This is a genomic window from Azospirillum sp. RU38E (assembly GCF_900188385.1).
Taxonomy (GTDB): domain Bacteria; phylum Pseudomonadota; class Alphaproteobacteria; order Azospirillales; family Azospirillaceae; genus Niveispirillum.
Genome location: NZ_FZOI01000018.1, coordinates 57,672 through 108,845, shown reverse-complemented (window position 1 = coordinate 108,845; position 51,174 = coordinate 57,672). Strand labels below are relative to the sequence as shown.

The window sequence follows — 51,174 nt, the reverse complement described above, 5'->3', positions numbered from 1 at the left end:
GCAGAACGTGCCATTGGCACATTCATCGACGGGTTCTATAATCCAACGCGGCGGCACTCGGCATTGGGCTACAAAAGCCCGATCCTGTTCGAGGCGGCCACCTGACGCCGAGAAATTGGCTCTCCACTTTTCCAGGGCAAGTCCAATTTGCCGAGGGCGTTCGTCGTGTCCTTGTCACCGGCCGATTTGGATCGGTCGGCCAGGATAAGATTGACACCCGGCTGAAGGAGCGTGGTGTGAAAGCCCTTCTGGTTGGCGCGAACGGCTCTGATCATGAGGCGGTCCTGACGATAAGGCCGTCCCGGATCTCGATCGCACCGATCAGATAGAGGAGGTTCGATGCCAGCACGAACCGCTCGAAGTTCCCGACGTTCGGTTCCGTGCGCAGACGCTCCCAAAGGCCCGAAACGGTCATGGGCATGCTGAGATGCGCGAGCAGAGTGGCGCCGACGCCGATCAGCGCCTCGTTCTGCGGGATATGTTTGGTCGGAAGAATCATTTCTCAAACACGTCGCAGATTTCGAAGAGATAGATGAGAACAGCGATGCCTGCGGTCTTATCGGCTTGGCGACGCAGACCACGCTGGGCAAAGGCGCACATCAACTCGAAAAGCTCGTCGCCCTTATGGCCCTCTTTCCGGCGAGCGTAATATTCTTCGAGGAAGCCGGCCTTCAGCCGCTCGGGAAAGTCAGGATCGAGCTGCGCTTCCGCTTCGACATAATCGCCAACGGTGGCGCGCGAGGTCAGTCCCGCAGCGATGATGTGACGAGATCCATTCGAGAGCGCGTTCTTTTTGATCTTCTCGTCCGGCGCGAGGAGATCGAAAGAGCCATTTGGGGCCGGCGCTTGGCTCGCAACCCAAGAGACGGCGTTCTGCAATTCGGGAAAGGCGACATCAGCAAAGGCCTCTTCCATGGCTTGGCGGACCTGCTTTTCGTGGCTTTCCTTCAGTTGCAGAAGGGTCGCGGTCGGCCAATCAGCCTCGACCTTGTCGATGATCGTGTGGTGATCAGTGCATAGATAGATGAGGTTCCGGACGTTATCGCGCTCGTCGTCGGTCATCGACGCGTCATAACGGGCAGCGGTCGGCTTCTCACCACGGATGTGCGCGGCCTCGCCGACATAGGTATCGTCTCCCAACTGGGCGTCGTAGGTGAGATGCTTGCCGCATTTCGGAAATGCGCACACGCCGCCGCTCCGAAAGGCCAGAATAATTCTGGTCGGGTAACTAGCGCCCATAGCCTACGCCTGTCCGCGCGCGGGCGCTGCTATGGTCTCGGTTAAAGGATCGAAGCGCGTTGATGAGCATTCCCCCGGGGCAATTGCCTACTTAGCTATTAATGACGTCTTGGAGCGCAGCAAGTTTTGCTAGTATATCGTCGAATGACGGCGGTGTTTGGTCAAACATCATCGGCGCCATCGCCCGATAATCTGCTTTCAGGTCTTTGACGCGCGCGTCGTCCGGCGTTAGCCGGAGCGTGGCTGGCCGAGCCGTATCGTAGCTGGCCCAGCTCGAACGAAAGAAGGTGGCTTTGTGATGCGCGACCTGCGCCAGCAGATCGAAATCGGCAACGGCGGCTCGGCCCTCATCCGTATCGAGGAGCATGGCGAGGTCGTAGTAGTGTCGAGAGAAATACTGCGGCGTCGGGGACTCCGCAGGGCGATGCGCCTCCGCATGGAGCGCGGTAGCCTTCTCCCAGAAGGTGCGCCGCGCTGACAGCACGATTACGCTGGTGTCGGGATCGGCGAAGAAGCCCGGATAGTCGTCGGCTGCGTAGGGACGAATGACCTTTTCTTCGGTCGGCCAGGGATCACCGCGCGCCCAGTTCGAATTTCACTCGCGGGGTGACGTAGGCCATGCCCTCGTACTCGGCGACAGGTAGCGCGGTCGGATAGTGGAAATTGACCGTTTGGGTGTCGCCAGCATCTATCTCCAGCGACCACTCGCCGTTGGTCGGTTCGCCGAGTTGTTCGACGATAGCGGCGCGAAGCGCCGGGAGAAGTTTCTCGGCGATGTGTCGCTCGACGTCGCTGACCAGGTCGTCGATAAGCCGAGCCGCCTGCTTCCTGCTGATCCCTTCCTTTTCGGGATCGCGCTCGCCGGTGTATCCGAGTTCCGTCCGGTCGAACGATAGGTCGATGTCCTCGGAGAACCGCCGGATGGCATTGAACGCCTTGGACAAGGACGTGCCGCCCTTGAAGATGAGGGTGGCCGTGGCGCCCTTCGGGAGACCGAACAGGCGCCTTAGGCTCCAGCAGACCCAAAAGTCCTTTTCGATGATCGTGTCGGCGACGCCCCGGCCGGCGCCGGTCTCCCCGAAGAGAGCTGCGCGTTCGTCGGCGGGGAGACGGGCGACATCATCCATCGATATCGGCCACCGCTGCGTTGGCAATCGAAACGAGCGTGGGCCGCATCCACGCAGGTGCTTGAAGGGCGGTTGAGGCCAGCGTCTTCTTGTCGTTGGCCGAAAGCTGGCGCGCTGCGATCTGCGCGACGTCAGCCGCCCGAACGGGGCCGACATGGCGAAGGGCCTGAACCACCGTTCCGGCGGGGCTACCCGGCGCGATCAGATGCTTGGGCGAAGCGTGGCGAAGATCCACGACGCGCTTTCCCAGCACGACGCGCCGCGAGGGACCATCGGTGAGATAGGTGCTTTGGGCCGGGACCTGCGTTGAAAGGCCAAGCGCGTTCGCTGCCCGCGCGCCGGCAATCTGTACCTGGGAGCCGGTCTCCCGGGCGAGCGCCTGAGCGACATCGTCGGGAGTGGGGGACAGCGCCCCGAGCTTCGGGTGTAGTTTCGGAAAGTCGTAGAGCCCGCGCGCAAGCCGGCGTAGCTGCCCGCCCTTCACCAACCGGGAGAGGGCTTGATCGACGGACGGGCGAGCGGCAACCGTGAGGAAGTCACTAGGCGTAAAGACGCTGCCGCGCCCGCTAGCGCGGACGCGCTTCATGACTCGGTCAGGAACAGAGGCGGCTATCGTCTTCATGCGTCAGAAAATAAGGTATCTTTTTCTGACATGCAAGGGCGTCAGTTGGGCGGTGCGGCTGGCCCGCAGCCACGGCCTCGATTTCCGGCTTCCAATTTGCTGAAACAGTTAATGACGGTACTTTTCGCGGCTAGCGGCGAGATTGGTGCTGACCGAAAAATCCGGCTCTGAAGGGCGATCGATCCGGATAGATGCCGAAACCCCGGGAAAAATTTCGGCGGGAATTTCCCTTTGAAATCAACACCGTATGATTTTGACGGCCTATGGGTCGGCATTTTACGCCCCAAACAAGAAAAACCCAGCTAGATCAATGCTCTAACTGGGTTTAGAACAATCGAGTGGGAGTGAGGAGCATGTAATCCTGGGTATGCAGAAGGCTTCCGACAGGAAATGTCAATATGCCTACCCAGGATTTCAGCTGGACTGCCATTAACGCTTCTGGCGGGGGTGGACGCGCTGAACAGCTCATCAGCCGTCTGGCGTGACACCGCCACCATGCCAAGGGTTTGATATCACGCAGGGCGGGCAGTGCGGCGGTGGTCCCGTTCTACAGCATCACCAGGCTGATGCAGGTGGTCAGGGCGGCCGCGATGGCCAGCATCACCACCGCTTCGGCGCGGTCGGTGGGGGTGGGCATCAGCTGCATGAAGCTGGCGAACAGGCCGGGCTCTTCATCCGTGGTGGCAGGCTTGACGGTCATGGGTTCCTCCTTGGCTGATTATTCTGCGACAGGTGGGAAGCGACCTGATGCCGGCCAGGGCTGTCGGGCCGGCGCGCCCCGGCAACCAGGGGCGCACACCATCACCATGCCCGCCGGCGGCTGCCAGCACGGGAAAGGGGATTGGTTTGTGAAACTGGGGAACAGCAGCAATCGTTTCAGGTGATACGATTACATCAGAAGATGCCGATTCTGGCAATATATACGAAGAGAGGGGGTGCGGCGGCTGGACGCAAGGCCATTCCCCCTGTCCGGCGTCGATTCCGGTTCTGCCGGCCACCGACGGGGCCGCCCCAGGCGGGCGGGCTTGACAGGTTGCGCCAATGGCGCGGCAATCACAGCATCAGGTTCAGCAGCAGGGTCAAGGTGGCGGCGGTGCCCAGCAGGCCGACCATTTCCACCAGTTCGCCCAGCGTCGGGGCGGCATGGTGCAGGCTGTCAAACAGGCCGGGTTCTTCGTGGTTGATCGTCTGGTCGGTCATGATTCTGGTTCCGTCTGTAAGGGGGGGCTGTCGGCTAAGCGGGGGATCAGAGCAGGAAGTTGATGCCGAAGGTCACCAGGGCGGCGGTGCTCAGCAGGGCCACGGCTTCCACCAGCTCCAGGCTGGTGGGCAGGGAGGCCAGCAGGCCGGTCAACAGGCCCTCGCTGGCATCATGGGCGATCGTGGCGGCGGTTTCGGTCAGGTTGGTCATTGTCGGCTCCATCGGGTTTGTTTCGATGAACCTATTACAGCAAAGACCGTGCCAAGTGCTTTTTGGACGTATTACGGAAAATACATACAGAGAACAATTAAGTGATATTTTATTTTGTCGCGTTATTGCCACTTTATCGCCACAGCGACCAATCTGACCCCGTCAATAGCCACCCTCATAGCGCAACAGCAGCCTGTCCATGCTGCCGTCGGCGCGCATCTCGCGGATGGCCTGGCTGAAGGACTCGATCAGCGCCCCGCTGCAATCGCGTGAACAGGCCAGATAGACATCATCACTCTGGATCGGCCGGCCCAGCAGCAGCGGTTCCGGCCGCTTGGCCTGTTGCCAGCGCCAGATGGTTTCGGGGGAGCTGTTCAGCCAGGCCTGGGCCCGGCCGCTGACCAGCAGGTCGATCTCCCGTTCACCCACCTTGACGCACAGGATCAGCTCGGGCGGATAGCCGGCGCTGCGCAGCAATTGTTCCTGCGCCGTGCCGGCCCCCACCAGAATGGTCCGCCTTTCGGCCAGGGCATCGGCCAGACTGTCCACCGGCCTGTCCAAGGTGGCCAGCGTGCGCTCCACCCGGTAGAGCGGGGCGATCCAGCGATAACGATCTTCCCGCTCCGGCGTGCGGGCCAGCGGGGTGATCAGCAGGTCGCGACCGGTGGCCACCTGTTCCTGTGCCCGGCGCCAGGGGATGAACGCGAATTGCGGGGTGATCCCGGCGCGGCGGGCGGCCTCCCGCGTCATTTCCAGCGTCAATCCCGGCCGGTCCGGGTTGCTGCTGGAAAGCGGCATGGCCTCCACACTCATCACGGTGACGCTGCTGGGGGGTGTCGCTGCCAACGCCGTGGGCCAAAACATCAGGGAAACCAGCAGACTCGCGGCCAGCCGGCACCAAGCTGTAGCAAAGGGCGCGTGTAAGTGATCGATAACCATTTGGTATAAGGTGCGCTCAATACATCTTCTCGTCAAACAACCTTCACTGCACTTTTGTATAGAGTCTCTCCCTGATCGGCTCCACCCCACCGTGTCCGACTTTGCCCCTTCCGTAATCGACCGGTTGCCCCCATCTATAAGGCAGCTTCCTCCGTGAAAGGCCCGTTGCCTCCCATGCTGTTCCGCCGCATCGCCAAGTTTGCCGGGGCCGACCTGCCGCCCATCGTTTCCGCCATCCGCCTGTCGGGCGTTATTGCCGCCTCAGCGGTGGGGCGCCGGGGCCTGTCGCTGGAGACGCTGGCAGAGCCGATTGAGCGCGCCTTTGCCCTGCCGGATGTCTCCGCCGTGGCGCTGATCATCAATTCGCCCGGCGGATCGCCGGTGCAATCGGCCTTGATCGCTGGGCGAATCCGCCAATTGTCGGCGGAAAAATCCGTGCCCGTGCTGGCCTTTGTGGAGGATGTGGCGGCATCCGGCGGCTATTGGCTGGCCTGCGCGGCGGATGAGATTGTGGCCGATCCGGCTTCCATCGTCGGGTCGATCGGCGTCATCTCCGCCGGCTTTGGCTTTCAGGGGGCCATTGCCAAGCTGGGGGTGGAACGGCGGGTCTATACGTCGGGCACCTCCAAATCCATGCTGGACCCGTTCCAGCCGGAAAAGCCGGAGGATGTGGCCCATCTGAAAGGCTTGCAGGAAGAGGTGCATGACGGCTTCCGCCAATGGGTGCGCGCCCGCCGTGGCGCGCGGCTGGAGGGGCAGGATACGGCATCGCTGTTCAGCGGCGCCTTCTGGTCGGGTGCGCGGGCTAAGGAACTGGGGCTGGTGGACCGACTGGGCGATATGCGCTCCACCCTGCGCGAACGGTTCGGGGAAAAGGTGCGCATTCATGTGGTCAACCCCACGCGCCGGCCGGGGCTGGGCCGTTTCATCGGGCTGGACAGCCGGGCACTCTCGGCCGATCTGGCCGATGGGCTGATCGATGCGGCCGAACAGCGTTCCGTCTATGCCCGCTTCGGGCTTTAATAATCAGTACCGGGTTACGATTGAGTTTCACTCAATCGTAACCCGGTTGGCGCATTGAGCGCCCGCGGGCTCGTGCCCGCGCGCAAGCCAAGCCAACGGATGTTGGCGCCGGCGATTGAGGGTCTTGATCAGAACCGAGAGGTTCTGATCAAGACAAGTGGGTATAAGTGCCGGGTGGGGCGATTTGGCGCTTGCGTGCCGCCCCTGCCTCGCGTCAATCCTGGGCCACCATGCTGTCGATTTCCAAGCTCATCACCCTGATCGGCATTCTTGCCATTGTCTGGTTCGGCTTCCGCCTGGTGGGCAAGCTGCAACGCCAGCGGCAGGAGGCTTTGCGCCGCAATAATGGCAACCGGCCGCCCCAGCCGCCGCCACGCCCTGGCCGGGGTAAGGAACCGGTGATGGAGACCGAAGATATGGTGAAATGCCCTGGCTGCGGCGTCTATATCCCCGCCAATGCCCGCAAATGCGGCACGCCCGGCTGTCCCCAGGCTTGACGGGGCAGGGCAGGGGGCTTGCTCGCACGCGCAACAAAATGCTGCTGAGCCCTGCATTCCCCGCACAGATAATAACCGGCGGCCCGCCTTGATTTGGCCGGGACGGCCGACTAAGGTGGCGCACCGCAACGTAAGTATAGAAATCCAGGAACTATGGCGGCCAACGCATCGGGCAAGAAGCCCCTCTCCTTCCAGGGTGTCATTCTGACCTTGCAGAATTTTTGGGCGGCGCAAGGCTGTACCATTCTGCAGCCCTATGACATGGAAGTGGGGGCGGGAACGTTCCACCCGGCCACCACGCTGCGCGCGCTGGGGCCGGATGCCTGGAACGCCGCCTATGTGCAGCCGTCCCGCCGTCCCAAGGATGGGCGCTATGGCGAAAATCCCAACCGGCTGCAGCATTATTACCAGTTCCAGGTGATCATGAAGCCGTCGCCGGCCAATATCCAGGATCTGTACCTGCAGTCCCTGGTGGCGCTGGGCGTCGACCCGGAATTGCACGATATCCGTTTCGTGGAAGATGACTGGGAAAGCCCGACGCTCGGCGCCTGGGGCCTGGGGTGGGAGGTCTGGTGCGATGGGATGGAGGTGACGCAGTTCACCTATTTCCAACAGGTTGGCGGCATTGAATGCGCCCCCATCGCGTCGGAACTGACCTATGGGCTGGAACGTCTGGCCATGTATATCCAGGGCGTGGAAAACGTCTATGACCTGCAGTTCAACGACCCGGTGGGCGATGTGCCGGCGGTGAAATATGGCGAGGTGTTCCACCGCGCCGAGCAGGAATATTCCGCCCATAATTTCGAATTCGCCGATACGGAGATGCTGTTGCAGCATTTCCAGAACGCGGAGAAGGAATGCGCCCGGCTGCTGGCGCATAATCTGGCGCTGCCCGCCTATGACCAGTGCATCAAGGCCAGCCACCTGTTCAATCTGCTGGATGCGCGCGGCGTCATTTCGGTGGTGGAACGACAGAGCTACATCCTGCGTGTGCGCGAGCTGGCAAAGGCCTGCTGCAATGCTTGGATTGCCGATGGCTATCGTAAGGGCAAGGCCGCCTGAGGGGCCTTGTTCCGCGACCGTAACGAATTTTCACCAGACGTTTTTGAACTGAAGAAATCATGGCCGAACTGCTGATCGAACTGTTCATGGAAGAAATCCCGGCCCGGATGCAAGTACGGGCGGCGGATGACTTCAAGCGTCTGGTGACGGACAAGCTGGCCGCTGCCGGCATTGCCTTTACCACGGCAGCGGCCCACTCCACCCCGCGCCGCCTGACCCTGGTGGTCGATGGTGTGCCCACGGCCCAGGCCGATGTGCGGGAGGAAAAGAAGGGCCCGCGCGTCGGGTCGCCCGAACAGGCCCTGGCCGGCTTCCTGAAATCCACCGGCCTGGCCAGCATCGATCAGGCCGAACAGCGCGACACCGGCAAGGGCGTGTTCTATTTCGCGGTGATTGAAAAGAAGGGCGGCGCCACGGTCGCAGCCCTGCCCGCCATCATCGATGCCGCCATCCGCGAACTGCCCTGGCCGAAATCGATGCGCTGGGGTGCCAATGAATTCCGCTGGGTCCGCCCGCTGCATTCCATCATCGCTTTATTCGATGGGGCGGTGGTGCCGGGGGCGCTGGATTTGGGCGGCAAAACCATTGCCTATGGCAGTGCCACCCAGGGCCACCGTTTCCTGTCGCCGGGTGAATTCAACGTCACCGGCTTCGCCGACTATCAGGCCAAGCTGGCCGCCGCCCATGTGGTGCTGGACCGGGAGGAGCGCAAGCGCCTGATCCTGGACGGCGCGCAGAAGGCAGCCGTGGCGGAGGGCTTCCGCCTGAAGGACGATCCGGGCCTGCTGGAAGAGGTGGCGGGGCTGGTGGAATATCCGGTGGTGCTGACCGGTGCCATCGACAACAAGTTCATGGACGTGCCGGCGGAGGTGCTGACCACCTCTATGCGCACGCACCAGCGTTATTTCGCTCTCGAAACGGCTGACGGCAAGCTGGCCCCGCGCTTTGTGGTGGTCGCCAACCGCACCACCGCCGATGGCGGCAAGGCCGTGGTGGCGGGGAACGAGCGCGTGCTGCGCGCCCGCCTGTCGGATGCGAAATTCTTCTGGGACCAGGATTTGAAGGTGAAGCTGGAGGACCGCTTGCCGGGCCTGAAGGACATCACCTTCCACAAAGAAATTGGCACGCTGTTCCAGCGGGTGGAGCGGATTGAGGCGCTGTCCAAGTTCATCGCCGAGGCCCTGAAATGGGACGATGAAACGGTGAAGCAGGCCGGTTTGGCCGCCCGCCTTTCCAAATCCGACCTGACCACCGGCGTGGTGGGCGAGTTCCCGGAAGTCCAGGGCATCATGGGCCGCTACGTGGCCTATCACGAGGGCCTGCCCGCCCCGGTGGCCGAGGCCATCGCCGACCATTACAAGCCGTTGGGACCGTCCGACCGTGTGCCGACCGACAAGGTGTCGGTGGCCGTGGCACTGGCCGAGAAGATCGACACGCTGGTCGCCTTCTTCGGCATCGACGAGAAACCCACTGGCTCCCGCGACCCGTTCGCTCTGCGCCGTGCGGCACTGGGGGTGATCCGGTTGATCGTGGAGAACGGGCTGCGGGTGAAGCTGGGGGCGGTTCTGACCGCCGCCGGTGCCAATGACACCACAGTTTCCGACCTGCTCTCCTTCTTCTTCGACCGCCTGAAGGTCTCCCTGAAGGAAAAGGGCGTCCGGCACGATCTCATTGATGCCGTGCTGGCTCTTGGTGGCGAAGACGATCTCGTCCGCCTGCTGGCCCGTGTCGATGCGCTGGCCGGCTTTGTTGCCACCGATGACGGGGCCAACCTGCTCGCCGCCTATAAGCGCGCCAGCAACATCCTGCGGATTGAAGAAAAGAAGGACGGCATCGCCTATGATGCCGCCGTGGATGCCAGCCTGCTGGCGCAGGATGAGGAAAAGGCCCTGGCCGATGCGCTGGTCGCCGCCCACAAACACGCGGCCCCGCTGATCGAAGCGGAGGATTTCACCGGTGCCATGGCCGCCTTCGCCGCCCTCCGCGCCCCGGTTGATGCCTTCTTCGAGAAGGTGACGGTGAATGCCGACGACAAGGCCTTGCGCGCCAACCGCCTGCGGCTGTTGAGCCAGATCCGTGGTACACTCGGCCTGATCGCCGACCTGTCCAAGATCGAGGGCTGACCCGCCATGCTCCCTTCCCGCCGCTCCCCCCGCCGTCCGTTGCGGGCGGGGCACGGCGGGGGAGCTAGTGGAATTACGCTATTCGTGCCGCATTGCGGTAAAAAGCTAGTGGGGTCGGCGGCGTTACATAATGCTGCTGGGGGTGGGGCTTGCCCTGCCTGCCGCGTGCGCTCCGCCGTTTCAGCCCTCTCACCGTCATTCCCCGCTGTTCGTGTAGGCACCGCCTTGCCCCTCAGCCCCTCCGTGCCTCCCCCGCGAAAGCGGGGGTCCAGGGGCCAGGGGCACCCAGGCGTGGTTCTTCGTGGCCCCTGGTTCCCCGCTTTCGCGGGGAAGGCAAGGGAGGGCAAACCGCTCAGTCCGCGCGCATCCATGGAAGCCGGATTGACGGGCATCGGGTGCCCACGCCCCGGCGCACCCCTCCACCCTCTTCACGCCCCCGCCCCCAACGCGGGCAGGCACCCCCATGCCGGCAGCAAAAAGCCGGATTTCCCCTGTGCAACATCCCCCCCAAATCCGTTGCACAGTGTTGCGTAGCGTCCAACACCCCCAGTCCTACATCCCAACCATTGAACAATCGACGGGACCAAGACCATGACGAAGTGGGTCTACAGCTTCGGTGAAGGCAAGGCCGAGGGCCGCGCGGAGATGAAGAATCTTCTCGGCGGCAAGGGCGCCAATCTGGCGGAGATGAGCAATCTCGGCCTGCCCGTACCTCCCGGCTTTACGATCACAACGGAGGTCTGCACCTATTTCTACGCCAATGGCCGCCAATATCCGCCGGAACTGGCCGCGTCCGTTGCCGGTGCGCTGGCGGCGGTGGAAACCATTGTCGGGGCCAAATTCGGCGATGCCGAAAACCCGCTGCTGGTGTCCGTGCGCTCCGGTGCCCGCGCCTCGATGCCGGGCATGATGGATACGGTGCTGAACCTGGGCCTGAATGACATCACCGTCGCGGGCCTGGCCCGGCGTTCCGGCGATGCCCGCTTCGCCTATGACAGCTATCGCCGTTTCATCCAGATGTTCGGCAATGTCGTGCTGGATGTGGATCACCACCATTTTGAAGAAGTGCTGGAAGACCATAAGCGCGATGCCGGCCTGAACCTGGATACCGAACTGACGGCGGAAGACTGGCAGCAGGTCATCACCGGGTACAAGCGCGTGGTGGAGGAGGAGCTGGGCAAGCCCTTCCCGCAGGATCCGCAGGAACAGCTCTGGGGTGCCATCGGCGCCGTGTTTGATAGCTGGATGAACCAGCGCGCCATCACCTATCGCAAGCTGCATGACATCCCGGCCGAATGGGGCACGGCGGTGAATGTGCAGGCCATGGTGTTCGGCAATATGGGGGAGGATTGCGCCACCGGCGTGGCCTTCACCCGCAACCCGTCGACGGGCGAGAATGCGTTTTATGGCGAATATCTCATCAACGCCCAGGGCGAGGATGTGGTGGCCGGCATCCGCACGCCGCAGCACCTGACCATAGCCGGCAAGCTGGCCAATGGCTCCACCCTGCCGGCTATGGAAGAAAGTATGCCGGAAGTGTTCCAGCAATTGAACGCGGTGCGTTTGAAGCTGGAGCGGCATTACCGTGACATGCAGGATATCGAATTCACGGTGCAGCAGTCCAAGCTCTATATGCTGCAGACCCGTTCCGGCAAGCGCACGGCCCCGGCGGCGCTGAAGATCGCCGTGGATATGGTGCGGGAAGGGCTGGTCAGCCAGAAGGAAGGCATCCTGCGGATTGAGCCGAAGTCGCTCGACCAGTTGCTGCACCCGACGCTGGACCCCAAGGCCGTCAAGAAGATCATCGCCAAGGGCCTGCCGGCCAGCCCTGGTGCAGCCTCCGGCAAGGTCGTCTTTACCGCGGAAGAGGCGGAGAAGCAGGCGGGTCTGGGTGAAAGCGTCATCCTCTGCCGCGTGGAAACCAGCCCGGAAGATATTCACGGGATGCACGCGGCTAAGGGCATTCTCACCACCCGTGGCGGCATGACCAGCCATGCCGCCGTGGTGGCGCGCGGCATGGGCCGGTCCTGCGTGGCCGGTGCCGGTGAACTGCGCGTGGATTACAAGCGCGGCATCATGCTGGTGCGCGATGTGGAGGTGAAGGCTGGCGACATCATCACCATCGATGGGTCAACCGGTGAGGTGATGCTGGGCGAGGTGCCGACCATTCAGCCCGAACTGTCCGGCGATTTCGCTGAACTGATGGGCTGGGCCGATGCGCATCGCCGCATGAAGGTACGTACCAATGCGGAAACCCCGCTGGATGCCCGCACAGCCCGCAAGTTCGGCGCGGAAGGTATCGGCCTGTGCCGGACCGAGCATATGTTCTTCGATACGGACCGCATCATCGCCGTGCGCGAAATGATCCTGGCCGACAGCGAGGCGGGCCGCCGCGCTGCCTTGGCCAAGATCGCCCCGATGCAGCGTCAGGATTTCGTTGAACTGTTCAAGATCATGAAGGGCCTGCCCGTCACGATCCGCCTGCTGGACCCGCCGCTGCACGAATTCCTGCCCAACAGCGAAGCCGAAATGGCCGAGGTGGCCAAGGCCGCCGGCACCGACATTCAGAAGGTGCAGCATCGGGCGCTTCAGTTGCATGAAGCCAACCCGATGCTGGGTCATCGCGGCTGCCGTCTCGGCATCTCCTTCCCGGAGATTTACGAGATGCAGGCCCGCTCGATCTTTGAAGCGGCGGTGGCCGTGTTCAAGGAAACGGGTGAGACGGTGATCCCGGAAATCATGATCCCGCTGGTCGGCACCAAGAAGGAACTGGACATCCTGAAGGGGGTGATTGATCGCGTGGCCGGTGAGGTGATCGCCGCTGCCAGCCACAAGATCGATTATCTGGTCGGCACCATGATCGAACTGCCGCGTGCCGCCTTGCAGGCGGGCAAGATTGCGGAAACGGCGCAGTTCTTCAGCTTTGGCACCAACGACCTGACCCAGACCACGTTCGGCATCAGCCGTGACGATGCCGGCGCCTTCCTGCCGGATTACCAGCGCGCCGGCATTCTGGAACACGACCCGTTCGTGACCCTGGATACCGAAGGCGTGGGGGAACTGGTGCAGATCGCCGCCGAACGGGGCCGCAAGACGCGCGGCGACATCAAGCTTGGCATCTGCGGGGAGCATGGTGGCGACCCGTCGTCGATTTACTTCTGTGAGAAGGTGGGGCTGGATTACGTCTCCTGCTCCCCTTACCGGGTGCCGATTGCCCGTCTGGCGGCAGCGCAAGCCGCCATCGAAGGCGAAAAGCGCGCCAGCGAAGCCTAAAAGACCAGAAGGCCGCCCCCTTGCCGGGGGCGGCCTTCACGTCTACTCTAAGAGAGACGGAGGATGCGATGGCGCTTTATGGTTCAAGACAATCTGTGCCGGAAGACCCTGAACAGGCGCGACTTGATCAGGATTGCCGGACGGCCCTGCGCGAGGTTGCAGACGGCCATGTCGATAGCCTTGAAAGCTACATCGACCAGCTTCGGGCGCGGTTGAGCACCGAGCAGCAGCGGACAGTTGCCAAAGGTTAATGGCCCATCATGGCAATGATGACGCGGTCAACGCGGCAAAGCATTGACCGCCTTGTCGATTTTTATGAACAGGAAGGCCGTGTTGCCGCCTTGCTGAAATTGCTGAGGGTTCTGGAGGATGTCGCGTCGTTGCTGAGCGACCCTGAGCGTTACCCATCGACCCGCTCCTATCCCTCTGTTTACAAAGAAATTGCGCCGTATGGTATCCGTTGGTTTAAATTACATGTTTATTGGTTTGGATATGTCGTGAAGCCAGACGGTGCCGTTCTGACCAACTTCTTTCACGAAGTTGGCAACATGCCGGGCAGGCTGTCGTTGGACAGTGATGATTTGATTGGCTTTTGAGTCACCGCGGCGCTGGTGGTTGCCCCCTGCGCCGCCAGCGCTGTGCCTCAGTGATCCGACCCTTGCAGGATCTGGCGGCGCATCCCGGTTTCATAATCCAGGCCGGCGCGGGTCACCACCACGCTGACGGGGAAGCTGCCGACGATCAGGCCCTTGCGCTCCAGCACCGCCCAGGGGGCCGGGTTGCGCAGGCCGGTGGCGTCCTGGGCGAAGACCAGCCAGGGGCCGAGATGGAAATGATTGCCATGGGCGGTGAAGGGCAGTTCCAGCACTTCAATCGCGCCATCGCCGATGGGGCGGGCAATATCCTCAAACTCCGCCAGGGCTTGGAACAGGGTCAGGGTCTTCAACTGCAAAGCATTCAGGTTCAGCGGGTTTTTCTTGGGCGTGGCCATGCGGGCAATCTCTGATAACGGATATGAAATCTCTGTGTCCGTTGAAGCCCGTTTATCCGCCATCGTCAAGCATCGCCATGTGGGGTAATACAGATCATCCCCCCATCTCGCTTTGGTGCCTATGCTTCGACCGCTTGCCCCCCTGCTGCTGATCCTGGCCCTGGCAGCCGTTCCCACCGCCCATGCCGATATGGCGCAGGGGCGGGCGGCCTTTGCCGCTGGCAAATACGATCAGGCCTTCAAGGAATTCGTCAAAGCCGGCGACAAGGGTGACCTGACAGCCCTTTATCTGGCCGGTGAGATGCAGTTGCAGGGGCGCGGCGCGCCCAAGGATGCCAAGGCGGCACTGAAACTGATGCGCCGCGCCGCCGAGGGCGGGCATGTGGCGGCGATGAGCGCCTTGGGTGCCGTCTATGCCTATGGCCAGGATGTGCCGGCCGATTATGAACAGGCCCTGCGCTGGCTGCGCCCGGCGGCGGAGGCTGATGACATGCACGCGCAGAATAACCTGGCCACCCTGCTCTATTTCGGGCTGGGGACGGAGAAGGATATTGTCAGCGCGCTTTACTGGGCGCGGCGGGCGGCGGGGAAGAATCTGGTGGCTGCTGTAAAGCTGGCGGCCGAAATCGCCGCCCAGGCCACGCCGGAGCAGGCCTCTGCCGCCAATGCCATGCTGGCATCCGGGCAGAGGCCCAAACCACCCCAGAGCACCACCCCCCTGGCCCGGGAAGTGTCGCCACCGCCAAAACCGCCGGAACCGGCAGCAGCGGAAGCCCCTCACGCGGTGGAGGCCCCGCCGCCGCCGCCGCCACCGCCAGCCGTGGAGGTGGCGGACAGCCCCACGCCATTGCCCCCGCCACCCGCCGCCGGCCAGGATTGGGCGGTGCAGGTGGGCTCCCTGCCCAGCCGGGGGGAGGCGGAAAAGCATTGGGCCGGTCTGACCAAGCGCCATGCCGACCTGCTGGCCGGCCGCACGCCCCTGCTGCGGGAAGCGGACGTGGCTGGCAAGGGTCGCTATACCCGTGTGCTGCTGGGCGGCTTTGACAAGGCGGGTGCCGCGTCTTTCTGCACCACGCTGAAAGCGGCGGGGGCGGATTGCCTGACCCGCCGCCTGGGTGTGGATTGATGCTGAATTATACGGTCGGACGTTGCGGCATCCGGTCGGCCAGCATGATCAGGAAGAACCCGAACAGCATCCCGCAGATCGCCCAGGTCTGCCACGCCCCATAGGCGAAGCACTGGGCGAAGATGCAGCTTGCATAAAGCGACAGCGCCACAGCGCGGGTATCGGCGGCGCGCAGCCGGGTCAGCAGCGGCAGCACGGACAGCATCAGCCAGCCGGTCAACGCCGCACCGATCCAGCCCAGTTCAAGCCGCACCTGCATGAAGAAATTATGCGGATGCAGTGGCAGCTTCCGCCAGCCCTCGGTGCCAATGAAACCATCATTGCCGCCGGGGATGGCACGCGAACTGTCCAGCCCGAATCCCTGCCAGGGCCGCTGCGGCAGATGCTCGGCGGCGAAGTTCCAGATCATGATGCGATGCTGGAAACTGTCCGGCATCCAATGGGCATGGGCCAGCCCGTTATTGAACATCCATTGCGCGATGGAGGCGCAGAAGACCAGCCCGGCCACAATGGCCAGCCCCGTCAGCCCCGCCACCAGACGTGGGAAGCGCCAGGCCAGCAGGATCAGCGGGATCATGGCCAGCAGGGCGGCGGCGGCCGACTGGCTGGTGCTGACACCGACCAGCAGCAGCACCCCCACCATCCAGCCCAGCCCCAGCCAGCCCTTGCCCAGCCGCCACAGCATCAACGCCATCGGCCCGGCCATGAAGGCGATCAGCAGGGCCGAGCGGTTGACCGGCCGCACCAGATCGACCGGCAGCTTGGGTTCGCTGAACAGGCGCTGGATCGGCTGATCAAACAGGATTTCCACTGCCAGCAGGGCAATACCCACCAGCGCTGTCGGGATCAGCCAGCGGGCGATCCGCCGTGCCGTTTCCGCCGGCAGCATGGCCAAAGCTGGAAACAGCAGAAAGCCGGGCAGCAATTCATACAGGAAGGTGATGCTGAGGTTGCGCGCCTCCTTAGGCGCCAATGACCAGGAAATGCTGATCGCCCCATAGAGGATGAAGGCGAACAGCGGCACCAGCACCGCCCAGGGCAGGGGCGGCAAACGCCGTTCCCGCCAGAGCCACAGGCCCCCGCCGATAAAGGCCAGGATCAGATAGCCGGGGGCCGCCCCCAGGGCTGCCAAGGGCAGCAGCAGCCCCAGCATCACCACACTGACAAACAGGATAAGAAGCCCGAAGGGGCCGAAGGCGCCTGCCGGCTGGGGCGCGCCTGGATGCTGCGTCATGGTCTGTTCCGCATCGCCTTTGACGGGAAGGAATGTGATGCGGCCCGCAAGGCACCAGGGCCACGTCGCCTTCATAAACGCGCCAGGGGCCGAAACCAAGCATGGCGCATCTTGTCGCCCCTGGAGCCCCCCCCCGTTTCGTTGAACGCAGGGGGCTCCAGGTTGAGTCTGCCTGCGATCCGCCCTAGGCGGGAGGGGGGTGGCATGACTATATGCTGTGGCAACCATTATCCGTTCCAACCGCTGCCGGTTTGCCGCCCATGTCCAGCACCGCCCCCTTGATCGCCTTGCCCGCCCGTACCGTCATCGCCGTCGGTGGCGATGATCGCATCGCCTTCCTGCAGGGGCTGGTCAGCAATGATGTCAGCAAGCTGGCGCCCGGTCGCGCCATCTGGGCCGCTCTGCTGACGGCGCAGGGCAAGTTCCTGCATGAGTTTTTCATTATCGATGCGGGCGACCGGCTGCTGATGGATTGCGAGGCGGCGCGCAAGGATGATCTGCTGCGCCGGCTGAAAATGTTCAAGCTGCGGTCCAAGGTGGAACTGACGGACCTGTCGGCCGAACTGGCATTGTTCGCCCGGCTGGGGCCGGGTGATGCGGCAGAACTGGGGGGAATGGCCTTTGCCGATCCCCGCCATGCGGAGATGGGCAGCCGCCTGCTGCTGCCCGTCGGCACCAAGGCGCCGGGTGATTTTGCCGAATGGGACCGCGCCCGTATTGCCCTGGGCCTGCCCGATGGCAGCCGCGATCTGCTGGTGGAAAAATCCATCCTGCTGGAAAACGGATTCGATGAGCTGCATGGCGTCGCCTGGGACAAGGGCTGCTATGTCGGCCAGGAACTGACCGCGCGCACCAAATATCGCGGGCTGGTGAAAAAGCGGCTGGTGCCGGTGGCTGTCACCGGCCCATTGCCCGAGCCGGGCAGCCCGGTCCTGCGCGACGGGCAGGAGGTAGGGGAGATTCGCAGCGGCCGGGACGATCTGGCACTGGCCCTGCTGCGGCTGGAAGCCATCCGTGAAGGGGCCCCGTTGACCTGTGGTGAGGCGTCGCTGACGGTCCGTGCCCCGGCCTGGGCAGCCTTTGCGGCGGCCTGATCCAAACCTGTTCACAAGAAAGGATGAACCCGCCACAAGAATTGGTTAGTCTCTGCGCCATCAACGCAATATCCGGGGCACGGGGGTCGGTATGATGGAGCGGGGCAGGGGATCGCGGCAATCGTCGCTGCGCGGCACCGCGACCGCTATCTCGCTGGGTGCCGTGCTGCTGGTTGGCGGGCTGACCGCCGGGGCCGTGTATGAGCTGGCGCAGTTTTCTGTCGATGCGGCGGCCCTGGAAACGCCGGGCGAGGCGCTGGCCAAGAACCGGCTGCTGGCCGATTTCCAGTCCCGCATGGGCTATGGCGGCTATCTGGGTGCCCTGGCGCAGTTTGCCGAAACCGGCAATGCCGATGCCCGCACCGATATGCGCGCCAGCCTGGAAGCGGCCGATCAGGCCCTGCGCGGGTTGCAGGGCAAGCGGCTGACCCCGCAGGAACTGGAACTGGCGGCGGACTTGAAGCGGCTGGTGGAAAGTGCCCGGCGCAGCCTGGATGCCGCCAATGGCGGCCCCACCGCCCTGGGTCAGACCACACCCCTGATCCTCACCACCCGCTATGCTGCCCTGTCCGACCGGATCGAGGCGCGCGGGCGCGGGTTGCAGACGCTGGAATTGACCCGGCTGGGCGAAACGGCGCAGCGCGGCCTGTGGCTGGGCGTGGCGGCGGTACTGGCCCTGGTGGGCGTGCTGGTGGCCTTCCTGATCCTGCTGGCCGTACGGGTGCAACGCCCCCTGCGCGACCTGACCAATGCGGTGGATCAGGTGGCGCGCGGCGACTGGCGATCCCCCATCTGGGGGCAGGACCGGGGGGATGAGTTTGGCCAGCTGGCCCGCGCCCTGGATGGCTTCCGCAAACAGGCGCAGGAAATCCCCGATATTTCCGTGGCGACGGAGGATGGCCGCCTGCGCTTGAAATTCGAAGGGGAATATGCCGACCTGTTCGAGGCGCTGACGGCACGGCTGCGCGGGGCCGGCGGTACCCTGGCCGTGCTGGGCCAGGATGTCGGCCGCATCGTCGGCGATACCAAGCATCAATTGACCGATACGCTGGGCCAGGTGAACCAGCTTTGCGCCGCCGCCGTGCGCACGGTGAGCGAGAGCAATCGCGAAATCCGGCAGGCGACGGAGATTCTGGCCCATGCCGTGGCCCAGGTGAAGGCGTTCGATGCCGATGCCGGCAGCGGCGGGCTGGATGCGGTGATCGAGGCGATGCGCAACCATGCCGATGCCCTGGCCGCCACCTTGAGCCGGACGGAAGAGGCGGTGAGCCAGACGCTGGACACCCTGTCCTTCACTGATGGCGATATGCGCCATGCCAGCGGGGAAGCGCGCGAAGCCGCCCATGCCCTGTCGCTGACCATGGCGGAAACCCAGGCCAGTCTGCTGTCGGCGGTGAAGATCCTGCGCGCCTCTGGCGATCTGCTGGCCAATACCGCTGACCAGACGGGCAGCCGCCTGCTGCGCGCGGCCGAGGCCATGGAGGATGGCGAAAAGGCCATGGTGGCCGCCTTGGGCAGCGCCACCATGCGACTGGATGATGCCACCAGCCAGGCCAGCGCCCGGCTGGAAGATGCTGGGATGCAGATGACCCGCGCCGCCGACCTGCTGGACGATCGCTCCGCCGATATTGGCGCCCGGCTGGATAGTGCCCTGGAATCAATGCAGGAGGCGCGCACCACGCTGCAACTGTCGGCGGAGATTGCCGAACGCAAGATGGAGCCGCTGGCCGACGAGTTCACCGATATCCGCAACCGCTTCGGTGACATGATGGGCGATATCGGCGATCGGGCCGATGCCATGGCCCGCGCCGTGGAGGGGCTGCGCAAGACCAGCGACGATCTGAAAATGGAGTTTGAGCGCCGCCGGGTGGAGCCGGGCCAGCACGAGGCCATTGCCGACCTGCTGACCCGCCTGCGTGGCAGCGCCACCCAGATTGCCGGCCGCGTGGGGGAGATCGGGGAGACGGCGCAGCGTCTGGCCCAGAGCCTGACCGGCGGGGTGGACGATGCCACCGCCCGCCTGCGCGATGTGGCGGGCGACCTGCGCGCTGAAACCCGCGCCCTGTCGGCGGAGGCCCATCAGGCCGCCACTGGCCTGACCCGTGCCGTCAGCCAACAGGAACGCATGGTGGAAGACCTGAGGGCGCTGACGGCGGAACTGGATGCCCAGCGCGACAAGGATAATACGCCCCAGGCTTTGGTCGACCTGACCTCTGGCCTGCGGGCTGCCATCGATGCGGTCCATGCGCTGATTGCCAGCGCCGACAACCGGGAAAAGACGGCGGTGGAAACCGCCGTGGGCCTGGTGGCCGACCTGCGCCAGCGGATTGAGGCGGTGGAGGGCATGACCGGCGGCCTGCACGCAGCCAGCGAGGCGCTGCACGCGCTCGCCGCCTCTGACAATGCCGGACGTGAGCGGGAAAATGCCGACCTGCTGGCCATTGCCGAGGCGCTGAAGGCACGGCTGGACTCTATCGACCGGCTGGGCGACCGGCTGGATGGCACCACCGACAGCGTGCGTGGATTGCTGGACGAAACCCGCCAGCGGGAGCGCACCGACCTGTCCATCGTGTCGGAACTGACACAGAACCTGCGCGAGCGGGTGCTGCGGCTGGATGGGCTGTCGGTGGATCTGTCGCGCGCCATCGACATGCTGCGCTCCTCCTCCCGCCAGAACGAGGTCAGCAGCGCCAATGCCGCCCGCGATCTTTCCGCCCGGCTGGCCCATATCGCTGACCAGTTAAAGGGGGCGGCCAGCGGCCTGTGACCAGAAAGGGGCTGAAATCGGCCCCTATTGGTCACAATACAGGCCTAGTCCGTTTATCCGCCGCTGCCGTTGTTCTCTACATGGATATGGCGAAGACGCCGTTCCACGAGAAAAATGGACAGAGGAATACGACCATGCGCAAGCAACTTATCGGCGCCGCTTCGGCCGTCGCTCTGCTTTGTTCCGGTGTCGCTTTCGCCCAGGCCCAAGCCACGGGGACCGAGTCGGCGCCCGCGGCGGATCGCACCGTGACTGACCCGATGGGTCACGACACGAAACATGACCAGAAGGCGGATGGCGTCAGGGGAACCCGCGCCTCTGCCGAGGCCCTGATGGGGCGCACGGTGATCGGCTCTGATGGCAAGAAGCTGGGTGAGGTGAAGGATGTCATCCTGGATGCCAATAGCGGCAGTGCCAAGCAGGTGATCATCTCCAGCGGTGGCTTCCTGGGCATTGGCGAGAAGGATATCGCCGTCAAGTTCGAAGATGCCAAGGTATTGGCCGGGAACGAGAAGGTCCAGGTGAACACCCTGACCCAGGCCCAGGTCGAGCGGCTGGACGGCTATAAGTATGACCGCGATACCGTCTCGCTGAGCCGTGGCGGGGCGCAGGTCACCCCGAATGCGGGTTCCGCCGGTCAGTAACCATCCCTCCTCCTGATGCTGTTCTCCCGTGGTCAAGCGGCGCCGGCGGTCCCTTTTGGGGCCGCCGGCGTCACGCCATGTGTGGCCCACCGGCCCATCATGCGCGCAACCCGTCTTGCCGGATGGGGGGGATTTCGGTAGGAACCGGGCTCATGAAACAGCAGCCCGTCAAGATCGCCCCCTCGATCCTGTCCGCCGACTTCGCCCGGCTGGGTGAAGAGGTGCGCGCCATCGACGCCGCCGGCGCCGATTACATCCATATTGATGTGATGGATGGGCATTTCGTGCCCAACATCACCATCGGACCCGGCGTGGTGAAGGCCCTGCGGCCACACACGGCCAAGGTCTTCGACGTGCATCTGATGATCTCCCCGGTGGATAATTTCATCCAGGGTTTCGCGGATGCTGGCGCTGACATCATCAGCTTCCACCCGGAGGCGGGGCCGCATCCGCACCGCACGGTGCAGCTGATCCGCTCGCTGGGCAAGAAGCCCGGCATCGTGCTGAACCCACACACCCCGATTTCCATGGTCGATTACCTGCTGGGTGATATTGATCTGGTGCTGGTCATGTCGGTCAATCCCGGTTTCGGCGGGCAGAGCTTCATCGCGTCCCAATTGCCGAAGATCCAGGAACTGCGCCGCCGCATCAATGCCACCTCTGAAAGCCAGGGTGGCCGGGTGATTGATCTGGAAGTGGATGGCGGCGTCAATGTCGCCACGGCCCAACAATGTATTGCGGCGGGTGCTGATGTGCTGGTTGCCGGCACGGCCACCTTTGTCGGTGGGCCCGATGCCTATGCCGCCAATATGCGCGCCCTGCGCGGCGAAGCGGGCTGACCCGTCCCATGACAGCAGGTGGTGGCGAGCATAAGCGTTTTCGTCCCGGCCCCGGTGCCTGGTATCGCGCCTCCACATTCTATCAGATGACCGCCCTGTCGGGTCCGGTGCCCATGCAATTGCTGCTGGTGCCGCCGGACCCCTGGCCGGGTGATGCGCAGCGCGGGCAGGAATTGCTGTCCAACCGTTTCCGCTTCGCCGGGCAGAGCTTTTCCGGCGAACTGCCGCCCTGGGATGCGGCAGAGGCGTCCGCCCCCTGGCTGGGGGAAATGCATGGGTTTGACTGGCTGCGCCACCTGCGCGCCACCGGGGGCGATGCCGCCCGGCGGCAGGCCCGCGTGCTGGCGGCCCATTGGCTGGACCTTTATGGCCGCAAATGGGACCCGGTGGCCTGGGCACCCGATGTAACGGGTACGCGCCTTGCCGCCTGGGTCGGCCAGCATGATTTCTTCCTGGCCAGTGCGGATGACCATCTACGCGCCGGCATTTTTGACAGCATGGCCCGGCAGGTGCGCTTTCTGGAACGCACTTTGCCCGGTCGGCTGAAGGGGGCCGCCCTGGTGGTGGCCATCAAGGGGCTGGTCTATGGCGGCATCTGCCTGCAGGGCATGGGCCGCGTGGTAGAACGCGCCATTGAGCTGTTGACGCGGGAACTGCCGCGGCAGGTGCTGCCCGATGGTGGCCATATCGAACATTCCCCGGCCCAGCAACTGGCTGTGCTGCGCCACCTGATTGACATCCGCGGCTGTTTCCGCGCGTCCCGCACGGAGGTGCCGGAGGCGCTGCAGCACGCCATCGACCGCATCACCCCCACCCTGCGTTTCTTCCGCCATGGCGATGGCGGCCTGTCGCTGTTCAACGGCGCACAGGAAGGGGAGGGGGTGTTGATCGACACCGTGCTGGGCCAGGCGGATGCACGGGGTCGGCCCCTGAAATCCACCCCCCATATCGGGTTCGAACGGCTGACCGCCAACCGCACCTGCGTGATCATTGATGCCGGATATCCCCCCGCCCCCGGCCTGGATGAACACGCCCATGCCGGCACCCTGTCGTTTGAGATGAGCGTGGGGCGCGAACGGATGATCGTCAATTGCGGCGCGCATCCGGGCGACCAGGGGGCCTGGCGCGCCGCACTGGCCGCCACGGCGGCCCATTCCACCCTCTGTGTGGCCGATACCAATTCATCCGGCGTGGTGGAAGAAGGCGGCCTGTCCCGCCGGCCCCAGCGGGTGGAATGCAACCGGACGGAGGCCAATGGCGGCACGCTGGTGGAAGCCTCGCATGATGGCTATCGGGAGCTGTTCGGGCTGGTCCATCGTCGTCGCCTCTATCTGGCGGAGACGGGGGAGGATTTGCGTGGCCAGGATACGCTGATCGGTCCCCAGGGCCGCGAATTCGCTGTCCGCTTCCACCTGCATCCCGGCGTCAAGGCCGCCTGGGTCGAAGGCGAGGCGGGGTTGATGCTGCGTTTGCCGTCCGGCGCGCTTTGGCGCTTGCGCGTGTCGGGGGCAGAGCTGGGGCTGGAGGACAGCATCTATCTGGGCCAGGGCACCGACCCGCGCCCCACCAAACAGATCGTGCTGCGCGGCGTGACCCAATATGGGGAAACCCTGGTGAAATGGGGCTTCCGCCGCGAAGGTACAGATACAGAGACATGACGCCGATATGTGATCGGCACTAACCGTCCGGGCCGGTCCATATGGATCGGCCCGGCTTCTTTTCCATCCCAGGGTTTACAGCCATGACCATCGATCTTGTTCCCATCCGCCGCGCCATCATCTCCGTTTCCGACAAGACGGGCCTGATCGATCTGGGCCGCGCCCTGGCCGCCCGTGGGGTGCAGATCCTCTCCACCGGCGGGTCGGCCAAGGCGCTGGCCGATGCCGGCATTGCCGTGACCGAGGTGTCGGACCATACCGGTTTCCCGGAAATGATGGATGGGCGGGTGAAGACCCTGCACCCCAAGATCCATGGCGGCATCCTCGCGCGCCGCGATTTCCCCACCCACACCGATGCCATGTCGGCCCACGATATCCCCGGCATTGATCTGGTGGTGGTGAACCTCTACCCGTTCGAGGCCACCGTGGCCAAGGGTGCGGATTTTGAAACCTGCATCGAGAATATCGACATTGGCGGCCCGTCGCTGATCCGGGGTGCGGCCAAGAACCATGATTTCGTCGCCGTGGTGACGGATGCGTCGGACTATGCCGAGCTGATCGCCCAGCTGGAAGGCAATGACGGCCAGACCACCCTGGGCTTCCGCCGCAAGCTGGCCGCCAAGGCCTATGCCCGCACCGGTGCCTATGATGCCGCCATTTCCCGCTGGTTCGCCGGCCAGTTGGGGGAGGATTATCCCCAGCGCCTGACCTTTGGCGGCGAACTGCGCCAGACCCTGCGCTATGGTGAGAACCCGCACCAGTCCGCCGCCTTCTACACCACCGGTGCCCAGCGCCCCGGCATCGCCACCGCCACCCAGCTTCAGGGCAAGGAGCTTTCCTACAACAACCTGAACGACACGGATGCGGCGTTCGAACTGGTGGCCGAGTTCGACCGCCCGGCCATCGCCATCATCAAGCACGCCAACCCCTGCGGCGTGGCCGAGGGCGATAATCTGCTGGATGCCTATACCCGTGCGCTGGCCTGTGACCCGGTATCGGCCTTTGGCGGCATCATCGCCATGAACCGCACGCTGGATGCCGCCACGGCGGAACAGATCGCAAAGCTGTTCGCTGAAGTGGTGATCGCCCCGGATGCGGACGAGGCGGCCAAGGCGTTCCTGGCCACCAAGAAGAACCTGCGCGTGCTGCTGACCGGCTCCATGCCCAACCCGGCGGAACCCGGCCTGTTCGTGAAGTCGGTGGCCGGTGGCTATCTGGTGCAGACGCGCGACAATGGCCGCATCGCCTTAGCCGACCTGAAGATCGTCACCAAGCGCGCGCCGACCGAGGCCGAACTGGCCGACCTGCTGTTCGCCTTCCGCGTGGGCAAGCATGTGAAGTCCAACGCCATCGTCTATGCCAAGGCGGGTGCGACGGTGGGCATTGGTGCCGGCCAGATGAGCCGGGTGGACAGCAGCCGCATCGCCGCTTGGAAATCCGCCGACGCCGCCAAGGCCGCCGGTCTGGCCGAGGCCGGCACGAAAGGTTCAGTGGTGGCCTCCGACGCCTTCTTCCCCTTCGCCGACGGCCTGCTGGCCGCCGCTGACGCCGGCGTGACGGCAGTGATCCAGCCCGGCGGCTCCATGCGCGACGCCGAGGTGATCGCCGCAGCGGATGAGCGCGGGCTGGCCATGGTGTTCACCGGGATGCGCCACTTCCGGCATTGAGGGGGCTGGGAGCAGCCCGCTGGGGCCGCTCCCTCCTTCGGTGATCGGCATTCGGGGTAATGCCTATTTGTGACTGTGGGTTGTGGCTTTATCTGATATTTTTCCACCGCATTTCTCGTGAATGGGTGGTTGGTATGAAGATCATCGGTGGAGAAATATATAATCGTCGTATAACTGCCAGCCCTGGCCAATATGTGCATTTTCTGGCGGGAAAGAAAATATCAATAGAGACATTTGCCATCGAGGCTGGCGGGCATGATTTTAATTACCAAGTAATGTCAAGGGCAACCGTCAATGGCAGGCCTGAATCTGTCTTGACTACGCAAAGAGCGCTTGAGCGGGAGTTCTGGGAGCGCCGTTACGTTCGGCGTACATTCGCCCCTATCAGTATCGGTTTGGGTCCAAAGGGGCCGGAAGTGGAAGTGACCTACGGCGAAGTGTCGCCTCAGGTTTATGAATCGAGTGTAGAAACGAGTGTCGTTGCCTGGAGTGTTCAATTTCTCTGGCATCGTTTAGCGAAGGCGGGTGGTGCCCGCCTTTCGGCCTCCAAATCAGTCAGGGCCAAGCAAGGTGTTGCTGTAGGGCAAGGTACAGCGCAATTAAACACTGTACCAGACATGATAGCCCATCTTGGAATTTATGTTCCCTCAGCGGATGAAGATAAATTTCAGCCATTAAAGAATGGTCTTGGAGCCATAGACATTATTGGCACTGATAATAATACCATCGGCGGATGGCTTACGCGGGTGTTTGGAAAATGAAAAAGATTTTTGTCTGGGTCGGATCAATTTCGATATTTTTGCTTTGCCTTGGTGCGGCTTTTTTCTCAAATTTCAGAATCGTTCCCTCTCCGGTGCCTCCTCCGGCATCGGAGATTTCAGTTGCAACAGCAAACCCCGCAATGGCGAGTGCCATTCTGGAAGATGTAGAGGAAATGTTACTCAAGAATCCGGAATATTATCCAAAGCGAGCGCAAGATATTGCCGCAAACACCGAATACATGTTCCTGCTATATGGCACTTGCGCGCAGGCTGCTGACCTTATCGAGGCGGTAACAAAAGTGATCCGCCGTCATACGGATGCCCCGGTGCGCTGTACCGATCCAGCTTAAACTCTGCATATTGTTCTGCAGCAGATTTTGCGCAACTCGTTTATCAGCATTATGCTGGATTGAAATCATACTGTTTGGATTCCAATCTGAGCAAGTTCGGCGTTCAGTTGCGCTAAATTCGTAGTCGGTCCGGGCCGGAGCTCAGTGATCGTTCCATCCATGATTGCGCCTCCGAAGTCGAACGCAAGCGCTAATGCAGGTTGAAAGTCCATCTCCTGCCCATTGATCAATTGAAATTGTCCAAAACCTGTCGCCGAAAGTGATATCCTAAACTCGCGTTCTTTCGAGAATTTTTGATCTTTTATATAAGTATACATAATTGGATTCGGCAGACGCCCGGTACTCAATTCATAAAAATTCCGGTCAATGTATGTGATTTTTCCATAATTTATTGAGAAAATCTGGTGGCATCGCATATCGCCATACATCAAAGCGGCGTCACTGGAGAGAGTAACGTTCAAGCGTTCACGAAGTTTCGCAAAATCAAATTCTAAACCGATTTGGCCCATTGAGGATCCAGTGCCATAGTTAAGCCATAAATGTTCCGAATTCTCTAGTGAGAAGCAGCAGGCGTATGTCCTGCTCCGTGCGGAGGCATAGTAATCAGACAGGCTTTTATTCGGATTTTTTTCGAAAGTCACAGTGCGATTTCTAAGTTGATCGAGTGGCAATTCCGCGCCGTCATTAGTATCCACCAGGGGGGAATCCTCATAACGATCCACTCTATTAAAATGAAGATAACTTCCTTTGATAGATCGTATCAAATTTTCGACTGACATTATTTTATATAGGCGTTGGCCTGAATTTGGCTGTTCTAATAGGGGCTTGTATGGTTCGATCAGCCCAAGGGAGGGCACGAGGGTAGTCAGCTTCACAGTCGCCTCCTCTATTGTTCGTATTGCGTTGAGCAGCTTACTTGTGCTACAAGATGAATATTAACCCAATATGCCCATTTCGACTATGTCCGCTTTCGGGCTCCGTTGCTGCAACTATCATTGACCCAAATGGGGCGCAAATCGGTTGCTAATACATTCGCAAATCTCCCACAAATCCCCCCGTACCCTGAACGCCCCCCAACTCAATCCTCCGGCAGTTCCAGTGCGCTCGTAAACGGGCGGTTAAGTATCGCCAGAACTTCCCTGGCGACAAACAGCCTGTTGCGGCGATAGCCCGGTGCGTTGGGTCAGGATGCTGCCATCCACCAGTTGGCGGATGGTGTGGGAGACTGCGACCAAGCTATAGCCACCCCACACAACGCCAACGCATAGGCTGCCGCTTGCTCGTCCAGGCTTGCGGGCACCTTGAACCCGATTAGGCCAGAGGTGCGCGCCGTCTGACCCGGCATTCAATCACTTTATTGTTCTTTTTAAATCGGAAAGTATATTTTCAAGCAATTTCTTCCCTTCCATCAGCTTGTTGATATTTCCATCAGTGGCTTCAATCTGATCCTGCAATGTATCGATCAATTCATGGCACGGTTCAAACGACGGGCGGTCCTTGAGTGTGCAGGGCAGGAACTTGGCGATGGTCGGCAATGTCATGCCGGTGGCACCCAATATTTTGATGAATTTGACAGATTCCTCCTCTTGCGGCCCATAATCGCGATAGCCGCTGTCACGGCGCTGGGGCGTCAACAGACCTTCTTCCTCATAGTACCGCAACATGCGGATGCTAACCCCGGTGCGCCGGGACAGATCACCGATTTTCATGGTCGCCCTTGACTCTTACAGCGCTGTCAGACCTTATAAACCCGCTTGTTCCTCCATACCAGAGTGAGAGCAAGCACCATGTCCATCGATACACCAGCGCACGGCTACCTGGACGGGCAGAAAATAGCTGCCGTCGATCTTGCGCCGTTGGCTTTTGCCGGTTTCGCCCATTTCACGGCGATGCAGGTTCGGGGCGGCCTTGTGCGCGGGGTTGATCTTCATCTTGATCGTCTGCGCACGGCATCCACGCTCCTGTTTGGTCAGGCCCAACCCGACGAACGGGTACGGGCCTATATCGGTTCTGCGATAGCGGCGAATGCTGGCGATCTTTCCCTGACGGTGACCATGTTCTCCCGCAATGGGGAGTTCACTTCCAGGGGCGCGGCAGACGATCCGGGCGTGTTCATCAGCACATCGTCCCCGTTTTCCGGCCCCGCCGGCCCCCTGCGCCTGATGCCGGTCACTTACGACCGACCGCTGGCCGCCATCAAACATACCGGGGAAATGGCGAAAACCCACTATCTGCGGCAGGCGGTTGCCCAGGGATATGATGATGCGGCCTTTATCGATAATCGCGGATGTATCAGCGAGGGCACCATCTGGAACGTGGCTTTTTGGGATGGGGAGGCCGTGGTCTGGCCCGAAGCGGACATGCTGTCCGGTGTAACCATGCAGATCATTCAACGCCAATTGCAGAAATCAGGCGTTCCCCAACGGTCTCAGCCGATCAAAGCGGCCGATGTTCAGCATTTTTCCGGGGCGGCTGTAATGAATTCCTGGACTCCGGGGGTGGCCGTCAGCGCGCTGGGGGATGCACAAATCCCCCTTTCAAAGCGCTTCATTGACCTTCTTCATCATGCCTATGGGATGGAGCCGGCACTGGCATTCTGACCCCCCTCACAATGCCATCGCATAGGCCGCCGCCAACTCATCCAACGTCGGCGGGGCATAAAACCCGGTTGGGTCAACCGGCGGGCAGGGGTGGGGGGTGGTTTGTACCTGCACCCGCGCCCAACGGTCGGCCAGGGGGCCGGCGGGCTGGTGGAAATGCAGGCTGGCCGCTTTGCCACGGGCGCGGAACAGGGCGGCCTGTCGTTGGTGCGGCTGCAGGGGGCCGAGGTTCAGCACCACGGCATCACCCGCCGCCAGGGTGCTTTCCGCCACGGACCAGAGATGCGCCTCGCACTGGGCCGCCTTTGCGGCCAGCCAGGCGGGGTCCAGTGCTGCCGGTGCGGTTGGGGTGAACAGGGTGGCCATGGCCAGGTCACGGCACAGAAAAAGGGCCGGCAATTCCGCTGCCAGTTTCCTGGCATAGGCGGATTTGCCGGCCCCGGCAGGGCCATCGATCAGGTGCAGGCTGGCTGTCATCCTTGAAGCCACGGGCCCCCGGTTTGGAAATTACTTCTTCCCGATCAGGGTGCCGGCCCCGCCTTCGGTGAAGATTTCCAGCAGGATGGCATGGGGAACGCGCCCGTCAAGAATAACGGCCCCTTCCACCCCGCCATCCACCGCATCGATACAGGTTTCCAGCTTGGGGATCATGCCGCCGGACGCGGTGCCGTCGGCAATGGCGCCCTTGGCCGCCTCCAGCGACAGTTCCGTCACCAGATTTTTGTCCTTATCCAGGAAACCCGCCACATCGGTCAGCAGCAGCAGGCGCACCGCGTGCATCGCGGCGGCGATGGCGCCGGCGGCGGTGTCGGCATTGATGTTATAGGTCTGGCCATCTTCGCCGATGCCGATCGGGGCGATCACCGGGATGAAGCCGGCATGGCGCAGCTTGTGCAGGATTTCCGGGTTGATGCGGAACGGCTCCCCCACAAAGCCCAGATCGACCACCTTTTCAATATTGCTGTCCGGGTCGCGCTTGGTGCGGGTGGCCTTGCGCGCCTCGATCAGGTCGTCATCCTTGCCCGACAGGCCGATGGCATCGCCACCGGCATCGTTGATCAGGGCGACGATCTCCTTGTTGATGGAGCCGGAGAGCACCATCTCCGCGATCTCCATCGTCTCCTTGTCGGTGACGCGCAGCCCGTCGATGAATTCAGACTTGATCTGCAAGCGGTCCAGCATATTGCCGATCTGCGGCCCGCCGCCATGCACCACGATCGGGTAGGCACCCACCTGCTTCAGCAGCACGATATCATTGGCGAAACGGCGCGAAAGCTCCGGGTTGCCCATGGCGTGGCCGCCATATTTCACCACGACGATCTTACCATCGTAGCGGCGCATATAGGGCAGGGCTTCCGACAGGGTCCGGGCCTTGTTCAGCCATTCCTCGCGGCTGATCGTCGTGGCGGCGGGTGCGGTCATCTCGTGCGGGCTCCGGTCTGTTGGAAGTGGGCCATGATGATGGGTAAACGGGCGAGTGTCTAACACCCGCGGGGGGTTGGGGCAATCCGCCAATCACCTTGTCACATTTCTCCCCCTTGCATGGCTGTTCGCTTTATGTTCCGATGCTACATCGGGTGTCGGCGCGACAGGTCGTGGGGGGAGGATGCGATGACGGGGAAACCGCTTCTCTATGGGTGTGTCGGCTGTGGCTCCGCCGTGGTGGAGGCGGCGCTGATCCTACTCGGCGAAGATTACGATTATGTGGAGGTTGAGCCCTGGACGCCATCGCCGGCGCTGGATGATTTGCGCGCCCTGAACCCGCTGGGTCAGGTGCCCACCCTGCGCCTGCCCGATGGCACGGTGTTGACGGAGACAGTGGCCATCCTGCTGTGGCTGCTGGAACACCATCCGGGCGCGCTGGCCCCGGCACCGGGGGACTCGCGGCGGCCGCTGTTCCTGCGCTGGCTGGTTTATCTGCCGGCCGCCATCTACCCCATGTATACGGTGGGCGATTTCTGTGATCGCTGGGTGACGGGGGAGGCGGCGCAGGCGGAACTGAAACAGGCCACCATCGACCGCACGCTGGCCTGCTGGGCCAATGTGGAAGCGGGTTTGGCACCTACCCCCGGCGGCTGGGTGCTGGGCACGCCGGACTGGACGGTGCTGGACCTTTATATTTCCATGATGACGCGCTGGCGGCCAAGGCGGGAGGCAATCCGCACTGTGGCGCCCGGCATCATCGCCGTGGCGGAGAAGGTGGATGCCGATCCCCGCCTGCGCGACCTGTGGGATCGGCATTTCCCCGCCGATTATGATGATCCCTGATGCGGTGGCTCAGCCCTTGCCGGTGCTGGCGCGCCAGGCCAGCACCGTCTGATGGGCGATATCGGCCATGACGGGGATGGTGGCGAGATCGGCGCCGACCAGCAGCGACCGGGCCACCAGGGCCATGTCGGTGGCGGTAACGCCGTTCCAGTCCCCCTTGCCGGTGGCGGCGGTCCAGGCCAGCAGGCGGGCCCAATGGTCGCGCCGCTGCGGCAGCAATTGGGTCAGGATCAGGGTGCGCTGCTTCTCCACCCCCAGGCGTCGGCCGCGCAACAGATCATCCACCACCTGTTCATCCTCAAACCAGGACAGGGTGAGGGGGATGTCGTTCACCCACTCGGCAGAGCCGGCGCGGGCTTGTGCCACGATATCCGCCGGCTGTTCGGTGGGAAGCAGTGCTTCCAACAGGCTCTCGGTATCCCGGATGGCGGGGGCGGGCAAAGGCAGGGCCAGGGTTTCCAGCACCGACAGCAGGCTGAACGGGGGCGGGGTTTCGGCATCGGCCCCGACGGCCATGAAATGGCCCAGCGCCATGGTCAGATAATCGACATTGCTTTCCAGCAGGCCCAGCTGTTCGTCGATCTGGTCCAGCATGGCGATGGCGGCCTTGCGGGTCATTGCTTCACCGCACCAGGCATCGCGGATGCCAACCCCGTGCTTGAATAGCAGGGAGACGATGACATATTTGCGCCCTTGCTTCAGCAACATGAACAGGCTCTGCGCCCCCGCCCCGTCAAAGCCAGAGGCGAACACCGCCTCCGGCACCACGCCGGGACCGCTGGGCGGGCATTCGATCCCCTTCAGCCGGGCGGCGCGGATGGTGGCATCCACCCCGGCCCGCAAGGCCTCCGGCAGCATGTTGCGCAGCAGGATCAGCCGGCGCAGGCTGTTGGGTGGCAGCGCGCCCTTTTCCGCCGTCTGCTGCAACAGGCTGACCGCCTGCTGCCGGATGCCGGCATCCGGGTCCAGCAGCCAAGCCAGCGCCAGTTCCCGCAAGGGCGTGCTGTCCGGGTTGGTCAGCAGAACACCCCCCATGGCGCTGCGCGCCTCCACCGGGATGCCGGTGATCAGCGGGGCTATCTGTTCATAGGCAGCGAAGATATCGCCCTCAGCCTCTGCCAGCAGGCCGGTGAAGGCCTGGGCCAGGGCCTGGATCTGGTCCGCCGGATTTTCCGATATGGACGGGACGGCAGGGGCCATGCCCTGCATCTCCCCCGTCAGATCGATTTCCAGGTCGAAACCGGTGCTCTCAGCGGTGCGCAGCAGTTCCAGCGCGAATTCCGGGCCGGCCAGCCCTTCCTCCAGCATCTGCCGGACCTGATCGCGCAGATGGCGCGCGGGTTTGGCGCCCTTCTTGCCCAGTTGGGCCAGGATCATCATCACATCGCCCAGCAGGTGGCTGCACAGGCCGAGAAGTTTCCGGTTAGGCTTTGCCTTTTCAAACTCATCGCTGAACAGGAACAGCAGTTCCTCCAGCAACTCCGGCACCTCCAGCAGCTGCTCGGACAAGCCGGGCGGCGCGGGGGACAGGGTGCCCACGGTCATCTGCCGGGCGATCTTTTTCAACAGGGCGGTCAGCGTCATGGCGGGCACGGGCGGCAGCTTTCCTGATCGGCGCAAGGGCTGGTGCCGACCATAAGGGCACTGCTGTGCTGACGCAACCCGCTTGCCGGCTGCGGCCGTGGGCGCGCCTTCGGCTGGATCACCCGGGGAGGATGAATTGTTAAGTGACAAAAACAATATTGGAGGAAGTCTTTATAAGAAAAAATAGAAACAGCAAAAATTATGATCATCAGCATAGATGGTAAAATCGGCTGTCTCGTTTCATACTTCATGGTGTGTGGTTGTATTTTGTGCCGGCTGTTGTGTGGCATGTCGATGTAAGTCTATGATATTTGGGGGAGACTGAAATGAGCCTGATGGACCGTTTGCGGAAGGGCCCGGTGGCCGAAGCGATTACCCGTCAGAATCAGCCGGCTTCCCCCTCTGTGATGCCCCCTGTCCCGGCTGAGATGGTGCGCACGCTTCGCACCCGTTCCACCGCCTTGTCGGCCGATGATCTTGCGGCATTGCAATTCGATGGCAAGCCCCCCGCCCTGGTACTCGGCTTTGTTTCCCCGCATCTGGATTTCCGCAGCATTGCCGAACGGGTCCGTCGCGCTGTTGCGGCCGAAACCAAGCTGATCCTGATGACGACGGCGGGGGAACTCTGCTCCCAGGGTGGCCGGCTTTATAGCCCGGCCGACGGCGCCTGGGATGACATTGTGCTGCAATCCTTCGCCAGTGATCTGCTGGCGGCGGTGGATGTGCGCGCGGTGCCGCTGCACTGTCAGGACATAAGGGCGGGCAAGCCGACGCTGAACCAGGATCAGCGGGTGGCGGCCATCGCGGCCGACCTGTCCGCCATTACCCCGCCCTTTGTGCTGGACAGCCGGGACAGTCTGGCGTTGACCTTCATCGATGGGCTGTCAGCCAGCGAAAATTACCTGATGGAGGCAGTCTATCAGACCAGCCGCTTCCCCGTTCTGTTCCTGGGCGGTTCTGCCGGGGGCAAGCTGGATTTCCAGCATACCTGGCTTTATGACGGCAGCCGCGTGCTGGAAAACCATGCCGTCATCGCCTTTCTGAAACTGGCGCCGGGCAAGCGGTATGGGGTGTTCAAGACGCAGAATTTTCGCCGCACCGGCATTTCTTTTTCGGTGCTGGATGCCGACCCGGTCGGTCGGACCGTCAGCAGCGTGATTGATGGTAACAGCTTGGCGGTGCAGAGTTTTGCCGATGCGCTGTGCGGCGCGTTGAAATGCCGTCCGGCCGAACTGTCTGCCAAACTTTCCCGCTATACGTTCGCCATCGAACTGGATGGCGAACTGTTCGTCCGCTCCGTCTCCGGTTTTGAAGAAGCGACCGGCAAGGCGCATTTTTACTGTGATGTCAGTCCTGGCGATCAGTTGCATCTGGTGGAAGGCACTGATTTTGTCGGTCAGACGGAGCAGGATTTCCGCTCATTCCTGCGTGGCAAGCCCAAGCCGCTGGGCGGCATCCTGAATGACTGTATCCTGCGGCGGCTGAACAATGCCGGTGCCCTGGGGCAGGTGCGGGCGTTTGATGAGGTGACAGTGGCGGGCTTCTCCACCTTTGGGGAATTGCTGGGGATCAATATCAATCAAACCCTTTCGGCCGTCTTTTTCTTCGACAATGAGAAGGGTGATTTCCATGATGATATTGCTGACCGTTTCCCCATCCATTATGCCCGCTTCAAATCCTATTTCACCGAAACGCGGCTGAATCGGCTGTCTCTGCTGAACCGCATTCGCCAGAAGCTGATTCATAATCTGATTGGTCAGGTGGAGGCGATCACCGCCTTGAGCGGGCTGATGGATAAGATGACGGCCTATGCCGACCATGTGGATGGCTGCATGTCGGCCATCCAGACCGGCCTGCATGGCCATGCCGCCACCTTTCAGGGGCAGGAAAAGCGGAAGGCGGAGATGGAGGGGGAATTCGCCCGACTGGGGGAGGTGCTGCTGAATGTCGAAGGCGTGCTGCGGGTGATTGATGGGATTGCCGGCCAGACCAACCTGCTGGCCCTGAATGCCACCATCGAAGCGGCGCGGGCAGGGGAGGCCGGCAAGGGCTTTGCCGTGGTGGCGGCAGAGGTGCGCAAACTGGCCAATGATACCAAGGCAACGCTGGGCGATACCCAGGCGGCGATCAGCGATATCCATCATTCTGTGGGTGCGCTGGGCGCGCGTATTACCGAGACCGGCAGCACGCTGGACCAGATCGCCGGTAGCAATGTCAGCCTGTTGAACAATGTGGATCAGGTGATGCGTCAGGTGGATGCCGTGAAGCGCAATGTTGCCGAGGCGATTGGCAGCGTGCAGGCGCAAACCGGCATGTTGCAGCAGAACCGCCATTATATTGAGCAGTTGAAAATCCTGGACGCGATGGGGTGACGCTCCCCCTAGAGCCGGGAGCGTTTAAACGGAAACGCACCCGGCTCTAGGTCCTTGTTCAGCGAGCGGATTCACGCTCCAAAGCGATTTCGCTTTTCCGCGATCCGCTCTACCGTCCGCCGCCCGGTGCGGCGGCCTGGGCGAGGCGCAGCAATCCAGCGGCCAGTCCCATGGCCTTTTCGGGCGACAGGGCCGCACCGTGATAGGCCTCCACCATGAAGGCTGGCCCGGTTCGATCCGATGCCCCTGGCAGGCTATAGCCATAGCGGCTGACAGGCTTGTCTTGCCAGGCTTGGCCCTCCCCGCTGTTCGCCTGCATGAACTTGCCGAACAGGCCGTTCAGCATGGTGTCGTTCAGCTTCACCGCCTTGGCCGAATTATCCAGCATATCCAGCAGGCTGGCCACCGCCGTGGGGGGATGTTGTGCCGCCAGACCTTTCCACTGCGCCGGATCAATCATGATATGCTGCTCCCCGCCGCCTTCCTCTGCGGGAAGCAAGAGGGTGATCACGCCAACGTCGTTGTCGTTCTTCGCGGCGTTCCCAGAAAGGGGGGAGGCCGATTTTCCGTTGGCCGCCTCCTCCAGCAACAGGCTGCGCGGCTTTTCCGGCGGCAGAATGCCCTGGGTCGCTGCCGCCTGCTGCACCATGTCCAGGGCAGAGCCGCTGAGGCCGCCAACCCGCGCCGGCTTGCCATCCCGGCCCAACATCTCGCTGGCAAAGTCGAACAGCCGCCGATGATAGGCGGCCAGTGACTCATGGTATTCCGCAACTTCCATGTGGTTATAGTCAGCCATCCATTCCATGCCCGGAACCAGGGCCAGATTGACCGGCTTCATCCCCAGATCACCATAGCGGGAAACGGGAATAGGCGTTGACTTTATTCCGGCCGATATTTCTTCACCGGTGCCGGGCAGGGCAAAGCCGCTGCCATCCTTGTCGCGCAGGCTGGTGCGCTCGCCGGAGGATGGGGTGGTGCTGATTGCGGAAACCGACATGGTGTGACACTCCCCCGCTGGGGATGGTTGACGGGTATTCGGTTCCGGGCTGTTCCAGTCATTATGTAAATGATAATGGATTTAAGCCAAAAACGCGAGTCTTCAATGGCGTGTCCATCCAATGGGGCATCTGTTGCTCAGCGGGCGTTCCCCATCCCTATCCAGTCGCTGATGTCGAAATAGACCAACACCTTCTGCTGGTGCTCATTCACCAGGGTCAGCACATCATAGTGCTTTCCCTCTTGTTCGATCAGGGCCTGGCTTTGCCGTTTCCAGCCGGGGAACAGGGGACCGATGGTGCGGTATTCCAGCGGCACCCCTTCGTCGCTGCTGGCGATTTTGCCCTTGAAGCGGATGGCGCTGGCAAAATCATCGCCGGTACCGCTGCCGGCGGGGATGACGCCATCCTCCCGCATCGCCGTCAATTGCTGTTCATAGGCGCGGCGCGCATTGGGCTGTCCGGCCCGGCGGGCGATGTTGAACCAATAGGGGGCCTGTCGCAGGCTGGATTCACCCGCCGCCGGCAACAGGCTGGGGGCGGGGGTGAAGCCGCTGGCGACCAGTCCCAGCAGGAAGGCTGCATCCGGATGGCCCTGCTGGGCCAGCGGCAATATCAGCTGTGCCGCCTTCTGCGGATCGCCCCGGCCTTCCCGACTGGTCAGATGGACCAGTCCCAGCCGATAGCGGCCGGTCGCGCTGCCCAGATCGGCCGCCTGCTGGAAAAGGGCGAAGGCCCGGCCTTCATCCATCGGTATCTCTTCCCCCCGCAGATACTTCCGGCCCTCCGCCACCAGGGCGACCGTCGCTGGCGGCTCCGCCGGCAGGGTAATGGGGCCGCTCTCTGGCACCTGGGCGATCAGGGCGGGGGCGGTGGCCTGGGGGGCGGGGGACGTGGCCGCCGCCTGCGGGCCTGTTGCTGGGGGCTGGTTGGCGCAGGCCCCCAGCAACAGGCAGCCCAACAAAACGGGGAGGGGGAGCAGGCGGCAGGAAGGCATGGATCATCCGGTCTGACGGTTGAACCAGTGATGATCCGGTTGTGCGGCGTTGCTGTCAAACACCCATCTGGGGCCTGTCCCTATGGGGATGCCGCCGCTCCCCTCAAATCTCCCCCGCCCGCAGGCAGGCCACGGCATGGCCGGTGCTGGCTTCCGCCAGCATCGGCCGTTCCTGCGCGCAAATCTCCGTTGCGTGCGGGCAGCGGGTGCGGAAGACGCAGCCGCTGGGCGGGTTGATCGGGCTGGGGATATCGCCTTTCAGGATGATCTTTTCCCGCCGCCGGTCCAGATCCAGCGACGGCACGGCCGACAGCAGGGCGCGGGTATAGGGGTGGCGGGGATTGGCATAAAGATCGGCGGTGTTGGCCGTCTCCATGATCCGGCCCATATACATCACCACGATGCGGTCACAGGCATGTTCCACCACGGCCAGATCGTGGGAGATGAACAGCATGGTCAGGCCCAGATCGGCCTGCAAATCCTGCAACAGGTTCAAGACCTGCGCCTGAATGGAGACATCAAGTGCCGAGACCGGTTCATCGGCGACGATGAAATCCGGCTTCACCGCCAGCGCGCGGGCAATGCCGATGCGCTGGCGCTGGCCGCCGGAAAATTCATGCGGATAGCGCTTCATGGCGTCGGGCGGCAGCCCCACCATCCCCAGCAACTCAGCAATCCGCTCCCGCCGTTCGGCCCGCGGCACCAGCCGGTGGATGGAAAGCGGCTCAGCGATGATGCCTTCAATATTCTTGCGCGGGTCCAGGCTGGCGAACGGGTCTTGGAAGATCAGTTGCATCCGCCGGCGGTAAGCCTGAAAGGCGGCTGGTTTCAGTTTCAGGATATCGGTGCCGTCAAAAGTCACGGCGCCGGATGTCGGCTGCGTCAGCCGCAGGATGGACCGGCCCACCGTCGTCTTGCCGGAACCGGATTCCCCCACCAGCCCCACCATCTCGCCCCGGCGGATGGAAAAGCTGACCTGATCCACCGCATGAACCTTGGCCTTTGGGCGGCCCAGCAGATTGGTGCCGACCGGGAAGGTCGTCGTCAGGTCACGCACATCCAGCAACGGCGCGTTCATGGCAGCAGCTCCTTCCAGCGCACGCAACGCACCTGATGATCGGCGGCGGCTGCCTCCAACGGTGGCATGGCGGCGGTGCAGGCGTCGGTGGCCGACGCGCAGCGGCTGGCAAAGGCACAGCCGGGCGGCAGGTTGCGCGGGTCAGGCACATTGCCGGGAATGGCCTGCAGCCGCAGCCGCCCGCGCGCATCACGAAAGCGGAAGGGCGATCCCGGCACGCTGGCCATCAGCCCGCGCGTATAGGGATGCAGCGGGGTGCGGAAGACCTGATCAATGGGGCCGGATTCCACCACCCGCCCGCCATACATCACCACCACCCGGTCGGCCATTTCTGCCACCACACCCAGATTATGGGTGATGAACAGGATGGCCATGCCGATCTCGCGCTGCGCCTGGCGCATCAGTTCCAGGATTTGTGCCTGGATGGTGACATCCAGGGCTGTGGTCGGCTCATCCGCGATCAGCAGCAGCGGGCGGCAGGCCAGCGCCATGGCGATCATCACCCGCTGGCGCATCCCGCCCGACATCTGGTGCGGATAATCCTTGGCGCGTGTGGCGGATGCTGGAATTCCCACCAATTCCAGCATCCGCACCGCCTCCGCCCACGCCTGTTTCCGGCCCAGATTGCGATGCAAGGCAATGGCCTCAGCAATCTGGTCCCCCACCGGATATACGGGGTTTAGGGAGGTCATCGGCTCCTGAAAAATCATCGAGATTTCATTGCCGCGCAGGGTGCGCATGGTCGCCGCATCGGCAGTGACCAGATCGCGCACACCTCCGTCGCGGCCCCGGAACAGGATCGATCCCCCCATGATCTTTCCTGCCGGGGCCGCAATCAGGCGCATCACCGAAAGGCTGGTGACGCTTTTGCCTGATCCGCTTTCGCCCACAATGGCCACGGTTTCACCGGGCCGGGCGGAAAAACTGACACCATCCACCGACCGCACCAGCCCGCGTTCGGTATCGAACCAGGTTTGCAGGTCGCGAACCTCCAGAACCGGCGGGGCTTCGATGCGGATCATCAGCGCGACCGGGCCGACAGCGTGGCCACGGGCGTGAAGCTGAAATCACGGTCCCACGGATAGGTTGGTGTCACTTTACGGTTGCGGGCCAACCGCTCCACGAACTGGTCCACCACGCCGGGCGACAGCGCCATCAGCGCCGGGTTGGCGATGGGGGCCAGTTCGGGCGACAGATAGCCCGATTTGACGACGACGATCTTGGCCGCCAGCGGGTCCAGCCCCAGGCGGGTGAAGTCGGCGATATTGTGATAGGGGCGGCGACGGGCGGCCAGCACCAGGGTGATCCCGCCCAGCGTCAGCACCGCTTCGCGTTCCGCCGGCACCTCATGCCCGATCAGGCGCGTCACCTGCGCTGTCACCGTCACGCGCGGGCTGGCCAGGTCCAGCGTCGCCCCAACACCGACTGTGATTTCAGCCCCCTCGCCAGCGGCAAAGGCCGTTTCCAGGGCCGGCAGGTCGGTGATGGCGGCGATGATCACCCCATCCGCCCCCTGGCGGATCAGCTCGCCCAGCACATCCGCCCGGTCGCCCACCCCGCCACCGGTGGGGTTGTCACCGCTATCGGCCAGCACCACCGGATGGGTGGGGCTGGCAATGGCCTTGGCGACACATTCCTCAATACTGCCGGTATCGGTGCCGAACACAAACTGGTCGCGCGCATCCCAATAGGCCTGGGCGATGCGCTTGGCCTCCCGTTCCAGCACATCACGGTCGGTGCCGGTCAGGATGGCGGCCGCCGTGGCGCGCGGTTCATCCGCCCAGACATAGCCCACCATCAGCGACGCATCCCAGATGCCGGGAATGGCATCAATTTCCGGCAGCATGGCATAGAGGCTTTTGGCCGGTTCATCCACGGTGGAGGTGCGTTCGCCCGGCAGCACCACCGGGATCGGCACCCAGAGCAGGAGGGGCTTCACCCCGGTTTCCAGGCTGCGCACCAGCATGGTGACGGCGCGGCGCATCGTCTCTTCCACATCAATATGCGGGGCGGTGCGGTAGGTGGAATACATGTCGATCGCATCGATGATCCGCTGCGAGACATTGCCATGCAGGTCATAGCTGACGGTAATCGGGCAATCGGGGCCGACCAGGGCGCGGGCAGCACTGATCCAGTCGCCCTCCGCATCCTCCATCCCTTCCACAAACATGGCGCCATGCATGGCCAGATACAGGCCATCGATGGGCAGGGTCGCTGCCAGCCGTTCCAGGAATTCGGCCTTGAACGCTTCATAGGTTTCCCGCGCTACCGGGCCGCCGGCAATGGCGCGGGCGTGGATGGTGGGCAGGAACTGGGCCGGATAATCCCCCAGAAAGGCAAAACGGGGGGCCGCCAGTAGCGCGTCACCGCGCACGACCATGAAATCTTCCGCCCGGTTCAGCACGGGGTTGTAGGTCGAACATTCGATATGGATGCCGCCGACAGCGATGCGCATGGTCCGGGTGCCTTTATTGGAAGAAATCGGGATCGTGGAAGAATTTATGCGCCACCAGACCGGCGGCCCCGCGCGCCCAATGGTCGGGCTGGGTGCGGACGATGTGGATGGGGGTCTGCCCGGCCGACAGCGGCAGCACATGGGCATCAATGGCCTGCCGCATGGCCCGGCCGATCAGCCCATCCAGCGGAGCCTCATCATGGGTGATCAGGATCAGTTCGGGATCGTTGATCTGGATGATATGGGCAATGGCCAGCCCCAGCGCTTCGCCCGCATGGTGCAGGATGCGCACGGCGCGTGCCTCCCCCGTGGCGGCCAGGGCTTCCAGTTCCGCCACGCTTTGGCAGGGCAGGCCGGATGAAGCCGATTCGCCCAGAATGGCACTGACCGAGGCGATGGTATCCAGGCAGCCGCGCTTGCCGCAGCGGCAGGGACGGCCACCAATTTCAATCGTGCAATGGGCAATTTCACCGGCCCCGCCGCGGCGACCCCGGTAAAGCTGCCCGTCAATCACATGGGCTGAGCCAATGCCGGCCCCGACGGAGACCAGACAGAAGGACCGCACATCGCGGGCGGCCCCATAAAGATGCTGGCTGATCGCCACGGCCTTGGCATCATTTTCCATATAGGTGGGCAGGCCCGTCGCCCCCTCCACCATGGCGGCCAGCGGCACATCCTGCCAGCCCAACAGGGTGGATTGCAGGCAGGTGCCCTGCGACGGGTCCACCAGACCGGAAAGCGTGACGCCGATGCCGGCCAACTGGTCCCGTTGTACCGGTTTGCCGTCCAACAGCAGGCCAATGCCGGCCGCCACATCCCGCGCCACGGAAAGCGGTTCGCGTGACCGGGGCAGCGAGGCCTGGGCCAGAATGTCGCCATTCAGGTCGGTCAGCACCATCATCATCGGATCGTCGATCAGCGACACGCCGACGAAATAGGCACAGGCCGGGTTGATGCCCAGCAGGATGGAGGGGCGGCCCACGCCGCGCACCGTCTCCGTCTCCCGCAGGATGCCATCCTGAATCAGGTCGCGCACCAGCGTCGTCATCGCCGCCTTGCTGAGATCCAGCCGTTCGGCCAGATCGCTGCGGCTGAGCGGCCCGCCTTCCGCGATGGTGCGCAGGGCCTGACGTTGGGTGGGATTGAGCATCGGGGAGATGGGCCTGAGGGTTAAGTTCAATTTCTAAATTTAGTACGCATAATTAGTTCAAAAGTGAAGAGGCTTTTGGTAGGGTTGGTAAAGTTTGCTGCTGGGCAGGGGTTTCAAGCCGATGAAGGCGCGTGGGTTGCCAAATGTCAGGAAGGGTCGCTTGGTGGCGGCCACCCTGTTTGCCGGGCTGCTGGCGGGGTTGCCCCTGGCGGCCCTCGCCGCAACGCTGAACGTGTTGCAGAATGAGGCACCGCGCAGCATGGACCCCGGCGACCAGACGGCGACCTTCACCTACACGGTGCTGGAACCGCTTTATGAAGGGCTGGTGCGGCGGAACCGGCAATTGCAGTTGGAGCCGGCGCTGGCCACTGAATGGTCCAGCGATGCCGCCGGGCTGGTCTGGACCTTCAAGCTGCGGCCCGGCGTCAGCTTCCATGACGGCACGCCCTTCAACGCCGATGTGGTGGTGAAGAATTTCCAACGCCATCTGGATAGCAAGCGCGGCTTAGCGGCATCCGGCCGTATCCGGCAGGTGCTGGCCAGCGTGGTGGCGCTGGATGATATGAATGTGCAATTCACGCTGAAGGGGCCGTATCCGGCCTTTCTGTCGCTGCTGACCACCGGGCCTGCCCTGATGGTCAGCCCCAAGGCCGATGCCGCCGGCACCCTGTCCCGCCTGGCCGTGGGCACCGGGCCTTACCGGCTGGTGGAATATCGCTCCGGCGAATATGTGCTGGAAGAACGCTTCTCCGGCTATTGGGGCAAGCCGGGCGGGACGGAGCGGGTCAAATGGACCTGGACCGCCGAACAATCCGTGCTGAACATGGCGATCCAGGCGGGGGAGGTGGATATCGTCAACCCGCTGCCCCCGGTTTTCGCCCGCATGGTCAAGGCCAATACCGCTCTGACGCTGCATGAAAGCGACGGGGCGGTGGTGTTCTTCGTGGCGCTGAACCTGAAGCAGAAACCGCTGGATGATGTGCGGGTGCGCCAGGCCCTGAACCTGGCCACTGACCGGGCGGCCCTGGTGAAAGCCATCATGTTCGGCTTTGGCCGCCCGGCCAATTCCCCGCTATCCCCCGTCACCCCCGGCTATGATGCCAGCCTGAACCCCTATCCGTTCGACCTTGTAAAAGCTCGGGAACTGCTGGTTCAGGCCGGGCTGCCGGACGGGTTCAGCCTGTCGGTGGCGGTGCAGGAACCGGAGGCGCGCATTGCCGAGGTGCTGCAAGGCATGTGGGCCAAGATCGGCGTGAAGCTGGAAGTCCGTAAAATGGAAAGCGGCGTCTGGTCTAATGCCGCCTTCGCCAACCCGGATCAGAAGGCCAAGGAAGGTACGGGCGCTATCCTCACCTCCTGGTCGTCGGGGGTGAACGGGGCGGATATGCAGTTGCGCCCGCTTTATCACACCGCCAGCTTCGTGCCGACCGGGGCCAATCTGGGCTTCTATTCCTCCCCCGCGTTGGATGGCTTGCTGGACAAGGCGGCGGCGACAGCCGACGAAGCCGCCCGCAACGCGCTCTATGGGGAGGCGCAGAAACTGATCAATGCCGACGCGCCACATGTGCTGCTGTACTACAAAAAGGATCTGTTTGCCGCACAGGCCAACATCCAGAACCTGTGGACGGAACCGGGCGGCGGCATCGCCGTGCGCGATGCGGTGAAGCCTTAACATGCATATTTATCTGCTGAAGAAACTGATCACCCTGCCGCTGATCCTGCTGGGGGTTTCGCTGCTGGTCTTCGTGGCGCTGCGCGCCCTGCCGGGCGATCCCGCTCGCCTGATGGCAGGGCCGGAGGCACCGCAGGAAGCGGTGGATGCCATGCGCGTCCGCCTGGGGCTGGATGATCCCCTGCCGCTGCAATATCTGCGTTTCGCCGGGTCGGCGCTGGGGGGTGACCTGGGCACCTCCATCCGGTCGGGCCGACCGGTGACAGTGGAAATCGCCGAACGGCTGCCCAAAACCATTTCGCTGGCCCTGGTCGCTTATGGCATCGCCATTTCGGTTGGTCTGTCAGCGGGCATGACGGCGGCGGTCAACCGCAATCGCTGGCCCGATCAGGCAACCATGCTGTTCGCCATTGCCGGCGCCTCCATCGCCAATTTCTGGCTGGCCCTGCTGGCGATGAATTATTTCGCGGTGGAACTGGGCTGGCTGCCGCTGATGGGGTCGGGGACGTGGAGGCATTACATCATGCCGGCCATCACCCTGGCCGTGATGCCGACGGCGGTGATTGCCCGCATGACGCGCGCCTCCATGATTGAGGTGGTGGGCCAGGATTATATCCGCACCGCCCGCGCCAAGGGCCTGCCGGAAAGTGTCGTGATGCGCAAGCACGCGCTGCGCAATGCCCTGGTGCCCATCGTCACCATCATCGGCCTGAATTTCGGCAGCATGTTGGGCGGGGCGGTGGTGACGGAATCGGTGTTCAACTGGCCCGGCCTGGGCCGGCTACTGGTGGATTCCGTGCGCTTCCGTGATTACCCGACGGTGCAGGGCGTCACCCTGGTGGCCGTCACCGCCGTCGTTGTGATGAATTTTCTGGCCGAGATGCTGATCGCGGCCATCAATCCCCGCATCCGGTTTGATTGAGGGCCACCATGACCGAGATCACCGCCACCATGGCCCCCATGGACAGCAAGGCACGTCGCCGCCGGCGCTGGCTGTCCCGTCGCCGCAGCATCTTCATCGGCGGCTTGCTGGTGGGGCTGGTGCTGCTGGCCGCCATCCTGGCCCCGCTGCTGTCGCCCGCCGATCCCTATGAACAGGTGCTGTCCGACGCTTTGTTGCCGCCCAGTTGGGACCATCCGTTCGGCACCGATGATAATGGCCGCGACCTGCTGGCCCGCGTGCTCTATGGCGCGCGGTTGTCCTTGTTAGAAGTGGTGGTGGGCGTCGGGCTGGCGGTGCTGGTGGGCGTGCCGCTGGGGCTGGCCGCCGGCACCATCGGCGGGCTGGTCGATCAGGTGATCATGTGGACCATGGATGTGCTGTTCGCCTTTCCGGGTGTGGTGCTGGCCATCCTGATCGTCTCCATCCTGGGGCCGGGCCTGTTCAACCTGTTGATCGCCATCGCCATTTTCTCCGTGCCTGTCTATGCGCGGCTGATGCGCAACGTGGCTTTGGGCCTGAAAAGCATGGATTATGTGGAGGCGGCGCGGGCCCTGGGCGCATCCACGCCGCGCATCATGTTCGACCATATCCTGCGCAATGCCCTTGGCCCCGTCATCGTGCAATCCACCCTGACGGCGGGCACGGTGGTTTTGTCAGCGGCCAGCCTGTCCTTCCTGGGTATGGGGGCGCAGCCGCCCATGCCCGAATGGGGGGCGATGATGAGCGATGGGCGCAACTATCTGGGCGTGAATATCTATATGTCCCTGTTTCCCGGTCTGGCGATCATGCTGACCGTGCTTGGTTTCAACATCCTCGGCGATGGTCTGCGCGACCTGCTTGACCCGAGAAGCTGACGAACGGGTGTGTCTGCCGTGGCTTTCTGTGTCGATATCGGCGGTTCCTTCATGAAATTCGGCCTCGCCCCCCGCAATGGGGAGGCGGTGCGACAGGTCGATCAGGTGCCGACCCCGGCCCATAGCTGGGCGGATTTCGTGGCGGCGCTGGCCGGCCTCTGCGCCCGCCATGGCGCGGGGCAGCCGGCGGATGCGCCGCTGGCCATCTCCATGGCCGGCATCGTTGATCCGGACAGCGGCATCCTGACCGCCGCCTCCAACCTGGGTGGGCTGGTGGGGCATCGGCTGGCGGCGGAACTGACGGTGGCGCTGGGCCGCCCGGTGCGGGTGGCCAATGATGCCGACTGTTTCGCCCTGGCGGAGGCCACCGTTGGCGCCGGGCGGGGCCACCGGGTGGTGTTCGGCATCATCCTGGGCACCGGCATTGGCGGCGGGCTGGTGGTGGGTGGCCGGTTGATCTCCGGGGCTGCCGGCATCACCGGGGAATGGGGCCATGGCGCCATTGTGAAAACCATGGCCGGATCGCCCCCCGTCGCCATTCCCCGGCTGGAATGCGGCTGCGGCAGGATGGGCTGTGTCGAGACCTTCGGCAGTGCGCGCGGGCTGGAACGGCTGCACCGCCATCTGACGGGCCAGGGGCTGGACAGTCGCAGCATCGTTGACGGCTGGCAGGCGGGTGAGGCTCTCAGCAGCCGCACCATGTCCATCTTCCTGGAACTGGTGTCTGAACCGTTGGCCCTGCTGGTCAATGCCATCGGCCCGCATCGGGTGCCGGTGGGTGGCGGCCTCGGTTCATCGGCGCCGCTGGTGGCGGCCCTGGATCAGGCCGTCCGTGCCCTGATCCTGCGGCGGACGGAGGAACCGTTGCTGGTGCCGGCCGAACTGGGGGCCAATGCCGGGTTGATCGGGGCCGCCGTGCTGGCCTTGCAGCCGTAAGTTTCCCATAAAAAGAAGGGGGCGGACGGGCCGCCCCCTTTCAGGGATCCTGAGGAAGAAGGGAGAGTCAAAAACCGTTAGAAATCGGCGCGGACACCGATTGCGTAACGGGCACCCGTATCGACATAGGTCAGGACCTGATTGTCGAAGCGGCCGGTGGTGACGACTTCGCTGCCGAAAATATTGGTGCCTTCAGCGAAGACCTGCACATTCTCAAGCACATTGTAGCTGACGCGGGCGTCAACCTGATCATAGGTCCGGCGGTAGACCGGATCGGAACCAGCGCTGGGGTTGACCAGGCTTTCCAGGAAACGTTCGCGGCGGTTATAGGCGACGCGTGCCGACAGCCCGTCCATTTCATAGAAAACGGCCAGGTTCTGGCTGTCACCCAAACCTTCCAGCGCGAAGGAGGTGGTGGTGGAGCTGGGGTCGAACACGGCGTTGCTGTCCACGAAGGTGGCGTTCGCCTGGATACCGAAACCGGCCAGCAGACCGGGCAGGTAATCCATCGTGTGGTTCACGTTGAACTCAAACCCATGGACATTGGCGCTCTGCGCGTTGCGCGGACGGCGCACGCTGAACGTTACCTGGTTCGGCCCGGTCACGCCACCGGCACCCACCGCCAGCTTGCCGGCATTGGCGATGGTGAACACCTCATCCGCCCGGGTCTGCACCACGAAATTGTTGACGCGCTTATAGAAAGCGGCCGCCGACAGGGTGGTGGTACGGGTCGGGTACCATTCGAACGACATGTCGAAATTGTCAGAGGTGTAGGGCTTCAGCGACGGGTTGCCGCCCGAAGCGTCCAGGCTGGCCGGACGCACCGTATCAAAGCTGATACGCGGCGCCATATCGCTGATCTGCGGGCGGGTCAGCGTGCGGGAAGCACCGAAACGGGCGATCACATCGTCCGTCAGGTCGATCTTCACGTTCAGGCTGGGCAGCAGGTAATCGTAGCTGCTCTTCTGGCTGGTCGCCACCGGCACGCCGTTATTGGCATAGACCGCCGTATAGATGGTATTGTCGCCAGTCACCGGCAGGATGTCGGTCAGGGCCAGCTGCTGGCCCGCGGCCTTCACCTCGGTGTGGATATAGCGGAAGCCGATATTCACGAACCAGGGCAAACCACCCAGGTCACCCTTGAAGTCGGTATCCAGATAACCGCCATAGACGCTTTCCTTCACGGAGAAGGAATTGGGCTGGCGGGTCGCCGCATAACCGTTGCTGGCAGCGATACGGGCCGCCGTGGTGCCCGGTGCCAGGTTATTGGCTTTATCCAGGGCCGCTGCTGCTGCCGGGCTTTCCAGGAAGCGGAAATAGGCGTCGGCATCATAGGTCATGAAATTGGCCGGGAAACGCCCGCCGGAACCCAGGAAGCTGCCCAGGCTGAACGGCTTCAGCAGGGAAGCATCAGCCGAGGTCGGATAGCCGCAATAGAGGCACTGAATGTTCGGGTCGCTGGAGACCGAATTGCTGGTCTTTTCGCGGTTGGTATTGATCAGGCCGAAACGGATGGCATCCAGCACGCCGCCATCGCTCTTCCATTCGGTGTCCAGCTTATACTCGAACACCTCTTCCGCCTCATCATTGCCCTGGCGGATGGCGATATGGGTGCGGCCCCGCGTCGGGTCGGTCAGTGAGGTGGTGTGACCGAAGACGGAGGGGAAGCCGCCGCCATCCGCCTGCTGGAAGCTGTAGGTGGAAGGAATGCCGATAACGGTGAAGACATCCTTGCCGCCGTTATTATTGCGGGCCTTGGACCAGGAAGCGTCCGCCTTCACTGTCAGATTATCATTGACGTTCCAGGCGCCATTCAGCCCCAGAGCCTTGGTGGTGACGTTACGGTTATTGGTGTCAACGATCAGGTCGGCATTGCCGTTGGTCGTCAGCCCGGTAACCGTGCGGTTGGAATCAATCTGGGCGGCGGTGTAGCTGGAAGGCTCAAACCAGTTGCCCAGCGCGTGGTTCGTCGCGTCAACGGTGAACTTGTTGTACAACCCGTCCAGGGTGAAGACCAGATCGTCATTGGCCTGCAGCTGGGTGGTCAGGTTGACGCCAATGCGTTCGCGCTCCGACGTTTCCTGGCCGATATCCAGGTTACGCGGGGCATAGACATTGGTGGCGATGGGGTTGGAGGAGGGGCCGATCGTCTGGCCGGACAGATAGCCGTTCACCGTGGTGGACGGGGTTTCCGTCTCACGCTTCTGGTAGGACACGGCCAGCAGGGCACCCAGCTTGTCATCATTGAAGGTGCCGGACAGCAAGCCGAAGGCCTGCGGCGAGACCTTCTTGTTATTCTCTTCATACACGCCCTTGGCGGACGCGATGGCCTTGAACCCGCCAATATCAAACGGGCGCGCCGTCTTCACATTGATGGTGGCGCCGATGCCGCCATCCTGCACTGCGGCCTGGCTGGTCTTATAGACGTCAGCGCCGGAAATCAGTTCGGCGGCCAGCAGGTCGAAGGAGAATTCGCGGCCCTGGTTTTCCGAGGCGAAGGAACGGCCATTGACCAGCACCGTGTTGAATTCCGGCCCGAAACCGCGAACGGTGACAAAACGGCCTTCGCCGCCGCTGCGGTCGATGGAGACGCCAGGGATGCGCTGCAGCGATTCCGCCACGTTGCTGTCCGGGAACTTGCCCAGATCTTCGCTGGCGATGCTGTCCATCACAATGCCGGCGGAACGCTTCATTTCCGCCGAAGCCTGCAGGGAGCGGCGGATACCGGTGACGACGATTTCATCCAGCGTGCCGTCCGTAGCACCATTGGCATTCTGCGCCATCGCCGGCATTGCCGGGATCAGGGCGCACAGCGCGGCCATGCCAACACCACCCAGGCCGGCAGCCATGCGCCGGCCCATAGTCTTTTTCAGCATATGTCACTCCTCCCACACATTACTTCTTGCTGACCGGGCGTACCGGTCTGACCGAACAGGATTGTGCCGCCCGGATTTTCGACGCCTGCCGGAGGAGGAGCCCCCTCCACCGTTCTTGCCGTCGGTTTCTTGTATATGAATTATCAGATAAATATAACATTGCAATCGACGAACTGACGCTTTCGGGCTAAAACGTTCCCTCGTGTGGTATATCTGCATCGGCCCGTTGGGCTGCGGTCTGCCCGCCAAGGCATAAAAATGCCAATATAATCAAGTGGGAGGAGTTTATGGACAAGCCCGTGAAAACGGTTGTCATCGCCGGGGGCGGCTCCGCCGGCTGGATCGCCGCCGGCCGGATTGCCGCTCGCAATGGTACCAGCCTGGCGGGTGGCGTGCGCGTCATCCTCATCGAATCGGCGGTGATCGGCACCATCGGGGTGGGGGAGGGGACGTGGCCGACCATGCGCAACACCCTGCGCAAGATCGGTATCCGGGAGACCGATTTCATCCGCCAGTGCGATGCCGCCTTCAAGCAGGGCGCCCAGTTTGCCCGCTGGACGGATGGCAGCGCTGGCGATGCTTATTACCACCCGCTGAACCCGCCGCAGGGCGCACCGCAGATCAACCTGTCCGGCCATTGGCAGGCTTTCGCCCGCGAAAACCCGTTGAATTTCGCCGAAGCGGTGGATTTCCAGGCCAGCCTGTGCGACGCCGGGTTGGCGCCGAAATCCATCACCAGCCCGGAATATGCCGGGCTGGCCAATTACGCCTATCATTTGGATGCTGGGAAATTCGCCGATCTGCTGCGCGACCACGCGGTGGAAAAGCTGGGCGTCATCCATATGGTGGATGACATCACCGAGGTGCATCAGGATGAAGCCGGCGACCTGACTGGGCTGACCCTGCGCGGGGCGGGGCGGGTCGACGGGGATTTCTTCGTTGATTGCACCGGTTTCGCCTCCCTGCTGCTGGGCGGCACCTATGGCGTGCCGTTCAAGGATTGCAGCGATGTGCTGTTCTGTGACCGGGCGCTGGCGCTGCAGGTGCCCTATGATCGGCCCGACGCGCCCATTGCCACGCACACCATTTCCACCGCCCAGGATGCCGGATGGATCTGGGATATCGGCCTGCCCACGCGGCGTGGCACCGGCCATGTCTATTCCAGCCGACATATGAGTGATGAGGCGGCGGAAGAGAGCCTGCGCCGTTATCTGGGCCCCGCCGCCGACGGGTTGAGCCCGCGCCTGATCAAAATCCGCGCCGGCCACCGCGCCAGCTTCTGGACGCATAATTGTGTCGGGGTCGGGCTGGCCGCCGGCTTCCTGGAACCGCTGGAGGCATCGGCCCTGATGCTGATCGAAACGGCGGTGGATTTCATCGCCGACCGGCTGCCGGCCAACCGGGCAGTGATGGACACGCTGTCCCGCCAGTTCAACCGCGCCTTCACCCATCATTGGGACCGGATCATCGAATTCCTGAAGCTGCATTATGTGCTGACCAAGCGGACCGATACCGCCTTCTGGCGCGATAATCTGGACCCGGCCAGCATTCCGCTGGAATTGCGGGAAAAGCTGGAACTGTGGCGCTATCACCCGCCCGGCCCCGCCGATTTCCCGCACCAGCCGGAGGTGTTCTCTTGGCCGTCTTATCAATATGTGATGCATGGCATGGGCTTCGCCGCGGACTATAGCGGGCTGGCCCAGGTGAAGGCGGAAGCCGCCAGCGCGCGCCGCGCCTTTGCCCAGGCCGAGCGGGCGCGCCAACAGGCCCTGCGTGACCTGCCGCGCCACCGTGACCTGCTGAACCGTATTCAGCAATACGGGCTGCAGCCGGTCTGATCCCGGTTATCAGGAGAAGCACCCATGCCCATCCATCCCCTGACCGCTGCCCGCCACGCCAGCGCCCGCCTGCGCCCCTTGCCGGACATGGGCCATGCCGCCCGGCAGA

46 protein-coding genes and 1 pseudogene (1 of these 47 cut by a window edge) are annotated in these 51,174 nt (G+C 63.0%); 25 read left to right on the top strand and 22 right to left on the bottom strand.

The window, feature by feature from the left end; translation table 11 throughout:
• Window positions 1-271: 271 nt before the first annotated feature.
• From CHB97_RS21600 to CHB97_RS21580, 8 genes and pseudogenes are all read right to left on the bottom strand, one after another.
• A complete protein-coding gene (locus CHB97_RS21600; RefSeq protein ID WP_024350866.1) occupies window positions 272-499 on the bottom strand; it encodes an ABC-three component system middle component 6 in 228 nt (75 codons plus the stop codon).
• Window positions 496-1,239 carry an HNH endonuclease gene (locus tag CHB97_RS21595; RefSeq protein ID WP_089290079.1) on the bottom strand — a complete coding sequence of 248 codons (744 nt, stop codon included), beginning with the start codon at window positions 1,237-1,239 and terminating at the stop codon, window positions 496-498. The genes CHB97_RS21600 and CHB97_RS21595 overlap by 4 nt, the downstream gene beginning before the upstream one ends.
• Before the next feature lie 91 nt (window positions 1,240-1,330).
• A pseudogene (locus CHB97_RS26910) lies at window positions 1,331-2,366 on the bottom strand (nucleotidyl transferase AbiEii/AbiGii toxin family protein).
• Window positions 2,359-2,952 carry a DUF6088 family protein gene (locus CHB97_RS21585; protein ID WP_035092077.1) on the bottom strand — a complete coding sequence of 198 codons (594 nt, stop codon included), beginning with the start codon at window positions 2,950-2,952 and terminating at the stop codon, window positions 2,359-2,361. The pseudogene CHB97_RS26910 and the gene CHB97_RS21585 overlap by 8 nt, the downstream one beginning before the upstream one ends.
• Before the next feature lie 583 nt (window positions 2,953-3,535).
• Window positions 3,536-3,688 (bottom strand): hypothetical protein, encoded by a 153-nt coding sequence (locus tag CHB97_RS26535; RefSeq protein ID WP_160106136.1) that lies wholly within the window; start codon window positions 3,686-3,688, stop codon window positions 3,536-3,538.
• A 353-nt stretch (window positions 3,689-4,041) separates the two neighbouring features.
• On the bottom strand, window positions 4,042-4,188 hold the full coding sequence (locus tag CHB97_RS26530; protein WP_160106134.1) for a hypothetical protein: 147 nt from the start codon (window positions 4,186-4,188) through the stop codon (window positions 4,042-4,044).
• Window positions 4,189-4,234: 46 nt separating this feature from the next.
• Window positions 4,235-4,399 carry a hypothetical protein gene (locus tag CHB97_RS26525; protein ID WP_160106132.1) on the bottom strand — a complete coding sequence of 55 codons (165 nt, stop codon included), beginning with the start codon at window positions 4,397-4,399 and terminating at the stop codon, window positions 4,235-4,237.
• Window positions 4,400-4,561: 162 nt separating this feature from the next.
• Entirely contained in the window at window positions 4,562-5,263 is a 702-nt protein-coding gene (locus CHB97_RS21580; RefSeq protein ID WP_160106130.1) for an ABC transporter substrate-binding protein, read from the bottom strand.
• 249 nt (window positions 5,264-5,512) lie between these two features.
• Here CHB97_RS21580 and CHB97_RS21575 point away from each other — a divergent pair, with 249 nt between their 5' ends.
• From CHB97_RS21575 to CHB97_RS21545, 7 genes are all read left to right on the top strand, one after another.
• A complete protein-coding gene (locus tag CHB97_RS21575; protein WP_089290077.1) occupies window positions 5,513-6,361 on the top strand; it encodes a S49 family peptidase in 849 nt (282 codons plus the stop codon).
• 191 nt (window positions 6,362-6,552) lie between these two features.
• On the top strand, window positions 6,553-6,858 hold the full coding sequence (locus tag CHB97_RS21570; protein WP_143271115.1) for a hypothetical protein: 306 nt from the start codon (window positions 6,553-6,555) through the stop codon (window positions 6,856-6,858).
• A 153-nt stretch (window positions 6,859-7,011) separates the two neighbouring features.
• Window positions 7,012-7,920: a glycine--tRNA ligase subunit alpha gene (locus CHB97_RS21565; RefSeq protein WP_089290075.1), complete on the top strand. Its 909-nt coding sequence runs from the start codon at window positions 7,012-7,014 to the stop codon at window positions 7,918-7,920.
• 59 nt (window positions 7,921-7,979) lie between these two features.
• A complete protein-coding gene (glyS, locus tag CHB97_RS21560) occupies window positions 7,980-10,043 on the top strand; it encodes a glycine--tRNA ligase subunit beta (RefSeq protein WP_089290074.1) in 2,064 nt (687 codons plus the stop codon).
• Between the two features lie 591 nt (window positions 10,044-10,634).
• The gene (gene ppdK / locus CHB97_RS21555; RefSeq protein ID WP_089290073.1) at window positions 10,635-13,316 is read left to right on the top strand and encodes a pyruvate, phosphate dikinase; all 2,682 of its coding nucleotides are present in this window, start codon (window positions 10,635-10,637) and stop codon (window positions 13,314-13,316) included.
• Between the two features lie 68 nt (window positions 13,317-13,384).
• Entirely contained in the window at window positions 13,385-13,567 is a 183-nt protein-coding gene (locus tag CHB97_RS21550) for a hypothetical protein (RefSeq protein ID WP_089367498.1), read from the top strand.
• Between the two features lie 9 nt (window positions 13,568-13,576).
• A complete protein-coding gene (locus tag CHB97_RS21545; RefSeq protein ID WP_143271113.1) occupies window positions 13,577-13,912 on the top strand; it encodes a hypothetical protein in 336 nt (111 codons plus the stop codon).
• 47 nt (window positions 13,913-13,959) lie between these two features.
• Here CHB97_RS21545 and CHB97_RS21540 read toward each other — a convergent pair whose 3' ends face one another.
• Window positions 13,960-14,307 carry a hypothetical protein gene (locus tag CHB97_RS21540; protein WP_089290071.1) on the bottom strand — a complete coding sequence of 116 codons (348 nt, stop codon included), beginning with the start codon at window positions 14,305-14,307 and terminating at the stop codon, window positions 13,960-13,962.
• 121 nt (window positions 14,308-14,428) lie between these two features.
• Between CHB97_RS21540 and CHB97_RS21535 the strand changes: the two genes are divergently transcribed.
• Complete coding sequence (locus CHB97_RS21535) at window positions 14,429-15,433, top strand: SPOR domain-containing protein (RefSeq protein WP_089290070.1); 1,005 nt, start codon at window positions 14,429-14,431, stop codon at window positions 15,431-15,433.
• A 7-nt stretch (window positions 15,434-15,440) separates the two neighbouring features.
• Here the strand turns inward: CHB97_RS21535 and CHB97_RS21530 are convergent, their stop codons facing one another.
• Entirely contained in the window at window positions 15,441-16,667 is a 1,227-nt protein-coding gene (locus CHB97_RS21530) for an O-antigen ligase (RefSeq protein WP_160106128.1), read from the bottom strand.
• Between the two features lie 260 nt (window positions 16,668-16,927).
• On the opposite strand from CHB97_RS21530, the gene CHB97_RS21525 reads away from it, so the two are divergent.
• The 8 genes from CHB97_RS21525 to CHB97_RS26175 all read left to right on the top strand — a co-directional run bounded on the left by CHB97_RS21525 (window position 16,928) and on the right by CHB97_RS26175 (window position 26,447).
• Window positions 16,928-17,761, top strand: coding sequence for a folate-binding protein YgfZ (locus CHB97_RS21525; protein ID WP_089290092.1), 834 nt, complete (start codon window positions 16,928-16,930; stop codon window positions 17,759-17,761).
• Window positions 17,762-17,852: 91 nt separating this feature from the next.
• Window positions 17,853-20,528, top strand: coding sequence for a HAMP domain-containing protein (locus CHB97_RS21520; RefSeq protein WP_089290068.1), 2,676 nt, complete (start codon window positions 17,853-17,855; stop codon window positions 20,526-20,528).
• A 134-nt stretch (window positions 20,529-20,662) separates the two neighbouring features.
• The gene (locus CHB97_RS21515; protein WP_160106126.1) at window positions 20,663-21,172 is read left to right on the top strand and encodes a PRC-barrel domain-containing protein; all 510 of its coding nucleotides are present in this window, start codon (window positions 20,663-20,665) and stop codon (window positions 21,170-21,172) included.
• A 152-nt stretch (window positions 21,173-21,324) separates the two neighbouring features.
• Complete coding sequence (gene rpe / locus CHB97_RS21510; RefSeq protein WP_089290066.1) at window positions 21,325-22,011, top strand: ribulose-phosphate 3-epimerase; 687 nt, start codon at window positions 21,325-21,327, stop codon at window positions 22,009-22,011.
• Window positions 22,012-22,019: 8 nt separating this feature from the next.
• Window positions 22,020-23,669, top strand: a complete 1,650-nt coding sequence (locus CHB97_RS21505) for a heparinase II/III family protein (RefSeq protein ID WP_200820062.1) — start codon at window positions 22,020-22,022, stop codon at window positions 23,667-23,669.
• 83 nt (window positions 23,670-23,752) lie between these two features.
• Window positions 23,753-25,336, top strand: a complete 1,584-nt coding sequence (gene purH, locus CHB97_RS21500; RefSeq protein WP_089290064.1) for a bifunctional phosphoribosylaminoimidazolecarboxamide formyltransferase/IMP cyclohydrolase — start codon at window positions 23,753-23,755, stop codon at window positions 25,334-25,336.
• A gap of 134 nt (window positions 25,337-25,470) precedes the next feature.
• Complete coding sequence (locus CHB97_RS26180; RefSeq protein WP_143271111.1) at window positions 25,471-26,097, top strand: hypothetical protein; 627 nt, start codon at window positions 25,471-25,473, stop codon at window positions 26,095-26,097.
• Complete coding sequence (locus CHB97_RS26175; protein WP_143271109.1) at window positions 26,094-26,447, top strand: hypothetical protein; 354 nt, start codon at window positions 26,094-26,096, stop codon at window positions 26,445-26,447. The genes CHB97_RS26180 and CHB97_RS26175 overlap by 4 nt, the downstream gene beginning before the upstream one ends.
• Window positions 26,448-26,512: 65 nt before the next feature.
• Here the strand turns inward: CHB97_RS26175 and CHB97_RS26170 are convergent, their stop codons facing one another.
• Together CHB97_RS26170 and CHB97_RS21485 are read right to left on the bottom strand one after the other, a co-directional pair.
• The gene (locus CHB97_RS26170; protein ID WP_143271107.1) at window positions 26,513-27,322 is read right to left on the bottom strand and encodes a hypothetical protein; all 810 of its coding nucleotides are present in this window, start codon (window positions 27,320-27,322) and stop codon (window positions 26,513-26,515) included.
• Between the two features lie 474 nt (window positions 27,323-27,796).
• Window positions 27,797-28,156 (bottom strand): MerR family transcriptional regulator, encoded by a 360-nt coding sequence (locus CHB97_RS21485; RefSeq protein WP_089290062.1) that lies wholly within the window; start codon window positions 28,154-28,156, stop codon window positions 27,797-27,799.
• A 45-nt stretch (window positions 28,157-28,201) separates the two neighbouring features.
• Between CHB97_RS21485 and CHB97_RS21480 the strand changes: the two genes are divergently transcribed.
• Window positions 28,202-29,047 (top strand): aminotransferase class IV family protein, encoded by an 846-nt coding sequence (locus CHB97_RS21480; protein ID WP_200820061.1) that lies wholly within the window; start codon window positions 28,202-28,204, stop codon window positions 29,045-29,047.
• Between the two features lie 6 nt (window positions 29,048-29,053).
• On the opposite strand, the gene CHB97_RS21475 is transcribed toward CHB97_RS21480, so the two are convergent.
• Both CHB97_RS21475 and argB read right to left on the bottom strand, forming a co-directional pair.
• Window positions 29,054-29,524, bottom strand: a complete 471-nt coding sequence (locus CHB97_RS21475) for an AAA family ATPase (RefSeq protein WP_089290060.1) — start codon at window positions 29,522-29,524, stop codon at window positions 29,054-29,056.
• A 30-nt stretch (window positions 29,525-29,554) separates the two neighbouring features.
• On the bottom strand, window positions 29,555-30,469 hold the full coding sequence (argB, locus tag CHB97_RS21470) for an acetylglutamate kinase (RefSeq protein ID WP_089290059.1): 915 nt from the start codon (window positions 30,467-30,469) through the stop codon (window positions 29,555-29,557).
• 189 nt (window positions 30,470-30,658) lie between these two features.
• On the opposite strand from argB, the gene CHB97_RS21465 reads away from it, so the two are divergent.
• Complete coding sequence (locus CHB97_RS21465) at window positions 30,659-31,315, top strand: glutathione S-transferase (RefSeq protein ID WP_160106124.1); 657 nt, start codon at window positions 30,659-30,661, stop codon at window positions 31,313-31,315.
• 9 nt (window positions 31,316-31,324) lie between these two features.
• Here the strand turns inward: CHB97_RS21465 and CHB97_RS21460 are convergent, their stop codons facing one another.
• Entirely contained in the window at window positions 31,325-32,908 is a 1,584-nt protein-coding gene (locus CHB97_RS21460; RefSeq protein ID WP_143271105.1) for a hypothetical protein, read from the bottom strand.
• 317 nt (window positions 32,909-33,225) lie between these two features.
• Here CHB97_RS21460 and CHB97_RS21455 point away from each other — a divergent pair, with 317 nt between their 5' ends.
• A complete protein-coding gene (locus tag CHB97_RS21455; protein WP_089290056.1) occupies window positions 33,226-35,271 on the top strand; it encodes a methyl-accepting chemotaxis protein in 2,046 nt (681 codons plus the stop codon).
• A gap of 109 nt (window positions 35,272-35,380) precedes the next feature.
• Here CHB97_RS21455 and CHB97_RS21450 read toward each other — a convergent pair whose 3' ends face one another.
• From CHB97_RS21450 to CHB97_RS21425, 6 genes are all read right to left on the bottom strand, one after another.
• A complete protein-coding gene (locus tag CHB97_RS21450; protein ID WP_089290055.1) occupies window positions 35,381-36,268 on the bottom strand; it encodes a hypothetical protein in 888 nt (295 codons plus the stop codon).
• A gap of 137 nt (window positions 36,269-36,405) precedes the next feature.
• Window positions 36,406-37,263 carry a tetratricopeptide repeat protein gene (locus CHB97_RS21445; RefSeq protein ID WP_143271102.1) on the bottom strand — a complete coding sequence of 286 codons (858 nt, stop codon included), beginning with the start codon at window positions 37,261-37,263 and terminating at the stop codon, window positions 36,406-36,408.
• 103 nt (window positions 37,264-37,366) lie between these two features.
• Window positions 37,367-38,341 carry an ABC transporter ATP-binding protein gene (locus CHB97_RS21440; RefSeq protein WP_089290053.1) on the bottom strand — a complete coding sequence of 325 codons (975 nt, stop codon included), beginning with the start codon at window positions 38,339-38,341 and terminating at the stop codon, window positions 37,367-37,369.
• Window positions 38,338-39,363 (bottom strand): ABC transporter ATP-binding protein, encoded by a 1,026-nt coding sequence (locus tag CHB97_RS21435; protein WP_089290052.1) that lies wholly within the window; start codon window positions 39,361-39,363, stop codon window positions 38,338-38,340. The genes CHB97_RS21440 and CHB97_RS21435 overlap by 4 nt, the downstream gene beginning before the upstream one ends.
• Window positions 39,363-40,796: a M81 family metallopeptidase gene (locus CHB97_RS21430; RefSeq protein ID WP_089290051.1), complete on the bottom strand. Its 1,434-nt coding sequence runs from the start codon at window positions 40,794-40,796 to the stop codon at window positions 39,363-39,365. The genes CHB97_RS21435 and CHB97_RS21430 overlap by 1 nt, the downstream gene beginning before the upstream one ends.
• Before the next feature lie 13 nt (window positions 40,797-40,809).
• A complete protein-coding gene (locus tag CHB97_RS21425; RefSeq protein WP_089290050.1) occupies window positions 40,810-41,946 on the bottom strand; it encodes an ROK family transcriptional regulator in 1,137 nt (378 codons plus the stop codon).
• Window positions 41,947-42,109: 163 nt separating this feature from the next.
• Here CHB97_RS21425 and CHB97_RS21420 point away from each other — a divergent pair, with 163 nt between their 5' ends.
• The 4 genes from CHB97_RS21420 to CHB97_RS21405 are packed head-to-tail and all read left to right on the top strand — an operon-like array spanning window position 42,110 to window position 46,351.
• Complete coding sequence (locus tag CHB97_RS21420) at window positions 42,110-43,618, top strand: ABC transporter substrate-binding protein (protein ID WP_200820060.1); 1,509 nt, start codon at window positions 42,110-42,112, stop codon at window positions 43,616-43,618.
• Window position 43,619: 1 nt separating this feature from the next.
• Complete coding sequence (locus tag CHB97_RS21415) at window positions 43,620-44,540, top strand: ABC transporter permease (RefSeq protein WP_089290049.1); 921 nt, start codon at window positions 43,620-43,622, stop codon at window positions 44,538-44,540.
• Between the two features lie 8 nt (window positions 44,541-44,548).
• Complete coding sequence (locus CHB97_RS21410; RefSeq protein WP_089290048.1) at window positions 44,549-45,415, top strand: ABC transporter permease; 867 nt, start codon at window positions 44,549-44,551, stop codon at window positions 45,413-45,415.
• Between the two features lie 18 nt (window positions 45,416-45,433).
• The gene (locus tag CHB97_RS21405) at window positions 45,434-46,351 is read left to right on the top strand and encodes an ROK family protein (RefSeq protein WP_200820059.1); all 918 of its coding nucleotides are present in this window, start codon (window positions 45,434-45,436) and stop codon (window positions 46,349-46,351) included.
• A 77-nt stretch (window positions 46,352-46,428) separates the two neighbouring features.
• Here the strand turns inward: CHB97_RS21405 and CHB97_RS21400 are convergent, their stop codons facing one another.
• The gene (locus CHB97_RS21400; protein ID WP_089290046.1) at window positions 46,429-49,227 is read right to left on the bottom strand and encodes a TonB-dependent receptor; all 2,799 of its coding nucleotides are present in this window, start codon (window positions 49,225-49,227) and stop codon (window positions 46,429-46,431) included.
• Between the two features lie 287 nt (window positions 49,228-49,514).
• Here CHB97_RS21400 and CHB97_RS21395 point away from each other — a divergent pair, with 287 nt between their 5' ends.
• Both CHB97_RS21395 and CHB97_RS21390 read left to right on the top strand, forming a co-directional pair.
• The gene (locus CHB97_RS21395; RefSeq protein ID WP_089290045.1) at window positions 49,515-51,065 is read left to right on the top strand and encodes a tryptophan halogenase family protein; all 1,551 of its coding nucleotides are present in this window, start codon (window positions 49,515-49,517) and stop codon (window positions 51,063-51,065) included.
• A gap of 24 nt (window positions 51,066-51,089) precedes the next feature.
• Window positions 51,090-51,174 carry the 5' end (the start) of a SapC family protein gene (locus CHB97_RS21390; RefSeq protein WP_089290044.1) on the top strand. 653 nt of this gene lie beyond the right edge of the window, so the window shows 85 of its 738 coding nt (coding positions 1-85); it begins with the start codon at window positions 51,090-51,092; its stop codon lies beyond the right edge, outside the window.

Coding starts and splice junctions, on each gene's coding strand:
- glyS (WP_089290074.1), top strand. CDS start 7,980: ATGGCCGAACTGCTGATCGAACTGTTCATGGAAGAAATCCCGGCCCGG.
- CHB97_RS21410 (WP_089290048.1), top strand. CDS start 44,549: ATGACCGAGATCACCGCCACCATGGCCCCCATGGACAGCAAGGCACGT.
- CHB97_RS26180 (WP_143271111.1), top strand. CDS start 25,471: ATGAAGATCATCGGTGGAGAAATATATAATCGTCGTATAACTGCCAGC.
- CHB97_RS21600 (WP_024350866.1), bottom strand. CDS start 499: ATGATTCTTCCGACCAAACATATCCCGCAGAACGAGGCGCTGATCGGC.
- CHB97_RS21445 (WP_143271102.1), bottom strand. CDS start 37,263: ATGCCTTCCTGCCGCCTGCTCCCCCTCCCCGTTTTGTTGGGCTGCCTG.
- CHB97_RS21515 (WP_160106126.1), top strand. CDS start 20,663: ATGCGCAAGCAACTTATCGGCGCCGCTTCGGCCGTCGCTCTGCTTTGT.
- CHB97_RS21575 (WP_089290077.1), top strand. CDS start 5,513: ATGCTGTTCCGCCGCATCGCCAAGTTTGCCGGGGCCGACCTGCCGCCC.
- CHB97_RS26525 (WP_160106132.1), bottom strand. CDS start 4,399: ATGACCAACCTGACCGAAACCGCCGCCACGATCGCCCATGATGCCAGC.
- CHB97_RS21425 (WP_089290050.1), bottom strand. CDS start 41,946: ATGCTCAATCCCACCCAACGTCAGGCCCTGCGCACCATCGCGGAAGGC.
- CHB97_RS21585 (WP_035092077.1), bottom strand. CDS start 2,952: ATGAAGCGCGTCCGCGCTAGCGGGCGCGGCAGCGTCTTTACGCCTAGT.
- CHB97_RS21450 (WP_089290055.1), bottom strand. CDS start 36,268: ATGTCGGTTTCCGCAATCAGCACCACCCCATCCTCCGGCGAGCGCACC.
- CHB97_RS21540 (WP_089290071.1), bottom strand. CDS start 14,307: ATGGCCACGCCCAAGAAAAACCCGCTGAACCTGAATGCTTTGCAGTTG.
- CHB97_RS21400 (WP_089290046.1), bottom strand. CDS start 49,227: ATGCTGAAAAAGACTATGGGCCGGCGCATGGCTGCCGGCCTGGGTGGT.
- CHB97_RS26175 (WP_143271109.1), top strand. CDS start 26,094: ATGAAAAAGATTTTTGTCTGGGTCGGATCAATTTCGATATTTTTGCTT.
- CHB97_RS21430 (WP_089290051.1), bottom strand. CDS start 40,796: ATGCGCATCGCTGTCGGCGGCATCCATATCGAATGTTCGACCTACAAC.
- CHB97_RS21550 (WP_089367498.1), top strand. CDS start 13,385: ATGGCGCTTTATGGTTCAAGACAATCTGTGCCGGAAGACCCTGAACAG.
- ppdK (WP_089290073.1), top strand. CDS start 10,635: ATGACGAAGTGGGTCTACAGCTTCGGTGAAGGCAAGGCCGAGGGCCGC.
- CHB97_RS21465 (WP_160106124.1), top strand. CDS start 30,659: ATGACGGGGAAACCGCTTCTCTATGGGTGTGTCGGCTGTGGCTCCGCC.
- CHB97_RS21545 (WP_143271113.1), top strand. CDS start 13,577: ATGGCAATGATGACGCGGTCAACGCGGCAAAGCATTGACCGCCTTGTC.
- CHB97_RS21595 (WP_089290079.1), bottom strand. CDS start 1,239: ATGGGCGCTAGTTACCCGACCAGAATTATTCTGGCCTTTCGGAGCGGC.
- CHB97_RS21530 (WP_160106128.1), bottom strand. CDS start 16,667: ATGACGCAGCATCCAGGCGCGCCCCAGCCGGCAGGCGCCTTCGGCCCC.
- CHB97_RS21455 (WP_089290056.1), top strand. CDS start 33,226: ATGAGCCTGATGGACCGTTTGCGGAAGGGCCCGGTGGCCGAAGCGATT.
- CHB97_RS21535 (WP_089290070.1), top strand. CDS start 14,429: ATGCTTCGACCGCTTGCCCCCCTGCTGCTGATCCTGGCCCTGGCAGCC.
- CHB97_RS26535 (WP_160106136.1), bottom strand. CDS start 3,688: ATGACCGTCAAGCCTGCCACCACGGATGAAGAGCCCGGCCTGTTCGCC.
- CHB97_RS21505 (WP_200820062.1), top strand. CDS start 22,020: ATGACAGCAGGTGGTGGCGAGCATAAGCGTTTTCGTCCCGGCCCCGGT.
- CHB97_RS21475 (WP_089290060.1), bottom strand. CDS start 29,524: ATGACAGCCAGCCTGCACCTGATCGATGGCCCTGCCGGGGCCGGCAAA.
- CHB97_RS21525 (WP_089290092.1), top strand. CDS start 16,928: ATGTCCAGCACCGCCCCCTTGATCGCCTTGCCCGCCCGTACCGTCATC.
- CHB97_RS21485 (WP_089290062.1), bottom strand. CDS start 28,156: ATGAAAATCGGTGATCTGTCCCGGCGCACCGGGGTTAGCATCCGCATG.
- CHB97_RS21395 (WP_089290045.1), top strand. CDS start 49,515: ATGGACAAGCCCGTGAAAACGGTTGTCATCGCCGGGGGCGGCTCCGCC.
- CHB97_RS21415 (WP_089290049.1), top strand. CDS start 43,620: ATGCATATTTATCTGCTGAAGAAACTGATCACCCTGCCGCTGATCCTG.
- argB (WP_089290059.1), bottom strand. CDS start 30,469: ATGACCGCACCCGCCGCCACGACGATCAGCCGCGAGGAATGGCTGAAC.
- CHB97_RS21580 (WP_160106130.1), bottom strand. CDS start 5,263: ATGTTTTGGCCCACGGCGTTGGCAGCGACACCCCCCAGCAGCGTCACC.
- CHB97_RS26530 (WP_160106134.1), bottom strand. CDS start 4,188: ATGACCGACCAGACGATCAACCACGAAGAACCCGGCCTGTTTGACAGC.
- CHB97_RS21565 (WP_089290075.1), top strand. CDS start 7,012: ATGGCGGCCAACGCATCGGGCAAGAAGCCCCTCTCCTTCCAGGGTGTC.
- CHB97_RS21435 (WP_089290052.1), bottom strand. CDS start 39,363: ATGATCCGCATCGAAGCCCCGCCGGTTCTGGAGGTTCGCGACCTGCAA.
- CHB97_RS21440 (WP_089290053.1), bottom strand. CDS start 38,341: ATGAACGCGCCGTTGCTGGATGTGCGTGACCTGACGACGACCTTCCCG.
- CHB97_RS21520 (WP_089290068.1), top strand. CDS start 17,853: ATGATGGAGCGGGGCAGGGGATCGCGGCAATCGTCGCTGCGCGGCACC.
- rpe (WP_089290066.1), top strand. CDS start 21,325: ATGAAACAGCAGCCCGTCAAGATCGCCCCCTCGATCCTGTCCGCCGAC.
- purH (WP_089290064.1), top strand. CDS start 23,753: ATGACCATCGATCTTGTTCCCATCCGCCGCGCCATCATCTCCGTTTCC.